The 57,671-nt window shown below is 42.0% G+C and carries 54 protein-coding genes and 1 pseudogene (2 of these 55 only partly in view); 34 read left to right on the top strand and 21 right to left on the bottom strand.

What is annotated here, in order from left to right:
* The 7 genes from GOM48_RS08055 to GOM48_RS08025 all read right to left on the bottom strand — a co-directional run.
* Window positions 1–4,574: the 5' portion of an alpha-L-fucosidase gene (locus GOM48_RS08055; RefSeq protein WP_235097086.1), read on the bottom strand. The gene continues 1,645 nt to the left of window position 1, outside the view; 4,574 of the gene's 6,219 nt are visible here — the first part of the coding sequence; it begins with the start codon at window positions 4,572–4,574; its stop codon lies beyond the left edge, outside the window.
* A gap of 341 nt (window positions 4,575–4,915) precedes the next feature.
* Window positions 4,916–5,392, bottom strand: coding sequence for a glutathione peroxidase (locus GOM48_RS08050; RefSeq protein WP_235097085.1), 477 nt, complete (start codon window positions 5,390–5,392; stop codon window positions 4,916–4,918).
* Complete coding sequence (locus GOM48_RS08045) at window positions 5,389–5,967, bottom strand: DUF3278 domain-containing protein (protein WP_235097084.1); 579 nt, start codon at window positions 5,965–5,967, stop codon at window positions 5,389–5,391. Before GOM48_RS08045 ends, GOM48_RS08050 begins: the two co-directional genes overlap by 4 nt.
* A 12-nt stretch (window positions 5,968–5,979) precedes the next feature.
* Complete coding sequence (locus GOM48_RS08040; protein ID WP_084976023.1) at window positions 5,980–6,321, bottom strand: hypothetical protein; 342 nt, start codon at window positions 6,319–6,321, stop codon at window positions 5,980–5,982.
* Between the two features lie 10 nt (window positions 6,322–6,331).
* On the bottom strand, window positions 6,332–6,874 hold the full coding sequence (locus GOM48_RS08035; protein WP_235097083.1) for a DUF3278 domain-containing protein: 543 nt from the start codon (window positions 6,872–6,874) through the stop codon (window positions 6,332–6,334).
* A 10-nt stretch (window positions 6,875–6,884) separates the two neighbouring features.
* Window positions 6,885–7,424: a DUF3278 domain-containing protein gene (locus tag GOM48_RS08030; protein ID WP_125450077.1), complete on the bottom strand. Its 540-nt coding sequence runs from the start codon at window positions 7,422–7,424 to the stop codon at window positions 6,885–6,887.
* 15 nt (window positions 7,425–7,439) lie between these two features.
* Window positions 7,440–7,634 carry a helix-turn-helix transcriptional regulator gene (locus tag GOM48_RS08025; RefSeq protein ID WP_125409809.1) on the bottom strand — a complete coding sequence of 65 codons (195 nt, stop codon included), beginning with the start codon at window positions 7,632–7,634 and terminating at the stop codon, window positions 7,440–7,442.
* A gap of 162 nt (window positions 7,635–7,796) precedes the next feature.
* On the opposite strand from GOM48_RS08025, the gene rsmH reads away from it, so the two are divergent.
* Genes rsmH through mraY form a run of 4 tightly spaced genes read left to right on the top strand, consistent with a single transcriptional unit; the run spans window position 7,797 to window position 12,316 of the window.
* Window positions 7,797–8,747: a 16S rRNA (cytosine(1402)-N(4))-methyltransferase RsmH gene (rsmH, locus tag GOM48_RS08020; RefSeq protein ID WP_000159390.1), complete on the top strand. Its 951-nt coding sequence runs from the start codon at window positions 7,797–7,799 to the stop codon at window positions 8,745–8,747.
* Between the two features lie 10 nt (window positions 8,748–8,757).
* Window positions 8,758–9,075: a cell division protein FtsL gene (gene ftsL / locus GOM48_RS08015; RefSeq protein WP_049500388.1), complete on the top strand. Its 318-nt coding sequence runs from the start codon at window positions 8,758–8,760 to the stop codon at window positions 9,073–9,075.
* Window positions 9,076–9,078: 3 nt separating this feature from the next.
* Window positions 9,079–11,334 (top strand): penicillin-binding protein PBP2X, encoded by a 2,256-nt coding sequence (pbp2X, locus tag GOM48_RS08010; protein WP_235097082.1) that lies wholly within the window; start codon window positions 9,079–9,081, stop codon window positions 11,332–11,334.
* Window position 11,335: 1 nt separating this feature from the next.
* Entirely contained in the window at window positions 11,336–12,316 is a 981-nt protein-coding gene (gene mraY / locus GOM48_RS08005; protein ID WP_235097081.1) for a phospho-N-acetylmuramoyl-pentapeptide-transferase, read from the top strand.
* A gap of 69 nt (window positions 12,317–12,385) precedes the next feature.
* Here mraY and GOM48_RS08000 read toward each other — a convergent pair whose 3' ends face one another.
* Complete coding sequence (locus GOM48_RS08000; RefSeq protein ID WP_235097080.1) at window positions 12,386–17,521, bottom strand: SIALI-17 repeat-containing surface protein; 5,136 nt, start codon at window positions 17,519–17,521, stop codon at window positions 12,386–12,388.
* A gap of 331 nt (window positions 17,522–17,852) precedes the next feature.
* Here GOM48_RS08000 and GOM48_RS07995 point away from each other — a divergent pair, with 331 nt between their 5' ends.
* The 10 genes from GOM48_RS07995 (at window position 17,853) to yidD (ending at window position 24,020) form a co-directional block, all read left to right on the top strand.
* Window positions 17,853–18,098 (top strand): YneF family protein, encoded by a 246-nt coding sequence (locus GOM48_RS07995; RefSeq protein WP_235097079.1) that lies wholly within the window; start codon window positions 17,853–17,855, stop codon window positions 18,096–18,098.
* A gap of 206 nt (window positions 18,099–18,304) precedes the next feature.
* Complete coding sequence (racE, locus tag GOM48_RS07990) at window positions 18,305–19,099, top strand: glutamate racemase (RefSeq protein WP_235097078.1); 795 nt, start codon at window positions 18,305–18,307, stop codon at window positions 19,097–19,099.
* The gene (locus GOM48_RS07985) at window positions 19,057–20,067 is read left to right on the top strand and encodes a nucleoside-triphosphate diphosphatase (protein ID WP_414930188.1); all 1,011 of its coding nucleotides are present in this window, start codon (window positions 19,057–19,059) and stop codon (window positions 20,065–20,067) included. The genes racE and GOM48_RS07985 overlap by 43 nt, the downstream gene beginning before the upstream one ends.
* Complete coding sequence (locus GOM48_RS07980; protein ID WP_235097076.1) at window positions 20,043–20,564, top strand: metallophosphoesterase; 522 nt, start codon at window positions 20,043–20,045, stop codon at window positions 20,562–20,564. The genes GOM48_RS07985 and GOM48_RS07980 overlap by 25 nt, the downstream gene beginning before the upstream one ends.
* Window positions 20,561–21,022, top strand: a complete 462-nt coding sequence (gene cbpB / locus GOM48_RS07975; protein ID WP_000560694.1) for a cyclic-di-AMP-binding protein CbpB — start codon at window positions 20,561–20,563, stop codon at window positions 21,020–21,022. The genes GOM48_RS07980 and cbpB overlap by 4 nt, the downstream gene beginning before the upstream one ends.
* Complete coding sequence (xerD, locus tag GOM48_RS07970) at window positions 21,019–21,753, top strand: site-specific tyrosine recombinase XerD (protein ID WP_321159610.1); 735 nt, start codon at window positions 21,019–21,021, stop codon at window positions 21,751–21,753. The genes cbpB and xerD overlap by 4 nt, the downstream gene beginning before the upstream one ends.
* On the top strand, window positions 21,753–22,481 hold the full coding sequence (locus GOM48_RS07965; RefSeq protein ID WP_235097074.1) for a segregation/condensation protein A: 729 nt from the start codon (window positions 21,753–21,755) through the stop codon (window positions 22,479–22,481). Before xerD ends, GOM48_RS07965 begins: the two co-directional genes overlap by 1 nt.
* Window positions 22,482–22,499: 18 nt before the next feature.
* Window positions 22,500–23,069, top strand: coding sequence for an SMC-Scp complex subunit ScpB (scpB, locus tag GOM48_RS07960; RefSeq protein WP_235097073.1), 570 nt, complete (start codon window positions 22,500–22,502; stop codon window positions 23,067–23,069).
* Window positions 23,056–23,778: a pseudouridine synthase gene (locus GOM48_RS07955; protein ID WP_001222228.1), complete on the top strand. Its 723-nt coding sequence runs from the start codon at window positions 23,056–23,058 to the stop codon at window positions 23,776–23,778. Before scpB ends, GOM48_RS07955 begins: the two co-directional genes overlap by 14 nt.
* A complete protein-coding gene (yidD, locus tag GOM48_RS07950) occupies window positions 23,778–24,020 on the top strand; it encodes a membrane protein insertion efficiency factor YidD (RefSeq protein ID WP_007519230.1) in 243 nt (80 codons plus the stop codon). The genes GOM48_RS07955 and yidD overlap by 1 nt, the downstream gene beginning before the upstream one ends.
* A 31-nt stretch (window positions 24,021–24,051) precedes the next feature.
* Here yidD and GOM48_RS07945 read toward each other — a convergent pair whose 3' ends face one another.
* The 4 genes from GOM48_RS07945 to GOM48_RS07930 all read right to left on the bottom strand — a co-directional run bounded on the left by GOM48_RS07945 (window position 24,052) and on the right by GOM48_RS07930 (window position 27,767).
* Complete coding sequence (locus tag GOM48_RS07945) at window positions 24,052–25,017, bottom strand: siderophore ABC transporter substrate-binding protein (protein WP_235097072.1); 966 nt, start codon at window positions 25,015–25,017, stop codon at window positions 24,052–24,054.
* Between the two features lie 95 nt (window positions 25,018–25,112).
* Window positions 25,113–25,865 carry an ABC transporter ATP-binding protein gene (locus GOM48_RS07940; RefSeq protein WP_000764283.1) on the bottom strand — a complete coding sequence of 251 codons (753 nt, stop codon included), beginning with the start codon at window positions 25,863–25,865 and terminating at the stop codon, window positions 25,113–25,115.
* A complete protein-coding gene (locus tag GOM48_RS07935) occupies window positions 25,862–26,818 on the bottom strand; it encodes an iron chelate uptake ABC transporter family permease subunit (RefSeq protein WP_235097071.1) in 957 nt (318 codons plus the stop codon). Before GOM48_RS07935 ends, GOM48_RS07940 begins: the two co-directional genes overlap by 4 nt.
* Window positions 26,808–27,767, bottom strand: a complete 960-nt coding sequence (locus GOM48_RS07930) for an ABC transporter permease (RefSeq protein ID WP_235097070.1) — start codon at window positions 27,765–27,767, stop codon at window positions 26,808–26,810. Before GOM48_RS07930 ends, GOM48_RS07935 begins: the two co-directional genes overlap by 11 nt.
* Before the next feature lie 237 nt (window positions 27,768–28,004).
* Between GOM48_RS07930 and pepA the strand changes: the two genes are divergently transcribed.
* Window positions 28,005–29,069 carry a glutamyl aminopeptidase gene (pepA, locus tag GOM48_RS07925; RefSeq protein ID WP_235097069.1) on the top strand — a complete coding sequence of 355 codons (1,065 nt, stop codon included), beginning with the start codon at window positions 28,005–28,007 and terminating at the stop codon, window positions 29,067–29,069.
* Between the two features lie 21 nt (window positions 29,070–29,090).
* Complete coding sequence (locus GOM48_RS07920; RefSeq protein WP_235097068.1) at window positions 29,091–29,387, top strand: bacteriocin immunity protein; 297 nt, start codon at window positions 29,091–29,093, stop codon at window positions 29,385–29,387.
* A gap of 92 nt (window positions 29,388–29,479) precedes the next feature.
* Here the strand turns inward: GOM48_RS07920 and GOM48_RS07915 are convergent, their stop codons facing one another.
* Window positions 29,480–31,111 (bottom strand): Na/Pi cotransporter family protein, encoded by a 1,632-nt coding sequence (locus tag GOM48_RS07915; RefSeq protein WP_235097067.1) that lies wholly within the window; start codon window positions 31,109–31,111, stop codon window positions 29,480–29,482.
* Window positions 31,112–31,444: 333 nt separating this feature from the next.
* On the opposite strand from GOM48_RS07915, the gene GOM48_RS07910 reads away from it, so the two are divergent.
* Complete coding sequence (locus GOM48_RS07910) at window positions 31,445–36,142, top strand: endo-beta-N-acetylglucosaminidase (protein ID WP_235097066.1); 4,698 nt, start codon at window positions 31,445–31,447, stop codon at window positions 36,140–36,142.
* A gap of 872 nt (window positions 36,143–37,014) precedes the next feature.
* On the opposite strand, the gene GOM48_RS07905 is transcribed toward GOM48_RS07910, so the two are convergent.
* Together GOM48_RS07905 and GOM48_RS07900 are read right to left on the bottom strand one after the other, a co-directional pair.
* Window positions 37,015–37,245, bottom strand: coding sequence for a hypothetical protein (locus GOM48_RS07905; RefSeq protein WP_235097065.1), 231 nt, complete (start codon window positions 37,243–37,245; stop codon window positions 37,015–37,017).
* Window positions 37,246–37,260: 15 nt separating this feature from the next.
* On the bottom strand, window positions 37,261–38,400 hold the full coding sequence (locus GOM48_RS07900) for a hypothetical protein (RefSeq protein ID WP_235097064.1): 1,140 nt from the start codon (window positions 38,398–38,400) through the stop codon (window positions 37,261–37,263).
* A gap of 438 nt (window positions 38,401–38,838) precedes the next feature.
* Between GOM48_RS07900 and GOM48_RS07895 the strand changes: the two genes are divergently transcribed.
* The 12 genes and pseudogenes from GOM48_RS07895 to dnaJ all read left to right on the top strand — a co-directional run bounded on the left by GOM48_RS07895 (window position 38,839) and on the right by dnaJ (window position 49,758).
* On the top strand, window positions 38,839–40,038 hold the full coding sequence (locus tag GOM48_RS07895; RefSeq protein WP_061409634.1) for a phosphoglycerate kinase: 1,200 nt from the start codon (window positions 38,839–38,841) through the stop codon (window positions 40,036–40,038).
* Between the two features lie 137 nt (window positions 40,039–40,175).
* The gene (locus GOM48_RS07890; RefSeq protein WP_235097063.1) at window positions 40,176–40,703 is read left to right on the top strand and encodes an FUSC family protein; all 528 of its coding nucleotides are present in this window, start codon (window positions 40,176–40,178) and stop codon (window positions 40,701–40,703) included.
* A 76-nt stretch (window positions 40,704–40,779) separates the two neighbouring features.
* Complete coding sequence (gene glnR / locus GOM48_RS07885) at window positions 40,780–41,136, top strand: transcriptional repressor GlnR (protein WP_235097062.1); 357 nt, start codon at window positions 40,780–40,782, stop codon at window positions 41,134–41,136.
* Window positions 41,137–41,172: 36 nt separating this feature from the next.
* Window positions 41,173–42,519: a type I glutamate--ammonia ligase gene (gene glnA / locus GOM48_RS07880; RefSeq protein WP_235097061.1), complete on the top strand. Its 1,347-nt coding sequence runs from the start codon at window positions 41,173–41,175 to the stop codon at window positions 42,517–42,519.
* A gap of 113 nt (window positions 42,520–42,632) precedes the next feature.
* Window positions 42,633–42,953: a PadR family transcriptional regulator gene (locus tag GOM48_RS07875; protein WP_235097060.1), complete on the top strand. Its 321-nt coding sequence runs from the start codon at window positions 42,633–42,635 to the stop codon at window positions 42,951–42,953.
* Window positions 42,950–43,282, top strand: a pseudogene (locus GOM48_RS07870) (DUF2812 domain-containing protein); the annotation flags it as partial. The gene GOM48_RS07875 and the pseudogene GOM48_RS07870, both read left to right, overlap by 4 nt.
* 287 nt (window positions 43,283–43,569) lie before the next feature.
* Entirely contained in the window at window positions 43,570–44,085 is a 516-nt protein-coding gene (locus GOM48_RS07865) for a DUF2812 domain-containing protein (protein ID WP_235097059.1), read from the top strand.
* A 160-nt stretch (window positions 44,086–44,245) separates the two neighbouring features.
* Window positions 44,246–45,280 (top strand): heat-inducible transcriptional repressor HrcA, encoded by a 1,035-nt coding sequence (hrcA, locus tag GOM48_RS07860; protein ID WP_235097058.1) that lies wholly within the window; start codon window positions 44,246–44,248, stop codon window positions 45,278–45,280.
* A 38-nt stretch (window positions 45,281–45,318) separates the two neighbouring features.
* Window positions 45,319–45,834, top strand: coding sequence for a nucleotide exchange factor GrpE (gene grpE, locus GOM48_RS07855; RefSeq protein ID WP_235097057.1), 516 nt, complete (start codon window positions 45,319–45,321; stop codon window positions 45,832–45,834).
* A gap of 269 nt (window positions 45,835–46,103) precedes the next feature.
* The gene (dnaK, locus tag GOM48_RS07850) at window positions 46,104–47,927 is read left to right on the top strand and encodes a molecular chaperone DnaK (RefSeq protein ID WP_000034683.1); all 1,824 of its coding nucleotides are present in this window, start codon (window positions 46,104–46,106) and stop codon (window positions 47,925–47,927) included.
* A gap of 52 nt (window positions 47,928–47,979) precedes the next feature.
* Window positions 47,980–48,300, top strand: coding sequence for a hypothetical protein (locus tag GOM48_RS07845; RefSeq protein WP_235097056.1), 321 nt, complete (start codon window positions 47,980–47,982; stop codon window positions 48,298–48,300).
* A gap of 321 nt (window positions 48,301–48,621) precedes the next feature.
* Complete coding sequence (dnaJ, locus tag GOM48_RS07840; protein ID WP_235097055.1) at window positions 48,622–49,758, top strand: molecular chaperone DnaJ; 1,137 nt, start codon at window positions 48,622–48,624, stop codon at window positions 49,756–49,758.
* A gap of 79 nt (window positions 49,759–49,837) precedes the next feature.
* Here dnaJ and GOM48_RS07835 read toward each other — a convergent pair whose 3' ends face one another.
* The 3 genes from GOM48_RS07835 to GOM48_RS07825 all read right to left on the bottom strand — a co-directional run bounded on the left by GOM48_RS07835 (window position 49,838) and on the right by GOM48_RS07825 (window position 51,259).
* Entirely contained in the window at window positions 49,838–50,497 is a 660-nt protein-coding gene (locus GOM48_RS07835) for a hypothetical protein (protein WP_235097054.1), read from the bottom strand.
* Window positions 50,498–50,560: 63 nt separating this feature from the next.
* The gene (locus GOM48_RS07830) at window positions 50,561–50,839 is read right to left on the bottom strand and encodes a hypothetical protein (protein WP_235097053.1); all 279 of its coding nucleotides are present in this window, start codon (window positions 50,837–50,839) and stop codon (window positions 50,561–50,563) included.
* A 9-nt stretch (window positions 50,840–50,848) separates the two neighbouring features.
* The gene (locus GOM48_RS07825; RefSeq protein ID WP_235097052.1) at window positions 50,849–51,259 is read right to left on the bottom strand and encodes an HIT family protein; all 411 of its coding nucleotides are present in this window, start codon (window positions 51,257–51,259) and stop codon (window positions 50,849–50,851) included.
* A gap of 67 nt (window positions 51,260–51,326) precedes the next feature.
* Between GOM48_RS07825 and GOM48_RS07820 the strand changes: the two genes are divergently transcribed.
* Window positions 51,327–52,058, top strand: coding sequence for an ABC transporter ATP-binding protein (locus tag GOM48_RS07820; protein ID WP_235097051.1), 732 nt, complete (start codon window positions 51,327–51,329; stop codon window positions 52,056–52,058).
* Window positions 52,055–53,104, top strand: coding sequence for an ABC transporter permease (locus tag GOM48_RS07815; protein WP_235097050.1), 1,050 nt, complete (start codon window positions 52,055–52,057; stop codon window positions 53,102–53,104). Before GOM48_RS07820 ends, GOM48_RS07815 begins: the two co-directional genes overlap by 4 nt.
* Before the next feature lie 168 nt (window positions 53,105–53,272).
* Here the strand turns inward: GOM48_RS07815 and GOM48_RS07810 are convergent, their stop codons facing one another.
* A complete protein-coding gene (locus tag GOM48_RS07810) occupies window positions 53,273–53,602 on the bottom strand; it encodes a helicase BlpT (protein ID WP_235097049.1) in 330 nt (109 codons plus the stop codon).
* Between the two features lie 279 nt (window positions 53,603–53,881).
* On the opposite strand from GOM48_RS07810, the gene GOM48_RS07805 reads away from it, so the two are divergent.
* From GOM48_RS07805 to GOM48_RS07795, 3 genes are read left to right on the top strand one after another with little or no spacing between them, the layout of a single operon-like run.
* Window positions 53,882–54,220, top strand: a complete 339-nt coding sequence (locus tag GOM48_RS07805; protein ID WP_235097048.1) for a LytTR family DNA-binding domain-containing protein — start codon at window positions 53,882–53,884, stop codon at window positions 54,218–54,220.
* A gap of 4 nt (window positions 54,221–54,224) precedes the next feature.
* Complete coding sequence (locus GOM48_RS07800; RefSeq protein WP_235097047.1) at window positions 54,225–54,962, top strand: response regulator transcription factor; 738 nt, start codon at window positions 54,225–54,227, stop codon at window positions 54,960–54,962.
* 13 nt (window positions 54,963–54,975) lie between these two features.
* Window positions 54,976–56,316 (top strand): sensor histidine kinase, encoded by a 1,341-nt coding sequence (locus GOM48_RS07795; protein WP_235097046.1) that lies wholly within the window; start codon window positions 54,976–54,978, stop codon window positions 56,314–56,316.
* 42 nt (window positions 56,317–56,358) lie between these two features.
* On the opposite strand, the gene blpC is transcribed toward GOM48_RS07795, so the two are convergent.
* Window positions 56,359–56,514, bottom strand: a complete 156-nt coding sequence (gene blpC / locus GOM48_RS07790; protein WP_235097045.1) for a quorum-sensing system pheromone BlpC — start codon at window positions 56,512–56,514, stop codon at window positions 56,359–56,361.
* 56 nt (window positions 56,515–56,570) lie between these two features.
* A protein-coding gene (locus GOM48_RS07785; protein WP_235097044.1) for a bacteriocin secretion accessory protein crosses the window boundary here: on the bottom strand, window positions 56,571–57,671 show its 3' portion. The gene runs 261 nt beyond the window's last position; only the last 1,101 of its 1,362 coding nucleotides appear in the window; its start codon lies off the right edge, out of view — the gene reads right to left on this strand; it ends in the stop codon at window positions 56,571–56,573.

The following is a 57,671-nucleotide window of genomic DNA, read 5'->3' as shown; positions in this document are numbered from 1 at the left end:
GCTTGGCGTGCAGTAGGTGTATTTTTCAAGCCTGCTGGGTCAAAGTTGGACAGATCATCTTTCCATTTTGAGATAGACTGGATGATATCTGCCTTGCTGTAGAGTTCACTACCTTCGCCACGAGTGATAAATTGGTCCACTTGAATACCGATATTTCGAGACAAATCGTTTTTATCAGGATCTAGCTGAAGGGTAACCGCATGCAAGTTTTCGTCCAGACCTTTTAGGCTAACCAGAGTTTGATTGCCTTGGCGTTGGGCAGCATGACCGCTAAAGTATTTCTTACCATCAATAGTTGAAGCATTTCCCATGCCCTCTTGGTAAGGAACTTCTTTGCCATCTAGGAAGACTTTGTAGATACCATGATTTGGATCAACATAGCCCTTGATATCAAGTCCAGTACCGTAGAAGTAGGCTGTGACAGTTGTCTTTTTCTTTTGCTCATCAGTTAAGCGGCCAAAGGAAGCCCAAGACTCTGTTTTTTGGTACTTGTCTGCCGAATTGGTTTCATGGTGCCAGCCAGGACTGTAATCCAACTGACTAGCTTGGTCATCATAACTTGTTTGGTCCTTGACCAGCAATTCAGCTTTCATCACTTGGATGGTTGCATCGGTAGCGAAACCGAGCAGGGCACCATCAGTGACAGAAGTGAGCTTGGCTTTGAAGTCAAAGACAGAGTCGGCTTGTTCTGTAAAGTCAATCGTTGGGATGGTCACAGTCTTTTCTGTTTCTCCATCTTTAAATGTCACATCTTGAGTTGTATCTTGGTAAACTTTACCGTGAACCCCAGTTCCAGGTTCTGTGATAAAGCGAACAGTAGCAGCCCCCTTGCTTCCACCAACACGTTTAATCTTAACAGTGACGGGTTTTCCTTTTTCGACTTCGTAGTTGGTAGACTCGAGTTCAAACATCCCTTTGCTATCATTATTTAGGGTGTAGATTCCTTCTGTAGCAATTGGTTCGCCTGTTTTGTTTACAAGAGTAATAGTGTGTTGGCCTGGTGCTAAATCGCCTGTTTCAAAGACTTTTTGGCTGCGTTTACGGCTACTGTTCTTGGTTTGGACATCGGCGACCTTTTGACCATCAACGTAGACGGACATTTCTCCATGACCTGGGTCGACTGTAGAGACGACATAGGCCTTGGTTCCTGTGAAGGTATAGCTTACTTTGGCATCTTTTTGATTGGTCCACATAGAAGTGCCACGAACCCCTTCAGATTCATTGTACCAAGTTGTTCCAGCTGTATCTGCCGTTGTGTTTGAGTGGTATTCCAGTCCAAGAGGGTAGCCATCTGTTTTTTCAATGCTACTTGGTGTCTTGTAGACTGAGAAGTTGTTCAAGATTGGAGTTGCTTGAGCACCGGTGATGGTCACACGGATTTTTTGTGCCTCTACAGGCTTGCCTTGAACCAAGCGACGGTAACCAACGGTCGAACCTTCGCCGTATGTCACCCAACGTCCGTTGATTTCAACTTCAATCTTGAAACCAGAGATACGTTGCCCTTTGGCGATATCTTCCTTGAGTTCAACGACGTCAAAGCGTCTCTTTTGCCCCAAATCGACTGTAAAGCTACCGGTTGTGGCATCATTTGAGAGGGCCCAGCTGGTGTCATCTTTACCGTCTGTGAGGTGGCTTTCCTTGTAGAGATGGTTTTGACGAGTAGAACTTGCTGTTACAGTGGCACCTTTGGCAAAGTCAGTGGTATACATTTGGTCTAGGGTTGCTTTGAATTCCTTCAAGCGAGCCACATCCGCATCTGCGAATTTTCCTTCTTTATTTGGTGGAATATTGAGAAGGAGTGGCGTTCCACGACCAACAGACTTGAAGTAGATATCCATCAACTCTTTGAGTGATTTCGGCTGTTGATTGTCATGGTAGAACCAGCCTGAACGGATCGAAACGTCAGCTTCCCCTACAGAGTACATATCACCATCAGGGTCACCATGGTTGAGGTATTCGTTTTTCACATCGTCTGTGATGTTGGCTCTTTTAACTTTATGCCATACAGGGTCGCCTGCTATCCCCCGTTCATTTCCGATCCAGCGAACGCTTGTCGGTTGAGCAGAGAAGATGGCGATATCTCCTTCGGCTTCTTTGATGTATTTGAACCATTCATCAAAGGTATAGGTTACTTTTTGGGCACCGCTACCACGCGCACCGTCCATCCAAACCTCGATAAATTTCCCTTTATTACCGTATTTTGGATTACCAAGGATTTCTTTCAGCTGGTTGAGATAGTATTGGTTGTATTCTTTTTCGGTTGCAACATGGTATTTTGGATGGTTGGCATCCCATGGTGACAAGTATACACCCATGTTCATGTCGTATTTGCTAGCAGACTTGGAAACTTCTTCAAGAAGGTCACCCTTTCCATCTTTCCATGGGCTAGCAGCTACGGTATGGTTGGTGTACTTAGATGGGTAAGCAACGAATCCGTCGTGGTGTTTAACAACCATAATGGTTCGTTTGAAGCCCGTTTCCTTCAGAGTACGAATCCACTGGTCAGTATCCAAGTTGGTTGGATTGAAGTATCGGGGGTCTTCTTTCCCATTTCCCCATTCAGAATTGGTATAGGTGTTCATTCCGTAGTGGATGAAGGCTGCCAATTCTTCCTTGTGGTAATCGAGTTGAGCCTTGCTTGGAAGAGGTCCATGATTGCCAATCTCAGTTTCTTTGTCTTCTGGATGAGCGACTGGTGGAGTCGGTGTCGTTGGATTGGATGTATCAGCGACTGGCTCGTATTCAAAGACGACTTCATTCACACCTTTATGCTGGATGGTTGCTTCCAGGCTAGTCTTGACTGGACGGTAGCCAGCAATGTCTTTTGCATGGAAAGTGTTGACAAAGGAAACGTCATACCCTTGACCGTCATTGTTATCAACTGTCGCTTCCGCTAGTTCAGTGCTTGTTCCTTTTTGACGGTAGTAAACTTTGAAGGAGCCTTTGTTGACTTTATAGACCACCTTGATGACACGTGTACCAGGAGCTGTTTTGCTAACGACATTGTGGTTCCACTCGTCTTTTAGTTGCTTCTGAATCTCAACCCCATCAATGGAAACAATCTGGTATTTTTCTAAATTTTGCTTGTAGAATTCGGTTGGAGTGATTGCTTTCTTGAAATCATAGTCAAAGCCAGTTCCCACTTCTGTTTTGTCTAAGAAAGTATCGTTTTCTTTGACTGTATTGCCTGCTTCGTCCAAGTGCTGGATAACGACACGTCCGTAATCAATTCCCTTGACTAGAGTAGCGACACCGTTCTCATCAAAGGAGTACTGATTTTCTCCGATGACAGCTGTTTTATTTCTGAGCATTTCACCTTCGGGTGTAAAGTAGTAACGTTTGCCATTATCCCCTTGATACCAGCCCTTGACACCATATTTGTCAATGATATCTTTGACCCATTTGAGTTGTTCAGGAGAGAGGACAAGTCCACCACCAAAGCGGTCTTTCTCAGGGACACCGTTGTCAACCGTTCCGTGTTGGTGTACGCCGATGACTTTTCCATCACCATTGATAATTCCGCCACCAGACAAACCAGATACAGAAGTTGTTTGGTAAGTGATGCCAGTAGCTCCCTTGTCATCATAAGGATCGACGGATTTTACCTTGCCGTCAGCCTTATAGAGTTGTCCAGCTACGATAGGCTGTTTGAGTTCTTTTGAGCTTGAGTCAGTTGGGTAACCAATCGTGCTGACAGGGTCCCCTGCTTTGTAAGTCTTATGCTCAGCGAGTGGTACAAAAGTTGCTGCTTTATTTGGGCTTGCAATTTGTATAGGGACAGGTGCTACAACTGCTGCCAAGTCATTTTGATATCCCTTGCTAAATTCTTCTTTGTTCCAGAAGTGGATATCTTTCTCTTGAAAGAGTGTGGTATTTCCTGAATTTGGTTGAGAATTTTTAACGGGAGCGTTGGAGCCTAGATTGTAATAGAAGCGCGCAGAGTCTCCACCACGAACATGGCCCTCTTTATCTAAAAAGTTATGAGCAACTGTCAAGAAAACGTTAGGCGCGACAAAAATACCAGAGCCAGAAACGATGTATCGTTGAGCCCCACCATTATAAATGCTGTAGACCATAGTGGCAGCGGTAGCAGGTTGCCCTTCGTAGTTGATGTGTTTGAGGTCTTGTCCACCGTTAATAATGGCACGGTTTCCTTTCTCAGCTTCCTTTGGAGTTTCTTCCTTGTTCTTTAGAATGCTCTCAGTTTCTACTTTTGGACTAGCTTTCTGGTCAACGATAGTCTTTGTATCGAGTTCTTTGACAGGTGTGTCGGGGTAGGCACGGTCCTGAATGTCTTCAGGGAGCAAGTCAGCACTGCTAGTATCGGTAGCAGGCGTTTCTTGTTTTTCAGCTTCTACACGACCTTCTTCTTTGACTGGTTCAGTCTTGGTCTCTTCTATATCTGCGACTTGTTTAATTTGCTGATCTAAATTGGATGTCGTGGCAGGAGACGTTTCGTCTGCACGTACGGTTCCAGAAGCAAAAAATGCCAGTCCGACGATAACAGAGGCCACACCTACAGTCAACTTCCGAATGCTAAATGTTTGCCCTTTTTCAAAAAGGTATCGATTCATAATATACTCCTAGTTTTTAGAAAGGCAGTCAGCTACTGCCCGAGCCCAAGTCTGACTTGGTTACAACTTGATTTAATGAAAAAACTCTCTGATAATTGTAAGCCACCTTACCTCCTGCTTATAAAGCGCTTTCATTTTAAGATAAAAAAATTTAAAAGGTCATTTCTCCCTTAAAATGACTAAAAACTTTTAATATAACAAATATACTAAATTAATGAAAGAATTGCAATAGCAAAAAACAAAAAAATAAATATAAATTAAAGAAAATCAGTTACTTTTTAAAGAAAAAACGCATCCTTTCAGGGCTCAAACTAAATGAAAGGATACGTTTTAAAAAGAAATTAGAGTATTTTTTGGAGAGACTCTTGGATGGTTTGGGGGTCTGTTTTGGAAGAGAAGTGCTCAAGGACTTGCCCATCTCGACCAATGAGAAACTTAGCAAAATTCCATTCGATTCGTTTTCCTAGCGGGCCAGATTTCTGGTCTTTTAGCCAAACATAAAGAGGATCTGCCTCCTTGCCGTTGACCTTAATCTTGGCAAAGCGAGGGAAAGTGGTCTGATAGTGTAGACTGCAGAAACTATTGATTTCCTCTGCGCTGCCGGGTGCTTGTCCCATAAACTGATTGCAAGGGAAATCTAGGATTTCAAAGCCCTGATCTTGATAGCGTTCATAGAGTTCTTGAAGCCCCTGGTACTGGGGCGTTAAACCACATCCAGTAGCAGTGTTGACAATCAAGAGAACTTTACCACGATAGCTCTCTAGGGAAGTTGCTTGGTTGTTTTGGTTCAAAACGGAAAAATCATATATACTGGTCATTTTTCTATATTCTCCTTATGCATTCCTGATTCAGAGTGTTTTACCTCGTGTTCCGATAAAAAGGCGTAGGTCATGGTTCCAAAGATGGCACCAATACCCAATCCCAAGACTAGTAAAGGGAGCGTTTTATCGAACTGGGAGAGATTGTCCCAAAAGGTATCGAGGGGAAGATGCTGAACAAAGAGTTTATGAAAGATTAGTAAGAGGAAGAGACCAAGCTGAATGCTGAGGAATACACCCCAACTACGAACTTTGATTTGACTTTTGCTGTAGCTTTTGTGATGGATTTCGGACGGGTCATCCTTGTCTAAATGTAAGTTGCGAACTGCTAGTCTCGCCCTAGATGCGAGGACGAAGATAAGTCCAAAATAGAGGTAGGGCATGGCATCTCGAACCAACTCTATGAAGCGTCCAAATAGGAGATAGAACAAGAAGAGTAGGAGGGAGGAGTAAACGATTTGGATCAAGGCACGGGCACAAGCCCTGTAGATTATCTCTTGGTGACATTCATCAAAGGGGCCTTGTATGTGAAAGAATAGTTTGAGTAAGCGAGTGGTGAAATCTTCTTTTTTCATGGGAGTAACCTTCTAAATGAGCGATTTTTGATTGACTTCTTTAAAGAGTTGATAGAGAGTATAGAAGTAAACCAAACTAAAAATGATACAGATTATTAGAAATACCAGGTATCTCCAATCCATAGGATTTGTTAAAAGTTGTGGAAAGGATACGAGGATAAAACAGAGAGATGCGTTTAGAAGACGTATTTTTTTTGATTGGATTTTCTGGAATCTCTGCCCCTTGTTCAATACAGGAAGGAATAAAAGAAAGATAATCAAGAAAGGATGCTCAATATGTCCAGAAAGTAGGAAAAAGGTAATAAAGATACTGATAAAAACATGACTGATCAGCAGTCTCGCTAGTGATTTCATAAGGTATCTCCTAGTCGTCTTCTTGGTCTTTCTTGGCTTTTTGAATGCGAAGAGAGACAACAATTTGCATCATCAGTCCGAAAAAGAAAGCTCCCAGTATAGTTTTTAAAATATGTTTTGTATTCAGAAGAGAACTGATGAAATTTGGATTTTCACTGGTTAGGGTATCAATGAATGGCATTATAAAAAATATCGCTATGCCATAGATCAGACCGGCTCTTAGACCAGGAAAATGTAGCTGTTTGCTTTCTTTTTGACTCAGCATTTCGGGATCAATGGCTGTGATGCCTGTTTTCTTGGTTTGGGAGACCACATAGAGAGCAGAAATCATCGAAATGACGAATACCACAAGAGGATAGCCGATAGCGACAATTTGCGGATATTTATAAGCAAGGACAAAGGGGATGAGATTGCCAAATATCATGAGATAAAAGAGAACAATAAAGACCTGATTCCCGATACGATCGGCCTCGCGCCGTTTGTGTTCGTCAAGGGGACCAGAAATACCGTATATGCGTTTAATGAGTTTTTCAGTGAGAGTTTCTTTTTTCATTTGTTTGCTCCTAATCATCCTGATCTTTCTTGGATTTTGCAATGCGACGGGAGATGATAATTTGTATAATCACTCCGAAGAAGAAAGACTGGAGAATACTTGAAAAAATATTTTTAAAAGTGAGAAGAGACTGAAGATAGTCCTGACTCTCACCTAGTAGTATATGGAGAAGAGGGGTTACAAAAAAACTCATCAATCCATAGACTATCCCCGCTTTAAGACCTGGGTAGTGTAGTTGCTTGCTTTCTTTCTCATTCAGCATATCTAGATCAATGGCTGTGATGCCTGTTTTCCTGGTTTGGGAGAGCACATAGAGAGCAGAAATCATCGAAATGCCGAATACCACAAGAGGATAGCCGATAGCGACAATTTGCGGATATTTATAAGCAAGGACAAAGGGAATAAGATTACCTAAAGTCATGAGGTAAAAGAGAATCACAAAGATTTTATTTCCAATGCGGTCAGCTTCGCGTCGTTTGTGTTCATCAAGTGGTCCTGAAATGCCATAAATGCGTTTGATCAGTTTTTCAGTGAGAGTTTCTTTTTTCATGAGTTTGCTCCTTTTTTAAAAATTATCCTCCCAAAAGAGACTATTGAGGTCAGTTTTGAGGCTGCGGGCGAGATTGAGACAGAGTTCCAGGGTTGGATTGTACTTGTCGTTTTCAATCATGTTGATGGTCTGTCTCGAGACACCGATATCTTTGGCGAGCTCGAGCTGGGAAATGCCCAGTTCCTTGCGGAATTCTTTGACACGATTCATAAGGTCTCCTTTTTGATATGTCGTATATATTTGACTATATTATATTCTTTTGGAGATAAGATATCAAGTATATATGACATTTTTTTGAGAATTTTTTTCGAAGAAACTTAGCCTTGTCTGACAAGTGCAAGCTAGTCAGATTTGTGGTAAAATAAATAGGATATGACAAAAGAATTTCATCATGTAACGGTCTTGCTTCATGAAACGATTGATATGCTGGACGTGAAACCTGACGGTATCTACGTTGATGCGACCTTGGGTGGAGCAGGCCATAGCGAATATTTATTAAGTAAATTAAGTGAAAAAGGACATCTCTATGCCTTTGACCAGGACCAAAATGCCATTGACAATGCGCAAAAACGGTTGGCACCCTATATCGAAAAGGGGATGGTAACCTTTATCAAGGACAACTTCCGTCATTTGCAGGCACGTTTGCAGGAGGCTGGTGTCCAGGAAATTGATGGAATTTGTTATGACTTAGGGGTGTCCAGTCCTCAGCTGGATCAGCGTGAGCGTGGCTTTTCTTATAAAAAGGATGCGCCACTGGATATGCGGATGAATCAGGAAGCTAGTCTGACGGCCTATGAGGTGGTCAATCGTTATGACTATCATGACTTGGTTCGGATCTTTTTCAAGTATGGTGAGGATAAGTTTTCTAAACAGATTGCTCGTAAGATTGAGCAAGCGCGTGAGGTGAAACCAATTGAGACAACGACGGAGTTGGCAGAGATTATCAAGTCGGCCAAGCCTGCCAAGGAGCTCAAGAAAAAGGGGCACCCTGCCAAGCAGATTTTCCAGGCTATCCGAATCGAAGTCAATGATGAGCTGGGCGCTGCAGATGAATCCATCCAGCAGGCCATGGACATGCTGGCTCTGGATGGGAGAATCTCGGTCATTACCTTCCATTCGCTGGAAGACCGCTTGACCAAGCAGTTATTCAAAGAGGCTTCAACAGTGGAGGTTCCTAAAGGCTTGCCCTTCATTCCAGATGACCTTAAGCCCAAGATGGAATTGGTCTCCCGCAAGCCAATCTTGCCAAGTGCTGAAGAGCTAGAAGCAAACAATCGTTCGCATTCAGCCAAGTTGCGCGTGGCTAGAAAAATTCACAAGTAAGAGGAAAAACATGGCAGAAAGAATCGAAAAAACAAGCCAGTTATTGCAAACGAAGTTTAAAGGTTTTTCACGTGTGGAAAAGGCCTTCTATGTTTCGATTGCTGCAACAATGATTATCCTGGCAGTTAGCGTTGTGTTTATGCAGACCAAGCTATTACAAGTTCAGAATGAATTGACCAAGGTCAATGCTCAAATCGAAGAAAAGAAAACCGAGCTCGACGATGCCAAGCAAGAGGTCAATGAATTGATTCGTTCAGAACGTTTGAAAGAGATTGCAAATTCCAAGGATTTGCAGCTGAATAACGAAAATATCCGAGCAGCGGAGTAAGATATGAAACAGTGGAAAGAAAAAATCATCCGTTATGCCGTTCGTAACCGTAAATCTCCAGAAGAAAACCGCCGAAGAGTAGGAAAAAGCCTGAGTTTATTGGCTGTCATACTCTTCGCTGTCTTTTTGGTCAACTTTGCGGTCATTATCGGAACGGGTAAAAAATTTGGTAAGGACTTGGTTCAAGAAGCAAACAAGGTTCACCAAACAACCAAGACGATTCCTGCAAAACGGGGAACCATCTACGATCGTAATGGAACGCCTATTGCTGAGGATGCGACTTCGTATAATATCTATGCCGTTATTGACAAGACCTACAAGTCAGCAACAGGTAAAATTCTCTATGTAGAGGATTCTCAATTTAATAAGGTGGCTGAGATTTTCCATAAGTATCTGGATATGGAAGAGTCCTATGTCAAAGAACAACTTTCTCAGCCAGATCTAAAACAGGTATCCTTTGGTACCAAGGGAAATGGGATTACCTATGCCAATATGATGGCCATTAAAAACGACCTCAAAACTGCTGGTGTCGAGGGAGTTGACTTTACAACTAGCCCTAACCGTAGTTATCCCAATGGGCAGTTTGCTTCTTCCTTTATCGGTTTAGCGCAACTCCATGAAAATGAGGATGGCACCAAACGGTTGATTGGGACATCTGGACTGGAGAGTTCCTTAAATAGCATTCTGGCGGGTACAGATGGGATCATCACCTATGAGAAAGATCGTCTGGGAAATATTGTTCCGGGTACAGATCAGGCTTCCCAACAAACGGTAGATGGAAAGGATGTGTACACAACCCTTTCTAGTCCCTTGCAATCCTTTATGGAAACTCAGATGGATGCCTTTCTAGAAAAAGTAAAAGGTAAGTATATGACCGCGACCTTGGTCAGTGCAAAGACCGGTGAAATTCTCGCTACCACCCAACGACCTACCTTTAATGCAGATACTAAAGAAGGAATCACTGAGGACTTTGTTTGGCGTGATATCCTCTATCAAAGTAACTATGAACCAGGATCAGCCATGAAGGTGATGACGTTAGCTTCTTCTATTGATAATAATACCTTCCCAAGTGGAGAATACTTCAATAGCAGTGAATTAAAAATAGCGGATGCGACGATTCGAGATTGGGATGTTAATGATGGTTTGACTACTGGTGGGATGATGACTTTCTCACAAGGTTTCGCTCACTCCAGTAATGTTGGAATGAGTCTACTTGAACAAAAAATGGGAGATGCTACTTGGTTGGATTATCTAAACCGCTTTAAGTTTGGAGTGCCGACGCGTTTTGGTCTGACTGATGAGTACACAGGTCAATTGCCTGCAGATAATATTGTCAATATTGCCATGAGTGCATTTGGTCAGGGGATTTCTGTAACGCAGACCCAGATGCTACGTGCTTTTACAGCCATTGCTAACGATGGGGTTATGTTGGAGCCTAAATTTATCAGCGCCCTCTATGACCCGAATGACCAGTCTGTTCGTAAGTCTCAAAAGGAAATCGTCGGAAATCCTGTATCAAAAGCGGCAGCTTCCTCTACTCGGGATCACATGGTCATGGTCGGAACAGATCCTGTCTATGGTACCATGTACAACCACAGTACAGGAAAGCCTAATGTCAATGTTCCGGGACAGAATGTTGCCCTGAAATCCGGGACTGCTCAGATTGCCGATGAGAAGAATGGGGGCTACCTGACAGGTGAAACCAACTATATCTTCTCTGTTGTGTCGATGCATCCTGCAGAAAATCCTGATTTTATCCTCTATGTGACGGTGCAACAGCCAGAGCATTATTCAGGCGTTCAGCTGGGAGAGTTTGCCAACCCAATCCTTGAGCGAGCTTCTGCTATGAAAGAATCCCTCAATCTTCAGTCAACTGCTAAGAACTTGGATCAGGTCAGCAAGACGACAAGCTATGCTATGCCTGTCACCAAGGACTTTACCCCAGGTGACCTCGCAGAAGAATTGCGCCGAAACCTGGTCCAACCAATTGTTATCGGAACAGGAACCAAGATTAAGGATCTCTCTGTTTCTGAAGGAGATAATTTGGAAGCCAATCAGCAAATCTTGATCCTGTCAGATAAGGTCGAAGAAATGCCTGATATGTATGGCTGGACAGATGAAAATGTGCAAACATTTGCTAAGTGGCTAAATATAGAAGTCGAGTGGGAAGGTAGTGGCAAAACGGTCAAGAAACAAAGTGTCCGTGCCAATACGGCCCTCAAAGACATCAAAAAAATGAAAATAACTTTAGGAGATTAAGATGATTAGTTCCATTAATGCTGGAGTTCTAGCCTTTCTATTGACCTTGATAGGTATTCCAGCCTTTATCCGATTTTATCGAAAAGCACAGATTACAGGTCAGCAGATGCACGAGGATGTCAAGCAACACCAAGCTAAAGCTGGGACTCCGACCATGGGAGGCCTTGTCTTCCTGATCGTTGCAGTTGTTGTGAGCTTCCTTGTCGCTCTCTTTACCCAACAATTGACCAACAATGTAGGCATGATTTTGTTTATCTTGGTTTTGTATGGTTTGGTAGGTTTTTTGGATGATTTCCTCAAAATTTTCCGTAAGATCAACGAAGGATTGAATCCTAAACAAAAGCTTGCTCTCCAGTTGCTTGGAGGAGTGATTTTCTACCTCTTTTATGAGCGTGGGGGCGATATGCTTTCAGTTTTTGGCTACCAAGTGCACCTGGGTATTTTCTATATTTTCTTTGCCCTTTTCTGGCTAGTTGGTTTTTCAAATGCGGTGAATCTGACGGACGGGATCGATGGCTTAGCAAGTATTTCCGTGGTGATTAGCTTATCGGCCTACGGTGTGATTGCTTATATGCAAAATCAACTGGATATCCTTCTTGTGATTCTTACCATGATTGGTGGTTTGCTAGGCTTCTTCGTCTTTAACCACAAGCCTGCCAAGGTCTTCATGGGAGACGTTGGAAGTTTGGCTCTAGGTGGGATGTTGGCAGCAATCTCTATGGCCCTCCACCAAGAATGGACCCTTTTGCTGATTGGGCTTATCTATGTCTTTGAGACAAGCTCTGTTATGATGCAGGTTACCTACTTCAAACTTAGTGGTGGAAAGCGTATTTTCCGTATGACACCTGTGCATCATCATTTTGAACTTGGGGGATTCTCAGGCAAGGGCAATCCCTGGAGTGAGTGGAAGGTTGACTTCTTCTTTTGGGGAGTTGGGCTTCTAGCAAGTCTCTTGACTTTAGCCTTTTTATACCTACTGTAAAAATAATTTCTGATTACAAAATAAAACAGGATGAAGGTGATCTTCATCCTGTTTTTGTGTGCTTAAAAGTTAGTTGGATTCATCCTTTCTTCTTTTTAGCATAAAAGTGGCTGTGAGGGCTAGGCTGAGGCCTGCTAAGAAGAGGAGTGGGTTGGACGCTTCTCCTGTTGCTGGAAGTTGTTCTTTAGGAGAATGATTTCCAGTTTTAGCAAGACTAGGACTAGCTGAAAGTTGTTCAGTTTCGTGTGCCAAGGTTTCTGTATCTGAAGTACTTGGTTTTTCCTCTGTGCTAGAGGTTGTTCCAGCAGTTTGATAGACGACAGCATAGGTACTGAAATGACTGGTGATGAATTCTGCCTTTCCATCTCGAACGTCGAAATCAAGGGCTTGCAACTCCTTAGTTGGAGTGAGGTAGTAAATATTTTCTACGCTAGCTGAAATAGGCAAGCGAACCAAGACAGAGCATTTTGGCTGCAAGCTATGATCTGTTGGATTTTTAAGTTGTAGGTCGTAAGCATCATAGGTCTTGCCAAAGAGTTCTTGAGCTAGGACACGTCGGCTAGAGATGTGAGAAATTCCTTCTAAGTCGGTAGCCCCACCGATGATTTCAACCCCTGTCTTTTTATCTTTCAAGGTGCGCAACTGATACTCAGGTCGGGTGAGGGTTGGAGCAGCCTGAACTCCACTAGTTCCGATAGGTTTGGTGTATTCAGGTTTTTCAACAGTAGGAGCTTCCTCTTGACCTGCTGTTCCGATAGGTTGGGTGTATTCGGGCTTTTCTACAGTAGGAGACTCTTCTTGCCCCGCTGTTCCGATAGGTTTGGTATATTCTGGAATTTCAACAGTAGGTGGCTCTTCTTGCCCAGCAGTTCCGATAGGATCGGTGTATTCAGGAATTTCTACAGTGGGTGGCACTTCTTGCCCTGCAGTCCCGATAGGATCAGTGTACTCAGGTTTTTCAACAGTAGGAGCTGGTTCCTCTCCCTTGCTTGTAGTTGGTTGCTTCTCATCAACTTTCTTTTCATCCTTTTTAGTAAAGACAGCTACGATAGGGCTGCTTGTGGTAGTACCTTGAATGGTATAAGCTTCAATGGCATTTCCAGCTTTGCGATCGGTTTCGTCAGGGATTGGGATTTGAACTTGATTGTCTTGGACTGATAGGATAGTCTGATCTCCACTTGTAACCAGATGCGTTTCATCCACCTTGCGTAAGACTAGAGGATCTTTGACACCCGGGAAGGTCACAGCGATGGCTTCCCATTCCCCAGCTGGTAGAGTTAAGGAAATGGTTTTGTCATTTTCCTTAAGAGGCGCGATGCTCGGGCTATCTATACCAACAGCAGGGGCTTTGATGATATCAAAGGAGTCTAGAGAGATTTTCTTGCGACCTTCTGGCGAATCTGGGTCAACTTGTAATGTCAGGGTGTGCGGACCGTCAGTAAGATTTGTAAATTCGCCAATAAAGGCCCTCTTTTCAGTTGCACCTGACGTATAAAAGTCTAGACTTGGCATTTCTTTGCCATCTAATGTAACACGTGCTCGTCCAAGGGCAAGGCTCTTCAAGCCATAGATACGAATACCTGTTCCTGTAAAGGAAATGGTTGCTTGAGCTTCTGAAGCTACACTAGAGTCGCTATTGTTGATGTCAGCGTATTTTTCCGTACCTCCGTAGAGTTCAGGGTCAGACCAGTCCTTAAACTGGGCACCATACTGGATGCGCGAATCACGATCATCCATTTTTTCAATCGTGTTGCCTGCTCCTGCTAGGATCTTGAAGTAGTCTAATGAAATTTTCGAGCGCTCACTACCACGTCCTTTGTGCTCACGTTTAACACGAAGAGTCAATGTATGAGGTCCGTCAGATAATCCTGAGAAGCGACCAATGAGACTGCCTTTTTCAGTTGCTCCAGCAGTATGGAAGTCAAGCTCGCCGACTTCTTTGCCGTCAATTTTAGCAGTGGCAAGACCTAGTTCAGACGATTTCAGTCCATAGATTTCGATACCAACACCAGTGAAAGGAATGGTAGCAGTGATGTCTTCGTCTGTGTAGTCTCCTTTTGAAAGGTCAGCAAATTTCTCTGTTCCTCCAAATAATTCTGAGTCTGCCCAGTTTCCAAAGGCAGCTCCGTACTGGATGCGGCTATCTCGGTCGTCCATCAACTCGCTATAGGTTTCGACAGTGGCCTGTTCAGAAACTTGTGTGGCAAGCTCGCCCAGCATAGCCTTGACAGTATAGGTGTAGGCATGTTGAGGATTGAGTGATCGGTCAATAAAGTGGGTTTGATTGGTTACAAATTCTCTGGTCGCAGAGGTTTGACCATTTTCGTCTTTCACTTGTCTTTGGATGACATAGTGGGTAGCGCCTTCTACTTGGTTAAAGGTAAGTTCGGCAGTGACTCCATTTTGTCGAACGGCTGTCAGACTGGTTACACGACCAGGGAAATGTTCAAAGGTAATGACGTCACCTTTTTGTGTTGCTAGTTGGATACGATTGTTTTTGAGAATCGTTGCCTTGACTGGTTTGCCATTGACCTTGATCTGACTAGCTTCGATGTTTGGATAGTCTACAACCAGGTCTCCACCGACATTTGAAAGGAGGGACAAGCTTTGCAGGTTTTTATCTTTCCACTTCATGCTGACTTCAAAGTTTCCTCGAGCAACCAAGCCAGAAACCTGACCGTCTTTCCAAGCATCAGGAAGGGCTGGCAAGGGTGCAATATAGCCTGTATGAGATTGGAGGAGCATTTCTGCCATCCCACTAGTTGCTCCAAAGTTGCCGTCGATTTGGAAAGGTGCGTGGGTATCCCAAAGGTTTTCTAGGGTTGAATACTTGAGCTGTTCAGCGAGTAAGCGATGGGCACGATTGCCGTCTAAAAGGCGAGCCCAGAGGTTGATTTTATTGGCTTTAGACCAACCTGTACCACCATCTCCACGGTGGTTCAAGGTAGCACGCGCAGCTTCTAGGTATTCAGCTTGGTCCTTGCTAAAGAGCGTACCTGGGAAGAGACCAACTAGATGGGAAACGTGACGGTGGTGATTTTCAATCCCTTCATTGGTGAATTGGGGGCTGTCCTCCTCGTACCATTCCTTGATGCGTCCCTCTTTGTTGATGTGAAGTGGTTTGAGTTTGTCAAATTTAGCCTTGACCTCTGTGACTAAGTCTTGGTCGACTTTCAGATGGTTGGCAACTTCCATGTAGTCGTGGAATAGCTGCCAGACTAGCGATTGGTCAAAGGTATTTCCGATGGTGATGGTCCCGTGTTCTGGTGAGTAGGATGGGGAAGACACCCAACGGTCGCTTTCTTTGTCGTAGTGCAAGAAGGAGTTCCAGAACTTAGCAGTCTCTTTCAACATAGGATAGATCTTTTCTTTGAGATAAGTCTCATCCTTGGTGAATTTATAGTAGTCATAAACGTTCTGCATCATCCAGGCATTAGCGGCTGGCGACCAACCCCAATAGTAATTCCAACCAGGAGTAGTCCAGCCAAATGGTGTTGCCTGAGTATGGACCAGCCAACCATTTTCTTGTCCGTCTTTTGATTCAATACCAGCGTATTCTTTAGCAGCGATACGACCATAGTAGCGCATGTCGTCAATGTAATTGATCATTGGCTTGGCTGTTTCAGCAAGGTTACTCATGTAGGCAGGCCAATAGTTCATTTGCAAATTGACATTGAGGTGGTAGTCAGCGTTCCAAGGTGGATTGTCTACAGCATTCCAGACTCCTTGTAGGTTGGCAGGAAGGGCATCTGTCCGATCACGAGACGAGCTGATGAGTAGATATCGGCCATATTGGAAGAAGAGTTCTTCCAGTTTTTGACCTTTGCTAGGGTTATAGCTTTGAAGGGCCTCTTTCGTCGTTTGAGCAGTCTTGTTTCCACCTAGGTTCAGTTTAACGCGGTTAAAGAGATTTTGGTAATCCTTGATATGGTCTTGCTTAAGTGTTTCGTAGTCCTTGGCCTTAGCTGCTTCTACAATCCCTTTAACCGTTTTTTCGAGGTCAATGTCTTTTCGATAATTGGTTTTTGGATTTTGAGCAAAGTTAGTCTTGGCGCTGAGATAGAGGGTTGCATAACTTGCGCCTGTAACGGTCAGAGTTTCGTCCTGAACAGTCACCTTTCCGTCCGTTTTAATTCCTAGATAGGATGCAAATTTGAGGCCGTTATCTTTGACAGTTCCCTTTAGAAGGATTCCGTTTGCATCTGTAGTGACATGACCATTCTTATAGTTGGAATATTCCCAAGAGTAGTTGCCATTAGCAAGCAAGTCTTCTGTCAAACTGTTCCAAAGGGTAAAGTCAAGTGTCTTGTTTCCTTTTTTGGTCAAGTGGGTCACAGTGACATCATCAGGATAACTGGAGAAGGTTTCGCGTTTGAAGGTCGTCCCATCTTGGGTGTAAGAAGTAGTCGTAGTGGCCTCTGTGATATCCAAACCACGGTGATAATCTGTTACGGTATCCAGCCCTTTTTTCTGGTTATTGAAGACCATGAAGATATCACCAAAGGCTAGGTAGCGACCATATTGGGCATTATTAGGCCCAACTAAATTTTGTTCAGCCAGTTGTTTGGCTTTTTGGCGGTCTCCATCTTCGAGAGCCTTACGAATTTCTGCCAAGACCTTGTAGCGATCCTTGTAGTTCCCACCATTATAGTCGGTGCTATCGGGCTGGGGCCCTCCTGACCAGAGGGTCTTTTCGTTATACTGGATTCTCTCTTCACCAATCAGACCAAAAACCTTGGCTCCCATCTCGCCGTTTCCGACTGGAAGGGCTTGTTTTTCCCAACCGTCATAGGAAGGAGTTGTTGGTTGATTGTAGTTAAGTTGATAGTTTTCTTGCTTTGTCACGGGTAGCTCGGTATTTTCATTCTCCTTGTTTTCGTTTGATTCAACAATAGGCTCAGAACTAGTTTGGCTATTTGTAGCTTGTGGAGTCTCAGCAGGTTTACTTTCAGCAGGATTGCTTTCGACATCTGACTTCTCAACTAGAGCTGGTTTAGTGGTCTCAGTCGGTTCAATCTGCTCTGATCCACTATCAGGTTTAATAGTAGTCTCGACAATACTTGGATCATTATGCTGCACTTCAATACCATCAGCTGAGACTGTATGACTAGATAGAAAAACAGCTCCCAACAAAACAGAAGCAGTCCCAACCGTCAGCTTGCGGATGCTATAGCGACAGGATTTCTCCCAAAAGTGTTTTTTCATAAAACCCTCCTTTGTTTATCCGAAACCGCTTACATTTCATAAAGCAGTTTCGTTTAATTTGTTTCTATTTATCTCCTCACCTCCCATTCTAATGGTCGCTTAGCATTTGTCAAGAGGTTTTTGGTGAAAAACATATTTGAGATTGCTTTTTCTTAAAATAGTAGAGAAAAGAGAGGAAGGGGGAGAATTATTCGTAATTTCATAGTTCATTCTGATTGTATGACTAGCTTAGAATTGGCTTAACCCCTCCCTGAAAGCGTAAAACAAACTAGTCAGAAAAGTCATTTTATGGTATAATATAGTAGACTCAAAAAGAAACAGGAGAAAGATTATGGATCTTATTTTAGCAATTATCTTGATTGTACTAGCTTTTCTAGGAGGAGCTCTTGGAGGTATGTATTTGGTTCGTAAGCAAATCGAAAAAGAATTTGCGGACAACCCACGTTTGAACGCTGAGGCAGTTCGTGCTCTCTTGAGCGCAAATGGTCAAAAACCAAGTGAAGCCAAGGTACAACAAGTTTACCACCAAATCATCCGTCAACAAAAAGCAGCCCTTGCTAAGAACAAAAAGAAATAAATAGGAAAAGTCTGGGATGAAAGTTCCAGACTTCTCACTATGTTCAATAGTTCTCAAGGATAAGACTTTTTCCTTGCATTCTATTGATATTTGATTATGATTAAGAGAGAGGCAGTTGACATTCTATCAAGCTGTCGGTCAAATCGTTCAGGACAAGGAATCATGATGAACTATCAATCAGAAAAAAAGACTAGAAAGAAGACTGTATGGATAATCGACCAATTGGTTTTTTGGATTCAGGTGTCGGGGGTTTGACCGTTGTACGAGAGCTCATGCGCCAGCTTCCCCATGAAGAAATCGTCTATATTGGAGATTCAGCACGGGCACCCTATGGCCCCCGTCCTGCTGAGCAAATTCGTGAATATACTTGGCAGTTGGTCAACTTTCTCTTGACCAAGGATGTCAAAATGATTGTCATTGCTTGTAATACTGCGACTGCGGTCGTCTGGGAAGAAATCAAGGCAAAACTAGACATTCCCGTCCTAGGTGTGATTTTGCCAGGAGCTTCGGCAGCTATCAAGTCCAGTCAAGGCGGGAAAATCGGAGTGATTGGAACCCCCATGACGGTACAATCAGACATCTACCGTCAGAAAATCCATGATCTGGATCCGGATTTACAGGTGGAGAGTTTGGCCTGTCCCAAGTTTGCCCCCTTGGTCGAGTCTGGTGCCTTATCAACCAGTGTAACCAAGAAAGTAGTTTATGAAACCCTGCGTCCCTTGGTCGGAAAAGTGGATAGCCTGATTCTAGGTTGTACTCATTATCCGCTCCTTCGCCCTATCATCCAGAATGTCATGGGACCGAAGGTTCAGCTGATCGATAGTGGGGCAGAGTGCGTACGAGATATCTCAGTTTTACTCAATTATTTTGAAATCAATCGTGGTCGCGATGCCGGACCACTCCAGCACCGTTTTTACACAACAGCCAGCAGCCAAAGTTTTGCCCAGATTGGGGAAGAATGGCTGGAAAAAGAGATTCATGTGGAGCATGTAACATTATGACAAACAAAATTTATGAATACAAGGACGACCAGGACTGGTATGTCGGTGTCTGGGATGTCTATGGAGGCATCTACAGCCTCATCAAAGATCCTCTTGAGCTTGATTTTATGGATTTGGCGCGGATTTTTCGTGATGAGGAAAACGGCTTTCCAATTACGATAACGGTGATGCGCTGGTCTTCTAACTTCCGTCTGCTCTCCTTTATCGTTGAGATTTTAAATGCAGAAGCAGGACGTAACTTGGAAGTCATCCAACGTCAGGGAGCCCTGCTCTTGGTTGAAAATGGGCAACTCCTGCATGTAGAATTGCCTAAAGAAGGTGTTGATGTAGAAGTCTTCTTTGAAACTAGCAAGGTTAGAGAAACCTTGTTGATAGCGACTCGAAACGAAGGCAAGACCAAGGAGTTCCGAGCAATCTTTGACAAACTAGGCTATGATGTGGAAAATCTCAATGACTATCCAGATTTACCTGAAGTAGCTGAAACAGGCATGACCTTTGAAGAAAATGCCCGCCTCAAAGCAGAAACCATTTCCCAATTAACAGGCAAGATGGTTCTAGCAGATGACTCAGGTCTCAAAGTCGATGTCCTTGGTGGCTTGCCAGGTGTCTGGTCAGCCCGTTTTGCAGGAGTCGGCGCCACTGACCGTGAAAATAATGCCAAGCTCTTGCACGAATTGGCCATGGTCTTTGATCTCAAGGACCGTTCGGCTCAGTTCCACACAACCCTAGTTGTAGCCAGTCCAAATAAGGAAAGTTTGGTTGTTGAAGCTGACTGGCCAGGCTACATTAATTTTGAACCTAAGGGTGAAAATGGTTTTGGCTATGATCCCCTCTTCCTTGTAGGAGAGACAGGTAAATCATCAGCCGAATTAACCCTTGAAGAAAAAAATAGCCAATCCCACCGTGCCTTAGCCGTTAAGAAACTTTTGGAGGTATTTCCATCATGGCAAAGCAAACCATCATTGTAATGAGTGACTCCCACGGAGATAGCTTGATTGTGGAAGAAATCCGTGACCGCTATCTGGGTAAAGTTGATGCCATTTTTCACGATGGTGACTCAGAACTCCGTCCAGACTCTCCGCTTTGGGAAGGCATCCATGTCGTCAAAGGAAATATGGACTTTTATGCTGGCTACCCAGAACGTTTGGTGACTCAACTTGGTCCGACCAAGATCATCCAGACTCACGGACACTTATTTGATATCAATTTCAACTTTCAAAAGTTGGACTACTGGGCTCAGGAAGAAGAAGCGGACATCTGTCTCTATGGTCACTTGCATGTCCCAAATGCTTGGATGGAAGGAAAGACTCTTTTTCTAAATCCAGGTTCCATCAGCCAACCACGAGGCACTATTAGAGAATGTCTCTATGCCCGTGTGGAGATTGATGACAGCTATTTCAAAGTAGACTTTTTGACACGTGATCATGAGATTTATCCAGGCTTGTCCAGGGAGTTTGCTCGATGATTGCCAAGGAATTTGAAGCATTTTTATTGGAGCAGGAAGAGACTTTTCTTACCCCCGCTGAGAATCTAGCAGCCTTGATTGATACCCATAATGCTGATCATGCGATTTTAGTGTTGAGCCAAATCACTTATACCCGTATCCCTGTTGTGACCTTTGATAAACGCTTTGTCGGGACTATTGGTCTGAGAGACATTTTGGCTTATCAAATGGAGCAAGGTTTGACGGATGAGCAGATGGCAAAGACAGACATCGTCAATATGACTAAGACAGATGTGGCAGTCGTCGCTCCAGACTATAACATCACAGAGGTCCTCCATAAACTGGTGGATGAACCTTTCTTGCCAGTGGTAGATGATGAAGGGATTTTTCAAGGAATCATCACGCGCAAGTCCATCCTCAAGGCAGTCAATGCCCTCTTGCATGACTTTAGTAAGGAATATGAGATTCGATGCAAATGAGAGATAGCATTTCAGCCTTCTTAGAAAAAAAGCAGGGCTTGTCTGCTAATTCAAAGCAGTCTTATAGGTATGATTTGGAGCAATTTTTAGATATGGTAGGGGAGCGGGTCTCTGAGACCAGTCTCAAGATTTACCAAGCACAGCTAGCCAATCTAAAAATGAGTGCCCAGAAGCGAAAACTTTCGGCCTGTAATCAATTTCTTTACTTTCTCTATCAAAGAGGAGAGGTGGACAGTTTTTACCGCTTGGAATTAGCCAAACAAGCTGAAAAGAAGACCGAAAAGCCAGCACTGTTAGACCTGGAGTCTTTTTGGCAGGAAAGTGACTATCCAGAAGGACGCTTGATAGCGCTCTTAATCCTAGAAATGGGACTCTTGCCAAGTGAGATTTTAGTCCTTAAGGTTGCAGATATCAATCTGGATTTTCAGGTGTTGCGAATCAGCAAGGCTTCCCAACAGAGGATTGTCACCATACCCACGACCTTGACTCCAGAATTGGAACCCTTGATGGGGCAGACCTATCTCTTTGAAAGGAGTGGGAAAACCTATTCTCGTCAGTGGGCCTTTCGTCAGCTGGAGTCCTTTGTCAAGGAGAAAGGTTTCCCCACCTTATCCGCTCAAGCCTTGCGGGAACAGTTCATTCTAAGACAAATAGAAAACAAGGTCGATTTGTACGAAATTGCAAAAAAATTAGGATTAAAAACAGTACTGACCTTAGAAAAATATAGATAATGGATATTAAATTAAAAGATTTTGAAGGGCCCCTGGACCTGCTCTTGCACTTGGTTTCTAGGTACCAGATGGATATCTACGATGTGCCCATTACGGAAGTTATCGAACAGTATCTAGCCTATGTCTCAACCTTGCAGGCCATGCGTCTGGAAGTAACGGGCGAGTATATGGTTATGGCCAGTCAGCTCATGCTGATCAAGAGCCGCAAGCTCTTGCCAAAGGTAGCAGAAGTGACAGACTTAGAGGATGACCTGGAACAAGACCTTCTCTCTCAAATCGAAGAATACCGCAAGTTCAAGCTCTTGGGTGAGCACTTGGAGGCTAAGCACCAAGATCGGGCCCAGTACTATTCCAAAGCGCCAACAGAGTTGATCTACGAAGATGCGGAGCTTGTGCATGACAAGACGACCATTGACCTCTTTTTGGCTTTTTCAAATATCCTAGCCAAGAAAAAAGAGGAATTTGCTCAGAATCATACAACTATCTTGCGAGATGAATATAAGATTGAGGACATGATGGTCATCGTAAAAGAGTCCTTGACTGGACGAGACCAGTTGCGCTTGCAGGATTTGTTCAAGGAAGCCCAGAATGTCCAAGAGGTTATTACCCTCTTTTTGGCGACCCTAGAGTTAATCAAAACCCAGGAACTGATCCTCGTGCAAGAGGAGAGTTTCGGAGATATCTATCTCATGGAAAAGAAGGAAGAAAGTCAAGAGGCACAAAGCTAGACTTGATAGAGAGGAAAGATGAGTACTTTAGCAGAAATAGAAGCACTCTTGTTTGTAGCAGGTGAAGATGGGATTCGGGTCCGTCAGTTGGCTGAACTCCTATCGCTTCCCCCGACAGGCATCCAACAGAGTTTAGAAAAATTAACCCAAAAGTATGAAGAAGACCAAGAGTCGAGCTTGTCCCTGATCGAGACAGGTGGTGCTTACAGATTGGTCACCAAGCCTCAATTTGCAGAGATTTTGAAGGAATACTCCAAGGCGCCTATCAACCAGAGTTTGTCTCGGGCTGCTCTTGAGACCTTGTCCATCATTGCCTACAAGCAACCTATCACGCGGATAGAAATTGATGCTATTCGTGGGGTCAACTCGAGTGGAGCCTTGGCAAAGTTGCAGGCTTTTGAATTGATAAGAGAAGATGGAAAAAAAGAAGTTCTTGGGCGACCAAACCTCTATGTGACTACGGATTATTTCCTAGATTACATGGGGATTAACCATTTGGAAGAATTACCAGTGATTGATGAGCTTGAGATTCAAGCCCAAGAAAGCCAATTATTTGGTGAAAGGATAGAAGAAGATGAGAATCAATAAATATATTGCCCACGCAGGTGTGGCCAGTAGGAGAAAAGCAGAAGAACTAATCAAGCAAGGCTTGGTGACGGTTAACGGCCAAGTGGTGCGTGAACTCGCAACGACCATCAAGTCTGGAGATAAGGTCGAAGTGGAAGGTCAGCCCATCTACAACGAAGAAAAGGTTTACTATCTGCTTAACAAACCACGTGGAGTGATTTCCAGTGTGACAGATGACAAGGGCCGCAAGACTGTTGTGGACCTCTTGCCCAATGTTAAAGAACGCATTTACCCTGTGGGACGTTTGGACTGGGATACATCAGGGGTTTTGATTTTGACCAATGATGGGGACTTTACGGATGAGATGATTCACCCCCGTAATGAGATTGACAAGGTCTATGTTGCGCGTGTTAAAGGTGTGGCTAATAAGGACAATCTCCGCCCCTTGACCCGCGGTCTTGAGATTGATGGCAAGAAAACCAAGCCAGCTGTTTATGAAATTCTCAAAGTGGATCCAGTCAAAAACCGCTCTGTGGTACAGTTGACTATCCATGAAGGGCGTAACCATCAGGTTAAAAAGATGTTTGAAGCCGTCGGTCTTCAAGTTGATAAACTGTCTCGGACACGTTTCGGACACCTAGACTTGACAGGTCTTCGTCCAGGAGAATCCCGTCGCCTTAATAAAAAAGAAATCAGCCAACTACACACCATGGCTGTAACCAAGAAATAATGAAACGAATCTTAATAGCGCCAGTACGCTTTTACCAACGTTTTATCTCACCAGCCTTTCCCCCCTCTTGTCGCTTTGAGCCGACTTGTTCCAACTATATGATTCAGGCTATTGAAAAGCATGGTTTCAAGGGTGTTCTGATGGGCTTGGCTCGAATTTTCCGATGCCATCCTTGGTCGCCAATAGGAAAAGATCCCGTCCCAGACCATTTTTCTCTCAAACGAAATCAAGAAAAAAAATAACCCAACATCATTTGATGTTGGGTTTTCTTGTTTATTTCAAAGCTTTTTGTGCGTCTTCAATCATGAGTTTAGTTGATTCAAGCCCGCTACCACTTAGATACCAGAGGTCTGGTGTTAGTTGGATAATTTTACCATTTTTAGCGGCAGGAGTTTCAGCGATGAGGGCATTTTCTAGGACGCCATCGTTACTTGAGTTGTCCCCACCGATGGCAAGGGTACGGTTGATGACAAAGAGGATGTCAGGGTTGATTTCTTTGACACTTTCAAAGCTGACTTCCTGTCCGTGGCGAGAGTCTTCAAATTTGGTGTCTGTTGGCTTGAATTTCAAGGTTTGGTACAAGAAAGAGAAACGAGATTGGGCACCAAAGGCAGCCATTTTTCCTTCATTGAGGAGGATGGCAAGGGCTTTTTTGTCAGAACTTTCATTCTTAGTTGCGACTTCTTGGATACTCTTATCTAGATTAGCTAATTCTTCTTTGGCTTTCTGTGTACCAGTTTCACCGAAGGCACTTGCTAGGGATTCGATATTGGCCTTAGTAGAAGTCCAGTAGTCGTCCTTACTTGCTTGGAAGAGCACGGTTGGAGCAATTTCTTTGAACTTGTCTACGAATTTTTGAGTACGTGGTGAAGCGATAATTAGGTCTGGTTCAAGAGCAGCAATGGCTTCTAGGTCTGGTTCAACCATGGAACCCACATTGTTGACATTTCCTGCAAGATCTTTTAGGTAAGTCGGAACAGTTTTTGTAGGCATTCCGACGATGTTCTTTTCAAAACCTAAAGCGCGAATAGTATCCGCAGCACCGAGATCAAAGGTCACAATCTTTTCAGGAACCTTTGAAAGTTTGACCTCGTCTAGTGAACTTTTAATAGTTATCTCTGTTGGAGCAGAGCTACTTGTCTCTGTTTGCTTCGTAGTTTTAGTTGTACTACATGCACCAAGTAAGAGCAAGAAGCTGGCTGCTAGGGCAGTGAGATAAAGTTTAAGGGATGTTTTCATGATTTCTCCTTTTTAAAATGTGATAACGATCTAGGGAGTCTCTGGGGCTTATTGACTAAGAGACAGAGAATTCTCTAACATGATTTTCTGAGTTACTAGCTATAGATACAGATCTTTTTGCCATTGATATCCGCCAGCGTGATGGGAATCTCATAGAGTTGACTGAGCAGGTCAGCCTGCATGATTTGAGCAGTCGTTCCCTTGCAAAAGACTTGACCGTCCTTGAAGGCAACAATTTCATCCGCATACTGGCTAGCCATGTTGATATCGTGGAGGACGATGATAATGGTCTTGCCTAGTTCTTCCACCAGTCGCCGAAGAATCTGCATCATGCTGACGCTTTGCTTGATATCGAGGTTGTTGAGTGGTTCGTCTAGCAAGATAAAGTCCGTATCCTGAGCCAGTACCATAGCGATAAAGACACGTTGGAGCTGTCCGCCAGACAGACTATCGATGTAGCGGTCTTTTAAGTTTGTCAGTTCCAGATAGTCTAGAGTTTCTCGGATTTTTTCCCAGTCTTCTGCCTTCAGTCGGCCACGGCTGTAGGGAAAACGTCCAAAACTGACCAGTTCTTCAACGGTCAATTTGGCTTGGTAATTGATTTTCTGCTTTAGGATGGTGAGCTCTTTGGCTAGTTCTTGCGAATTCCAACTCTCGATTTCACGGCCTTTGATACTGAGGATTCCCTGATCTTTCTTGGTCAGTCTGCTCATGATGGAGAGAAGGGTTGATTTTCCAGCACCATTTGGACCAATGAAGGCTGTCAGTTTCTGAGGACTGACTTCAAGGGAAATGTCTTGCAAAATATCCTGTTTTTGAATGGATTTGTCAATGTTTTCCAGTTTCACCGACGCGCCCTCCTATATAGTAAGATAAAGAATAAGAAACCACCCACACTCTCGATGATCATGCTGATGCGAATTTCCAGAGCAAAGACTCGTTCGATGAGGGCTTGCCCCAAGGTCAAACTAATAAATCCAATCAGAATGGCTACGATAAAGAGCAATTTGTGCCGATAATCTTTGACAATCAGGTAAGTGAGATTGGCTAGCATAAAGCCGAAGAAGGCCATAGGCCCTACCAAGGCAGTGGCTGTTGAGGTCAAAAGCACGATACCCCAGAGGAGTTCTCTCTGTTCTTTTTCAATATCGAGTCCCAATATCTGAGCTGTTTCTCTTTGCAGGTGCAAGACATCCAGAATGACTACTTTTCGGAAGAAAAAGATTGTTAAGGCGAGGATGATCAGAGAACCGATGGCTAGGATGGAAGTGTTGAGATGTTGAAAGGAAGCAAAGAGACTGTTCTGCAGTTTATCGTATTCATTTGGATCCATTAGGACCTGAAGGAAGGTACTGATATTTCGAAAGAGACTTCCGAGTGCTAGACAGATCAGCAGGATGAAGACCAGATCTTGCTTCATCAGTCTCTTCAAGTAGCCTTGTAAGGCGAGAAAGAAGAGGGATTGAACAAGAAGCAAGACTAGAAATTCTAAGATAGGAGACTTTCCAAGCTGTAGAAATTTGCTTTCAAATATCAGCAGCAGGGTCTGTAGCAAGACATAGAAGGATTCGATTCCCAAAATACTTGGCGTCAGAAAGCGATTTTCCGTCAGGGTTTGAAAACTGATGGTCGAAATCCCTGTCGCGATGGCTACCAAGAGATAAACGATGATTTTTTGGGAACGCAGCTTCCAGGCAAAGGCAGACAGGTTAGTGATAGGCCAAAAGTAGAGGAGACAAGCTCCAATGGCCAGAATAATGAGAAGGCAGAAGAGTTTCACATGTTTGCTTTTAGACTGCATCTTTTCGCTCCCCTCTCCAGAGAAGTAGGATAAAGACGAGGCTACCGATGATTCCTAGCAGGAGACTGACAGACAGCTCATAGGGCCGAATCAAGACTCGAGAGAGGATGTCGCAGACCAGAACCAGATTGGCTCCGACCAGAGCGACCATGAGTTTGGTTTGGCTCAGATTATCTCCATAGCGCTTGCGGACAAGATTGGGAACGATGACCCCGAGAAATGGCAAGGCACCCACGGTAATCATGGTGACACTTGTCGTTAGTGCCACTAGAAAGAGGGCCAGTTTTTCAAGTAGGGAGTAAGAAATGCCCAAACTCTCGCTAGCTTCTTTTCCTAGATTCATGATGGTGAAGGTTTGGGACAATTTCCAAACGGCAATCAGGATCAGTAGAGCTAAGAAGAGCCACTCATACTGATTTGTCTGAATCATGGAGAAGGAGCCCTGAGTCCAAGCGGTCATACTCTGAACCAGATTGAAACGATAAGCGATAACTTCTGTCACGGAACCAATAATCCCGCTATAGATAATTCCAATCAGAGGCAACATCCACCTTTCCTTTACAGAAAAAATAGTCATAAAGGCCAGAAAGAAGAGGGTAAATACGATGGATGAAACAAAAGCAAAGAGCATCTTTTGGGTCAGAGTCGCAGACGGAAAGACAAAGAGGCTCAGCACCATTCCCAGTTTGGCGGCTTCAGTGGTTCCAACTGTACTCGGTGCAGCAAATTGATTTTGAGTAATGGTCTGCATGAGGAGCCCTGCTATGCTCATACTAGAGGCTGCAAGGAGAATACTGATGGTCCTTGGAAGACGCGACTCTTGAAAGAGAAGCCAGGTCTGCTGGTCGAAAGCAAAAAATTTCTCCCAAGAAAAATCACTGGTTCCAATGCTGATGGAGAGAAAGACCAGGAGTAGAAGTAAGCCAGTTAAAAAATGAGAGAGTTTCATACCCCCGTCCTTTCAAATAGATTTGGTATCGTTAGATACCTGCGGATATAAATGTAACACGATTTCTTTAATCTGTCAATAAATATTCTGACAATTTAATGTAAAAAGAAAGAAAAATTCTTGAAATAATATCTGCCCCTCTCTTTTATTGGAAAACTGAGTAAAAACCAATCTACCTTCCCACTATCCTTCTTCTATAAAAAGTGGTAAAATGGAGGACAGAAAGAAGGAACTGATATGACAACATTATTTTCAAAAATAAAAGAAGTAACAGAAATCCCTGCGATCTCAGGTCATGAGGCACCTGTCCGGACTTATCTTCGTGAAAAGTTGACACCGCACGTAGATGAAGTGGTGACAGATGGTCTGGGCGGTATTTTTGGAATTAAACATTCAGAAGCTGCGGATGCACCACGCATCTTGGTCGCTTCTCATATGGACGAAGTTGGTTTTATGGTTAGTGAGATTAAGCCAGATGGTACCTTCCGTGTCGTTGAAATCGGTGGCTGGAACCCTATGGTGGTCAGCAGCCAACGCTTTAAACTCTTTACTCGTGATGGTCGTGAAATTCCTGTGATTTCGGGTTCTGTCCCTCCACATTTGACACGTGGAACAGGTGGACCAAGCATGCCAGCTATTGCAGATATCATTTTTGATGGTGGCTTTTCGGATAAGGCCGAGGCAGAAAGTTTTGGAATCCGTCCTGGTGATACCGTCGTACCAGATAGCTCAGCGATCTTGACAGCCAATGAAAAAAATATCATCTCAAAAGCTTGGGACAACCGCTATGGTGTCCTCATGGTAAGCGAGCTAGCTGAAGCTTTATCAGGTCAAAAACTGGGAAATGAACTCTATCTTGGTTCTAATGTCCAAGAAGAAGTTGGTCTCCGTGGGGCTCATACTTCTACAACTAAGTTTGATCCAGAAGTTTTCCTAGCCGTTGACTGTTCACCTGCTGGTGATGTTTATGGTGGCCAAGGCAAGATTGGGGATGGAACCTTGATTCGTTTCTATGATCCAGGTCACTTGCTTCTCCCAGGTATGAAGGATTTCCTTTTGACAACGGCTGAAGAAGCTGGCATCAAGTACCAATACTACTGTGGAAAAGGTGGAACAGACGCTGGAGCAGCTCATCTGAAAAATGGTGGTGTCCCATCTACAACTATCGGTGTCTGTGCCCGTTATATCCATTCTCACCAAACTCTCTACGCGATGGATGACTTCCTAGAAGCCCAAGCTTTCTTGCAAGCCTTGGTGAAAAAATTGGACCGTTCAACGGTTGATTTGATTAAAAATTATTAAACATAAGGGAAGGTGGTCAGGATGGCAGAACCAAACCTAGAAAGCCTTATAAGAGATCTCTATAACCATGCTCGTCAGGGCTTGAGTGAAGATTTAGTTGCTGCTCTCCTAGAGACTGCTAAAAAACTACCCACTACAAATGAGCAATTACTAGCAGTCCGACTCTCAGGACTTGTCAATCGCGAATTGCTCATCAATCCCAAACACCCAGAACCTGAATTGATCAACTTGGCGCGCTTTATCAAAAGAGAAGAGGCCAAGTACAGGGGCACTGCAATTTCTGCTATTATGTTTGGTGAACTCTTTAAAATGCTTTGATTCCACTGTGAATCAAAGTATTTTTTATATGTCAGAAAAGACATTCTTGATTAAGAGAAAAAGCCATCCTATTCAGGATAGCTTTTTGGTACTTAGATTTGTTCAGCGATGACCTTTTCAGCTAGGTTCATAGCGTGGTCAGATACACGAGTGTAGTGAGAAATGATGTCGATAAAGTTGACCCCAGCTTGTGTTGAGCACTCACCCTTGTTAAGGCGTTTGATGTGGGTTTTTCTGAGAATGCGTTCCATATTGTTGATTTCTTTATGGCGTTCAATCAGACTCTGAGCTTTTTCAATATCATTGTTTTCCACGCTATCAAGGGCATCCTTGATAAAGCCAGTAGTTTTTTGATAAATATCAGCCAATTCCTGCAAAGCAGCCTCAGAGAATTCGACATTTTTACGTTGAAGGTAGTCGGTCAGATTGATTAGGGCTTCTGCATGATCCCCAATCCGTTCCAAATCACGAGATGAATCCAGAATGTTAGTCAACACTTCGCTTTCCTTTTGGCTCAAGGATTCGCTTGAAAGTCTGATGAGGTAACGAGTGAGTTTTTCATCAATGGTGTTGATGGCTTCCTCTGTCTTGTGCCCTTTTTCAGCTACCTTTTCATCCAAACCGATGATATAGTTATAAGAAAGGTCAAAAGCTTTTGCTGCATAGTTCCCCAAGTGCAAAAGTTCTTTTTTGGCATTTCCTAGAGCGATAGAAGGAGATTGTTGGATAAGTTGTTCGTCGAGATAAAGGGGCTCGTACTTGACAACCTCGTCTTCACCAGGGATGAGCTTGGTTACGAAGTAGGCCAAGGCTCCGATGAAGGGAAATTGTACAATGGTGTTACTTACGTTAAAGGCACCGTGCGAGAAGGCGATGGTCATCTCAGGTGAGAGGTGAAGGAGTGCTTGGAAGTACTCAATCATAGCAGTGAAGGGGCCTAATAAAATCAAGCAAAGAATAGTTCCTAATACGTTAAAGGTGACGTGGGTTGCAGCAACGCGTTTCGCAGAGACATTGGCTCCAGCTGCCGCGATGATAACTGTTAGGGTTGTCCCGATATTATCCCCGAAGAGAACTGGTAGAGAACCTTTAAGGTCAAGGAATCCACCTGCATAGAGACCTTGCAAAATCCCGATTGTCGCAGAAGAAGCTTGGATGAGGACGGTAATCACTGCACCGGCGACTACTCCTAAAATAGGATTTTGTCCCAAGGTTACCATATATTCCTTGAATTGTGGTAAATCTTTAAGCGGACTCATACCGGCACTGATGAGGTTGAGGGCGTAGAAGATTCCGCCTACACCAAACAGGATGCGCCCGATATTGTTTGCTGTTCTGTTTTTTGTAAAGAAGAGGAACATGGTTCCAAGGAAAATCAAGGGTAAAGCATACTCGCCAAGCTTGAAACCGATGATAAAGGAAGTGACGGTGGTTCCGATGTTGGCTCCCATGATAATTCCGATAGCCTGTCTAAGAGTTAGAAGGCTAGCGCTGACCAGTCCAACCGTGATAACTGTAACCCCTGTACTTGACTGAATCAGGGCAGTCACGACAATCCCGACTAGAACACCTAAAAAGGGATTGCTGGTGTACTTGTCGATGTAAAAACGAAGGCGATCTCCAGCAGCTTGTTGCAAACCGTCTCCCATGGTCTTGATACTATATAAAAATAGTCCCAGACCTCCTAAAAAGTGAAATAAAATTTCCTGCCAATTAATGGACATTTCTTTTTCCTCCGAAAAATAATCGCGGAATTTCTCCTATTCTATTTTAAAGGATAAAAGTAAATCTAACAAGTGTTTAGATGAAATTTTCCTAAGAAAAGGCAACTTTCTTTTAAAATGAGAGATAGATTCCCTTTGAGATAGATGATTTATAGGATTATATCCAAATTTAACTGTTTCTTATCCTAGTTATAGTTTTTGTGTCAAATAGATTGACATCGCTTTCATATAAGATAAAATGAAAATAATCCTGTTCTGGTGGTGTCCACTAAGAACAGTTGCTGTTTATCTAAAAAGTAAAGCGCTTACTTTTTATTTTATTAGGAGGATAAGATGAAAGATCTATTTTTTGAAAAACGTTGCCGTTACAGTATTCGAAAGCTGTCAGTCGGAGCTTGTTCCTTGATGATTGGTTCAGCTCTATTTGCGAGCCCAGCCCTTGCCAAACAGATCTCTGTCCCTGAGGCAGTTGCAAATACGAGCGCTCAAGCTACAAGCATTAGTGAAACAGCGAGTCCAGACACTGCAGTCATCGAAAAACAATTAGAAGAAACTGAAAACAAAGTAGCTGAGCAACCAACTTCAGAAAACACTCCAGCAATAGCTGATTTGGTCAATGAAAAAGAAGAGGCAAAGCCAGCTCCGGCAACTGACAAAGAAGGAGTCAAGCCTGAGGACGCTCCTCAGGTGGTTGACAATAAGGCCGACAAACCAAGTCTAGCAGACGTTCCTAAAAATGAAGAGAAGAGTCTCCGACCAAAAGAAATCAAGTTTGATACTTGGGAAGATTTGTTGAAATGGGAATCTGGTGCGCGTGAGGATGATCCCATCAACCGTTCCTCAGTTGAACTCGCCAAGCGCCATAGAGGTCAGTTGGTTAATGAAAAAGCAAGCAGAAGGGCCAAGGTTCAGGCGCTAGCAAATACCAACTCAAAGGCTAAAGACCACGCTTCTGTTGGTGGAGAAGAATTCAAGGCCTACGCCTTTGATTACTGGCAATATTTGGATTCAATGGTCTTCTGGGAAGGCCTAGTCCCAACTCCAGATGTCATTGATGCAGGGCACCGTAATGGTGTGCCTGTTTATGGAACCCTCTTCTTCAACTGGTCAAACAGCATTGCTGACCAAGAGAAATTTGCAGAAGCCTTGAAGCAAGATGAGGATGGCACCTTCCCGATTGCACGTAAACTCGTTGATCTCGCTAAGTATTATGGCTTTGATGGTTACTTTATAAACCAAGAAACAACGGGGGAATTGGTAGCACCTCTTGGTGAAAAAATGCGCCAATTCATGCTCTATACAAAAGAATACGCGGCTAAAGTCAACCACCCAATCAAGTATGCTTGGTATGACGCCATGACCTACAAATATGGTCGTTACCACGAAGATGGCTTGGGAGACTATAACTACCAGTTTATGCAAAAAGAAGGTGACAAGGTCCCTGCAGATCAATTCTTTGCTAACTTCAACTGGAACAAGGAAAAGAATGACCACTCTGTAGAAATGGCCAAATGGCTAGAACGTAGCCAGTATGATGTCTTTGCAGGCTTGGAATTGCAACAAGGTGGTTCATATAAGACCAAGGTCAACTGGGATGCTCTCTTAGATGAAAATGGCAAGTTGCGCTTGTCACTTGGACTCTTTGCGCCAGATACGATTACCAGTCTAGGAAAAACAGGTGAAGACTACCACAAGAACGAAGATATCTTCTTCACAGGTTACCAAGGAGATCCAACGGCTCAAAAACCAGGTGATAAAGAGTGGTATGGAATTGCCAATTTAGTTGCGGATCGCACTCCAGCTATCGGTCGCACTTTCACAACTTCCTTTAACACAGGACATGGTAGAAAATGGTTTGTAGACGGTAAGGTTTCTAAGGATTCTGAGTGGAATTATCGTTCTGTTTCAGGTGTCTTGCCAACATGGCGCTGGTGGCAGACTTCAACGGGTGAAAAACTCCGTGCAGAATATGACTTTACAGATGCCTACAATGGCGGAAACTCTCTTAAATTCTCAGGTGATGTAGCTGGTAAGACGGACCAAGATGTGAATTTGTATTCTACCAAACTAGAAGTAACGGAGAAAACCAAACTTCGGGTTGCCCACAAGGGAGGAAAAGGGTCGAAAGTTTTTATGGCCTTTTCTACGACTCCAGACTATAAATTTGAGGATGCAGATGCATGGAAAGAACTGACTCTTTCTGACAACTGGACAAATGAAGAAATTGATCTTAGCTCACTAGCAGGAAAAACCATCTATGCAGTTAAACTCTTCTTCGAACATAAAGGTGCTGTAAAGAATTATCAGTTCAACCTAGGTCAATTAACAATTTCAGACAATGACCAAGCACCGCAATCACCTACAGGTCTCTCTGTGGTGAAGCAATCTCTTAAGAATGCCCAAGAAGCTGAAGCAGTTGTTCAATTTACGGGTAACCAAGATGCAGATTTCTATGAAGTCTACGAAAAAGACGGTGACAACTGGCGTTTGTTGACAGGTTCATCTGCTTCAACCATCTACTTGCCAAAAGTTAGCCGCTCTGCTAATGCGACTGGTACAACGCAAGAATTGAAAGTCGTTGCAGTTGGTAAAAATGGACTCCGTTCAGAAGCTGCAACTGCGTCATTCAACTGGGGCATGACGGTTCAGGATACAACTCTCCCAAGACCCTTGGCTGAAAATATTGTTCCAGGTGCAACGGTTATTGGTAGCACCTTCCCAAATACTGAAGGCGGTGAAGGCATCGAAGGCATGTTGAACGGTACGATTACAAGTCTATCAGACAAGTGGTCTTCAGGACAATTGAGCGGTAGTGTCGATATTCGTTTGACCCAACCACGTCGTGTTGTCAGATGGGTAATGGATCATGCGGGAGCTGGTGGTGAGTCTGTTAACGATGGTCTGATGAACACCAAGGACTTTGATCTTTACTACAAGGATACAGATGGCGAGTGGAAACTAGCCAAGGAAGTTCGTGGCAATAAAGCGCACGTTACAGATATCACTCTTGACAAACCAATCACCGCTCAAGACTGGCGTTTGCATGTCATTACATCTGATAACGGAACACCTTGGAAGGCCATTCGTATCTACAACTGGAAGATGTACGAAACCTTGGACACAGAAAGTCAAAATATTCCAATGGCTAAGGTAGCTGCTCGTTCACTTGGAAACCATCAAGTTCAACTAGGCTTCTCTGATGTTCCAGCAGGTGCAACCATCACCGTTTACGACAAAGCGAATTCACAAACACCGATTGCAACATTGAAGTCTGAAACTGGTGGCGATCTGGCAACAGCACCATTAGCCTTTGACAAACAACCAAATCTCCTCTACTACCGTACTCAACTACCTGGAAAAGAAATCAGTAACACCTTGGCTGTAGCGATTCCACAGGATGAAAGAAAAATTGCTGCAGTTAGTCTTGAAAAAGGACCTAAGAAGACGGTTTATAAAGAGGGAGAAAAACTGGACCTCAGAGGCGGAACACTCCGCGTTCAATACGAAGGGGGACAAGCCGACGAGCTGATTAACCTTACTCACTCAGGTGTGACGGTATCTGGGTACGACGCTCATCAAAAAGGGGAACAAAACCTAACACTTCAATACCTTGGTTTACCAGTTTCAGGTGATCTAAAAGTCCAAGTGACTGGTCAAGATGAAAGAAAACCAAAAGAAGTAGCAGGTTTGTACATTACTCAGAAACCAAAAACAGACTATCTAGTAGGGGATCAACTGGATCTTGCAGAAGGTCGCTTCGGAGTTCTCTATGATGACGAGACAGAAGAGACTCACGGTTTTACTGATCAAGGTGTTGAAATTACGGGCTACGATTCTCAAAAGACTGGACGCCAGACCTTGACCCTACATTACAAAGGTCATACAGCTGAGTTCGATGTCTTGGTTTCTCCAAAGGTTGCAGTTAATGATGAATACCTCAAACAAGAAATCACTGCTGCCCAAGGCCGTCAGTCGACAGTTGCTTATACTTTCTCAAACGAAGAAAAACAAGCTGCGCTAGTAGAAAAACTAAATGCTGCCAAGGCAGTTGCTGAAAACCATGATGCCAGTCAAGAAGAAGTCAACAAAGCCTTGAATGAATTAAAACAAGCAGGTGCAGACTTGGATGGCAATCAACGTTATCAAACTGCTAGAGAAGAATTGGAAGGTTTGCTCGAATCCCTCCGTGAAAAAGATTCTCAAGCTGACTTGATTGCCCAAGCAGAAGCTTTATTATCTTCACAAATGCCAACTCCACAAGCTTTTGCGGAAATGAAAGAAAAGCTGAACAAGAAACTAGCTCCTGCAGAAGAAAGTCACCACGTTGGCAGCATGGATCCTAATGAAGTGGCCCCAACAGTAGAGGCATTGCCTGAACTAGTTGTGGAAACTGAAACAACAGCCTTTGAACGTCAAGAGCGACCAAATGCAAACCTTCTTAAAGGTCAACGTCAACTTGTCCAAAAAGGAGAAGAAGGTCAAATTCGTCGTCTAGTAGAAGTAGATGTCCAAGGCAAACGCACTCTTCTTTCAACTGAAGTTCTCAAGGAAGTTCTTCCAGAGATTACCGAAGTTGGTACAAAAGTTCTATCCAGCAACCAACCAGCAGAAGGTGTGAAAGATTTAGTTCTAGTAACTCCGAAACTGGAAGTTGAAGAAGTTTCAGTTGCCTTCGACCGTCAAGAGCGACCAAATGCAGCCCTTCTCAAAGGCAAACGCCAGCTAGTTCAAGCAGGCGTTGAAGGTCAAGTTCGTCGCTTTGTAGAAGTTGATGCTCAGGGCAAACGCACCCTTCGTTCAACTGAAGTTCTCAAGGAAGCTATCCCAGAAATCACAGAAGTTGGAACAAAAGAAGAGCTAAACTCACAAACAACAGACCAAGCGTCTTTAGCAGCGTCGATAAAAGTTGAAAAAGCAACAAATCAACTTCCAAATACTGGTGTTGAAACAGATGCCAGTCTAGTAGCTCTGGGACTCCTCGGAGTGATGAGTGGTTATGGACTTGTAGCTTTGAAAAAGAGAGAAGATTAAGGATAGATAGTATTTCCTAAGCTGAGATTAGAAAGAAATCGTTTCAAGAAGCAACAGCTAAAAATAGTTGTTGCTTTTTGCACCCTTTCATCCCAATGTTTTCTGAATTGAGACTGAATAGCTTGTAAGCCATCATAAAGTGTTTTTCAGTAACATAACCTCCAAATTTAGTTTGATCATATCTCTGCACTTTAATCAGTTTATTTGATACCATGGAATTTCAGTAAAATTGTGCACTTAATTTGACAATTCAAGGATAAAAAATCGTCTAATAGTACCTTTAGATTTTCCCATCTTGCTTTAGAAAAAGTTATGAAAGACTTTGAATTCATTAATTATAATAAAACTTTATCACAAGATTTATTGACGATTAATAATGTAAATTGTATAATCTAGTTAAAATATTATTTAGATATAGTAATATTTTTATGGTTTTATTTACGAATCACAGAGATTTATTTCTTTATAGAAAATGACATAGGAGAATATCTATTATAGATAGTATGACACTTGCCATTGTAGCAGAGATAGTTTCGGTTTAACAAGAATTTTGGAGAAAGAAAGAGCTCACGATTACGTGAGCTAAAAATGCTATGAAAGACAGCTTGACACTCAGCACTCTAAAATAATCTGAGTTCATGCATCTTATAAGCGAGTTAAAAGACGGTTCAAGTGAGCCGTCTTTTTCATATATTCAATTATCGTTCACTAAAGGAGATTTATGGTTTTGATATTTTCTAATTTGTTCTTGTGATGATTTATCAAAATGTCTCCTTTCTTTACTATTATAGCAGGGTGACTATATCTTTAGAAGAATGTTGAAATAAAAGAAAAGACCCACATTTTTTGTGAGTCTGAGAAGTTAGCGATTCCTACTTAATTAAACTTTTCTCCCAGGCGATTGCCTTTTCTTGAACTTTGAGCTTATATGAAGTTCTTTCTTCTGATTTCATAGTTCTAATTTCTTCCCGAGCTTCTTGTAATAATTCCAGTTGTTTAATTGCTGGATAAAGGGCAGTTCCGATTATTCTTATTAACTCCTTGTTATCATTTAATAATTTATCATGAGTTTGAGTAGTATTTAGGGCTTGTGTTTTAGACATGTCTATTCCTCTTTTCTAAAAATTATCATAAATAGTTTTCAAGAAATCAAAATCTTCATTAAGTAGATTATCGCTATGTTTAAGTGCTCGCACACGAATATCAGTCATATTATTGCGTACAACTCTCATATTATAACTCAGTTGTTCAATAATTACAATACTTAGTGACTTTATTGTATTTTGCATAAAGTCACTATCCAGAAAATCTTTCTCTCCTATAAAAGTGTTACTAAAATCATATTCCATGAATCCATAGAACTCCGTTTCTCTATTATTTATATTATCGCTCCCAATTCTAAAGATAATTTTTCTATGTTTATCAATCTTCAACTTTTTACTCGTTTTAGGATTTTGAATTTCTTGGAATCGTTCATCGCTAACTTCATAACAGGTTTTATGGTTTAAGCTACTCTCAGAGAAAAATAATTCGTCATCAACAAATGATGAGTACATCTTATCTCTAGTATCAGAGGAATAAAAGTATAGACGTATATAAATTTCATCGTCTAATAATTTTTTCATTGCAAATTTAGTATCTTTCAATATATTTTTAAGAAAATTTTTCAAACCCTTGCAGTAAATTTTATCAAAAATAGTAATCATTTTAGTTGATAAAATCTTTAATAAAAACATTATATCATCTATATTCGAGGGAACTGTTAGTTCATTGTTATTATTTAATGCTTCCGTTGTGTTATATATGTCGTGAATAATAAGATTAGAAAACTCGTATTGATTAAAGGATTTATCCGTGTGCGTCAAATGAATTGTATTATTCTGAGTTAATCTTGAGCTATATTGTAACAACTCCTCTAATAGTTTATTCTTTTCTTTTACCTCGTTCCACTTTTTAATAAAAGAAAAGAATTGAACAATAACTATAGCAGTCAGAAAAATAATAAGCCATAGTCCAAAAAATTCAGATACAGTTGTAGGTTGCTTGTTTGATATTTTTTCAATTTTAAATTCACTTAAATATCTAAAGAGATTCGATACCCAGTTTAGAAAATCAGTATTATCAATGATTAAAGTAAATAACCCAGAGATAAAACCTAATAATGTTATTGCTTTGAATGATAAAAAGTAATCTACAAAATTAAACCACTGATTTTTATCAGGAAAAAAATCTATAATAGAACGAACCATTTTTTTCATTTTGTATCTCCATTTCAAATATAAATCTAATTTCTTATCAGCTTATTCTATCATAAAAACGCTACGATTTCATTTGAGAACACTTACATTCAATGTTTTTATTGAAATTATATCTGGTTTCCGAATATTTTTTTACATAAAATACTTTTGTTCCATCAAACAAAAGAATACCAGCTCATTTTTCTCTAATTTTTTCATCATTTTTATCAACTAAGTTGCTGTTTGTTTAAAGTGTTCTTACAATTCTAAATATTACCATAGTCTCTACTTTTTCTACTATTTTTAGAAATCGAAATAAAGCTTGTTAAAATAAAGTTTATAGATAGATGAATCAATTTTTACAGAAATAAAGAACCGGAAAAGTTTAGGGTTTTGCTATCTCTTTTGTTGATTTTGTGATATAATTAACACGTATAAAAAAAGAAGGAGTCATATCTAATGGCAAAATTGACTGTTAAAGACGTTGAATTGAAAGGGAAAAAAGTTCTCGTTCGTGTTGACTTCAACGTACCTGTTAAAGATGGCGTGATTACCAATGACAACCGTATCACTGCTGCTCTTCCAACTATCAAGTACATCCTTGAACAAGGTGGACGTGCTATCCTCTTCTCTCACCTTGGCCGTGTAAAAGAAGAAGCAGACAAGGCTGGTAAATCACTTGCTCCTGTAGCTGCTGACTTGGCAGCTAAATTGGGTCAAGACGTTGCTTTCCTTCCAGGTGTCACTCGTGGTGCTGAATTGGAAGCAGCAATCAACGCTCTTGAAGATGGACAAGTTCTCTTGGTTGAAAACACTCGTTTTGAAGATGTTGACGGCAAGAAAGAATCTAAAAACGATCCTGAACTTGGTAAATACTGGGCATCACTTGGAGATGGTATCTTCGTAAACGATGCATTCGGTACAGCTCACCGTGCACACGCATCAAACGTTGGTATCTCAGCAAACGTTGAAAAAGCAGTTGCTGGATTCCTTCTTGAAAACGAAATTGCCTACATCCAAGAAGCAGTTGAAGCTCCAGAACGTCCATTCGTAGCGATCCTTGGTGGTTCAAAAGTTTCAGACAAGATCGGTGTTATCGAAAACTTGCTTGAAAAAGCTGATAAAGTTCTTATCGGTGGTGGTATGACTTACACATTCTACAAAGCACAAGGTATCGAAATCGGTAACTCACTTGTAGAAGAAGACAAATTGGATGTCGCTAAAGCTCTTCTTGAAAAAGCAAACGGCAAATTGATCTTGCCAGTTGACTCAAAAGAAGCAAACGCATTTGCTGACTACACTGAAGTAAAAGATACTGAAGGTGAAGCAGTAGACCCAGGCTTCCTTGGTTTGGATATCGGTCCAAAATCTATCGCCAAATTTGACGAAGCTTTGACTGGTGCCAAAACAGTTGTATGGAACGGACCAATGGGTGTATTTGAAAACCCAGACTTCCAAGCTGGTACAATCGGTGTCATGGACGCTATCGTGAAACAACCAGGCGTGAAATCAATCATCGGTGGTGGTGACTCAGCTGCCGCAGCGATCAACCTTGGTCGCGCAGACAAGTTCTCATGGATCTCTACTGGTGGTGGTGCTTCAATGGAACTCCTTGAAGGTAAAGTATTGCCAGGATTGGCTGCACTCACAGAAAAATAAGTTTTCCTAAATGAAACGATGAAAAGAGGAATTTAGTTTCCTCTTTTTCTTGTTGTTTGAATTAAAAACGTTTCCTATTGATTTTGGCTCATAAAATCAACTAATTTGTGATAAAATGGAAATAGAAAGTTGAGATTATGGGTTATTTTAAAAAATATAAATTTGACAAGTCACAGTTCAAGCTTGGTCTACGAACCTTTAAAACCGGGATTGCTGTTTTTCTAGTTCTCTTGATTTTTGGATTTTTTGGTTGGAAGGGACTTCAAATCGGAGCTTTGACAGCAGTCTTTAGTTTGAGAGAAAGCTTTGATAAGAGTGTTCATTTTGGGACATCACGCATCCTAGGAAACAGTATTGGTGGTTTCTACGCCCTTGTTTTCTTCCTCTTAAACACTCTATTTCAAGAAGCCTTTTGGGTGACCTTGCTGATTGTGCCAATTTGCACCATGTTAACCATTATGACAAATGTTGCTATGAACAACAAGGCGGGAGTTATTGGTGGTGTAGCAGCTATGTTGATCATTACCCTATCAATACCGAGCGGAGAAACATTTTTGTACGTGTTTGCTCGTGTATTTGAAACTTTTATGGGTGTTTTTGTGGCAATAATCGTAAATTATGATATTGATCGCTTCAGAAATCTTTTTGAGAAAAAAAGAAAATAATGTTATATTTTATGACATTATCCATTGACGTTTGTCTTTTTTTAGACTATAATAGACAGAAAGAAGGAAATTGTAAATGAAGGAAAAAGAATTTCGTCGAAATATGGCTGTTTTTCCTATCGGTAGTGTGATGAAGTTGACCGATCTATCGGCGCGTCAGATTCGTTATTATGAAGATCAAGAGTTGATAAAGCCTGATCGAAACGAAGGGAACCGTCGCATGTATTCTTTGAATGACATGGATCGTTTACTTGAAATCAAAGACTATATCTCGGAAGGTTTCAACATCGCTGCCATTAAGAAAAAATATGCTGAACGTGAGGCGAAATCCAAGAAAGCGGTGAGCCCAACGGAGGTGCGTCGCGCACTTCATAATGAACTCCTCCAGCAGGGACGCTTTGCTTCAGCACATTCACCTTTTGGTCGCGGTTAGGCAACCGCAAGTAGTCATATATTAAGGAGAAAAACCATGCCAATCACAGCTGCAGATATTCGTCGTGAAGTCAAGGAAAAAAATGTTACCTTTATTCGTCTCATGTTCTCAGATATTTTGGGAACGATGAAAAACGTCGAAATTCCTGCTACAGATGAACAGTTAGACAAGGTCTTGTCAAACAAAGCTATGTTTGATGGATCTTCTATTGAAGGTTTTGTACGTATCAATGAGTCAGATATGTACTTGTACCCAGACTTGGATACATGGACAGTCTTCCCTTGGGGAGATGAAAACGGAAGTGTTGCAGGTTTGATCTGTGATGTCTATACAACAGAAGGTGAACCATTTGCAGGTGACCCTCGTGGGAATCTGAAGCGTGCTCTTCGTCACATGGAGGAAGTAGGATTCAAATCCTTCAACCTTGGACCAGAGCCAGAATTCTTCCTATTTAAGTTGGATGAAAATGGGGACCCAACACTTGAAGTAAATGACAAAGGTGGCTACTTTGATTTGGCGCCTACTGACCTTGCGGACAATACGCGTCGTGAAATCGTTAATGTTTTGACTAAAATGGGATTTGAAGTAGAAGCAAGTCACCACGAGGTTGCGGTTGGACAGCATGAAATTGACTTCAAGTATGATGAAGTGCTCCGCGCTTGTGATAAGATTCAAATCTTTAAGCTCGTTGTTAAAACCATTGCTCGCAAACATGGACTTTACGCAACCTTTATGGCGAAACCAAAATTTGGTATTGCCGGATCAGGTATGCACTGTAATATGTCCTTGTTCGATGCAGATGGGAATAATGCCTTCTTTGATCCCAATGATCCAAAAGGAATGCAATTGTCAGAGACTGCCTATCATTTCCTTGGCGGTTTGATCAAGCATGCCTACAACTATACTGCCATCATGAACCCAACGGTTAACTCCTACAAACGTTTGGTCCCAGGTTATGAAGCGCCTGTTTACATTGCTTGGGCTGGTCGTAACCGTTCGCCACTTGTGCGCGTGCCTGCTTCACGTGGAATGGGAACTCGTTTGGAATTGCGCTCAGTGGACCCAATGGCTAACCCATACATCGCTATGGCTGTTCTTTTGGAAGTTGGTTTGCACGGTATTGAAAACAAAATCGAAGCTCCAGCTCCTATCGAAGAAAATATCTACATCATGACAGCAGAAGAGCGTAAGGAGGCTGGCATTACAGATCTTCCATCAACTCTTCACAACGCTTTGAAAGCTTTGACGGAAGATGAAGTTGTCAGAGCGGCTCTCGGAGAACATATCTATACTAGCTTCCTTGAAGCTAAACGAATTGAATGGGCAAGTTATGCAACCTTCGTTTCACAATGGGAAATTGATAATTATTTAGACCTTTACTAATATAGAAGAAAGATTGCCTCAGGGCAGTCTTTTTTATTGTATTTTATATCGAGGTGTGATATATTTTATATAACGAAATGCGATATATCGAACTAAATGGGAGGTGCTTATAAATGGAATTAACGAATAAGATTCGTCGAGTTTATCTTCCGATGACGGAAACGGGTTTTTATATTCTGTTCAGTCTGCAAAAGGAGAACCATGGCTATGGTATTACCCAAAAAGTTAAAGAGATGACAGATTCACAGGTTTCGATTAGTCCTGGGACCATGTATGGAACCCTGTCAAAGATGGAAAAAGATGGTTTGATTTCCTTTGTCCGAGAAGAGGAAAAACGGAAAATCTATCAGATTACAGACTTGGGACGCAAAGTCTTAGATATTGAATTGAAACGTATTGAACGGCTCTATAGAAACAGTCTGGAGGAAGGATGATGGAAAAGAAAGTTGTTTATAGAATTGCTACCATTGCGGATTATGATAGAGAGGCTTTATATCTTAGAAAAATGCATTCTGAGGGCTGGAAATTCAAGGAAGTAAGCTACTCTAACTTAGTAGTTGCGGTTAAGTATACTTTTGAAAAGTGCCAACCGGAGCAGGTGTCTTATCAGTTGGACTTTTATCCCATGAAAAAATCAGAGAGAGCCTCCTATTTACAACTATTTAAAGACTGTGGCTGGGAGCATATTACAGACTTTAATGGTTTTTCCTACTTTAGAAAGCTTCATTCTGTAATTAAATCGGATGCCGAGTTTGAAATTTATAATGACGCGGCCGGCAAGTTAGCTATGGTCAAACGTATTTTAACAATGCGGATGCTTCCTATTTTTCTTCTCTTTTTAGCTCTACTACCAGTTTTCTCAAAGTTTGTCAGTGGAGGTAGTTCTTTCAGTTGGGAAGTATTTTTGATTTTCATAATAGATTGGGGATTGGGTTTTATTGATAGTTTTTACGATTCAGATTTCTTATATTTTTTGGAGATTGAGTCAAAAGTGGAAAGAATTATCTAATAAATAACACCAGGCATGTTTTCTAATTTTGGGGTAAGACAATGAATAGCAGAGTAGAATTTCGAATTTTCACTATTATTGATTTGGACAAGGAAGAAGAATATTTACATGAGATGCATTTGAAAGGTTGGAGGTATAGAACTAGTTGTTTTGGTTTTTTCTATTTTGAAGAGTGTCAACCGGAAGATGTACTTTACCGTGTATTTGATAAAAAGTTGAGTAAAAAGTATCATCATCACCTAGGAAATCTGAAGGACGGTGGTTGGGAACTTGTAGAGACTGGCTCGTCTCTGGTGTTTCGTAAAGCAGTTTCTGATTTACTTCCTGATGATGAGGTTTTCTGCAAGGATCTTGAGTTTAGATGGGCGCTGGTGATTCTTAGGCTTCGTGCTAGTATAACAGCTCTTTTAGGAGGTTTACTTGCTTGTTTGGTTCTATATCGAGAAACCCTTTCTCAATCCTTCTTTGTAATCTTTGCCCTATATGCTCTCATGATTTCTTATCTAATCTATAGTTTTTACAGACTAAAAAAGAAATATCTTAAGATTGTAAAATGATTTTCTAGGTCCTCAGACTGATTTTTAGCACTCCCGGCAAAAGAGTGCTAATTTTTTGAGTTTTTGTCTTGACATTCTCTTCTAAGGGTGTATAATAGAACCATGAGTTAGCACTTGTGTACATAGAGTGCTAATTAATCAGACAGAGAGGAGTGATGAGATGGTTACAGAACGTCAGCAGGATATTTTAAATCTGATTATTGACATCTTTACCAAAACGCATGAACCTGTCGGATCCAAAGCCTTGCAAGAGTCTATCAACTCTAGCAGTGCTACCATTCGTAATGATATGGCGGCTCTAGAAAAGCAAGGTTTGCTTGAGAAAGCTCATACTTCAAGTGGTCGGATGCCAAGTATTGCTGGTTTTCAGTACTATGTGAAACACTCACTGGATTTTGACAGACTGGCTGAAAATGAGGTATACGAGATTGTCAAAGCCTTTGATCAGGAATTCTTCAAACTGGAGGATATTCTGCAAGAGGCTGCCAATCTACTGACAGACTTAAGTGGCTGTACGGTAGTGGCTCTGGATGTTGAACCAAGCAGACAGCGCCTGACGGCCTTCGATATTGTCGTTCTAGGACAACACACTGCTCTTGCAGTTTTCACCCTAGACGAGTCTCGAACGGTTACTAGTCAGTTTTTGATTCCAAGGAATTTCTTGCAGGAAGACTTGCTGAAACTGAAGAGCATCATTCAGGAACGTTTCCTCGGTCACACCGTTCTGGATATTCACTACAAGATTCGGACGGAGATTCCGCAGATTATCCAGCGTTACTTCACAACAACGGACAATGTCATGGATCTCTTTGAACATATCTTTAGGGAAATGTTTCATGAAAACCTTGTGGTGGCGGGCAAGGTCAATCTCTTGAATTTTGCCAATCTAGCATCCTATCAGTTCTTTGATCAACCACAGAAGGTGGCTCTAGAGATTCGTGAGGGTCTGCATGAAGATCAGATGCAAAATGTTCGTGTTGCAGACAGTCAGGAATCCTGTCTAGCTAACCTAGCAGTGATTAGCAGTAAATTCCTCATCCCTTATCGAGGATTTGGAATTCTGGCGATTATCGGTCCGGTTAATCTGGATTACCAGCAATTGGTTAATCAACTCAATGTTGTCAATCGAGTACTAACTATGAAACTCACAGATTTCTACCGCTATTTGAGTAGTAATCATTATGAGGTGAGTTGAACATGAAATTACATAAATTCCTAAAAAGGAGGCGAAAAATGTCTGAGGAAATAAAAAACGAAGAAGTAAAAGAAGAGGAAGTTGTTGAAACAACTGAAGAAACAACTCCTGAAAAGTCGGAATTAGACTTGGCAAATGAACGCGCGGATGAGTTTGAAAATAAATACCTTCGTGCTCATGCAGAAATGCAAAACATCCAACGCCGTGCCAATGAAGAACGTCAACTCTTACAACGCTATCGTAGCCAAGACCTAGGAAAAGCAATCCTACCGTCCTTGGATAACCTCGAACGCGCCCTAGCCGTTGAAGGTTTGACAGAAGATGTCAAAAAGGGATTGGAAATGGTCCAAGAAAGTTTGGTACATGCCTTGAAAGAAGAAGGAATCGAAGAAATCGCAGCTGACGGCGAATTTGACCATAACTACCACATGGCAATCCAAACTCTCCCAGCAGACGATGAACATCCAGCGGATACCATCGCCCAAGTCTTCCAAAAAGGCTACAAACTCCATGACCGCATCCTAAGACCAGCCATGGTAGTGGTATATAATTAGGCAATTCTGACGGTTGCAACATACATAATAGAAAACTTGTCCGAAACGACAATAAACTATGAAGAAAGATAAAAAGCAAGCTGGAGGCTTGCAAGGAAGATGTTGCCCGCCGTGGTGAAAGTTTCAGTAGCGTGTGCTACTGAAACAGGGGATTTTTGAGACAATTGGCTCAAAAATAAGTGATGAAATCCCGAAGGGAGTTGCTCACGTCCCCACCACTTAAGGGAAATATCAAAAAGAAAGAATATAAAATTTAAGGAGAAAAACACATGTCTAAAATTATCGGTATTGACTTAGGTACAACAAACTCAGCAGTTGCAGTTCTTGAAGGAACTGAAAGCAAAATCATCGCAAACCCAGAAGGAAACCGTACAACTCCATCTGTAGTATCATTCAAAAACGGAGAAATCATCGTTGGTGATGCCGCAAAACGTCAAGCAGTTACAAACCCAGATACAGTTATCTCTATCAAATCTAAGATGGGAACTTCAGAAAAAGTTTCTGCTAACGGTAAAGAATACACTCCACAAGAAATCTCAGCTATGATCCTTCAATACTTGAAAGGTTACGCTGAAGAATACCTTGGTGAAAAAGTAACCAAAGCAGTTATCACAGTCCCAGCTTATTTCAACGATGCTCAACGTCAAGCAACTAAAGACGCTGGTAAAATCGCTGGTCTTGAAGTAGAACGTATCGTCAACGAACCAACAGCAGCGGCCCTTGCTTACGGTTTGGACAAGACTGACAAAGAAGAAAAAATCTTGGTATTCGACCTTGGTGGTGGTACATTTGACGTATCTATCCTTGAATTGGGTGACGGTGTCTTCGATGTATTGTCAACTGCAGGGGATAACAAACTCGGTGGTGACGACTTTGACCAAAAAATCATCGATCACTTGGTAGCAGAATTCAAGAAAGAAAATGGTATTGACTTGTCTACTGACAAGATGGCAATGCAACGTTTGAAAGATGCGGCTGAAAAAGCGAAGAAAGACCTTTCTGGTGTAACTTCAACACAAATCAGCTTGCCATTTATCACTGCTGGTGAAGCTGGGCCTCTTCACTTGGAAATGACTTTGACTCGTGCGAAATTCGACGACTTGACTCGTGACCTTGTAGAACGTACAAAAGTTCCAGTTCGCCAAGCCCTTTCAGATGCAGGTTTGAGCTTGTCAGAAATCGACGAAGTTATCCTTGTTGGTGGTTCTACTCGTATCCCAGCTGTTGTAGAAGCTGTGAAAGCTGAAACTGGTAAAGAGCCAAACAAATCAGTAAACCCTGATGAAGTAGTTGCCATGGGTGCTGCGATCCAAGGTGGTGTCATTACTGGTGATGTTAAGGACGTTGTCCTTCTTGACGTAACGCCATTGTCACTTGGTATCGAAACAATGGGTGGCGTCTTCACAAAACTGATTGATCGCAATACTACGATTCCAACATCTAAATCACAAGTCTTCTCAACAGCAGCAGACAACCAACCAGCCGTTGATATCCACGTTCTTCAAGGGGAACGCCCAATGGCAGCAGATAACAAGACTCTTGGACGTTTCCAATTGACTGACATCCCAGCTGCACCTCGTGGTATCCCACAAATCGAAGTAACATTTGACATCGACAAGAACGGTATCGTGTCTGTTAAGGCCAAAGACCTTGGAACTCAAAAAGAACAAACAATTGTCATCCAATCAAATTCAGGTTTGACTGACGAAGAAATCGACCGCATGATGAAAGATGCGGAAGCGAACGCTGAAGCAGATAAGAAACGTAAAGAAGAAGTTGACCTTCGTAACGAAGTTGACCAAGCTATCTTTGCGACTGAAAAGACTATCAAGGAAACTGAAGGTAAAGGCTTCGATGCAGAACGCGACGCTGCTCAAGCTGCCCTTGATGACCTTAAGAAAGCGCAAGAAGACAACAACTTGGACGAAATGAAAGCAAAACTCGAAGCCTTGAATGAAAAAGCTCAAGGACTTGCTGTTAAACTCTACGAACAAGCCGCAGCAGCCCAACAAGCTCAAGCAGGAGCAGAAGGTGCACAAGCAACAGGAAACGCTGGCGATGACGTCGTAGACGGAGAGTTTACGGAAAAATAAGATAATTCAGTGGATATGTTACAACTAACTCTTGTATATTAAGGGGTATTAAATGAAAGTTAATGATTTAATTGATTTATTACAGGATGGAACTTTAAAGTTTGAGAAAAAGATTAATGATGCGTACGTTTCTCTGTATGCGCCCACAGTAACTAAAGGTAGAAAGTTCTTAGAAATTTATGAAGATAAAAATAATGATGTTACTCGGGTGAAATTTCATGGGGAAGCTACTTTACACTCGGGTTTATTGAGAAAAACAAAATCATCTGGAGATGAGGGACCTATCAATAGAGAAATTAATTTTGAGGATAATCGTAATGATGTAATTGCGGTAGCAGTTGCAAGTTATTATGAAATTCAAAAAGTAATATAAAATTGAATTAATTCAAAGAAGATTTAACATTCTACTATAGAATAATCTAACCACAGAGGTTGCAACCCAGCCTCTGTTTTTCGGTAAAAAGGGACTTGCCTGATTTGTTTGTGGTTTGTCTCATCAATATAAAAGAAAGGAATTGAACCCGACCTAAATCGAGGTTTGATTCGCAATATCAATAGAAAGGAACAAAGGTGTTCGCAACTGAACACGGGCTACGGACTGTGCCAAAAAGATAGTTTTTTCTAGGACGCACGCGTCCGTCGTCAAAACTCCTATTTTGGCTGTGTCCGTTTGACGCCCTTTGTATCTTGAATTATGAACAATACTGAATTTTATGATCGTCTGGGGGTGTCAAAAAACGCTTCGGCAGACGAGATCAAAAAGGCTTATCGTAAGCTTTCCAAAAAATACCACCCAGATATCAACAAGGAGCCTGGTGCTGAGGAAAAATACAAGGAAGTTCAAGAAGCCTATGAGACTTTGAGTGATGACCAAAAACGTGCAACCTACGACCAATATGGTGCTGCGGGTGCCAACGGTGGCTTTGGTGGTGCTGGTGGTTTCGGTGGCTTTGACGGAGCAGGTGGCTTCGGTGGTTTTGAAGATATCTTCTCAAGTTTTTTCGGAGGAGGCGGAGCTTCGCGCAATCCAAACGCTCCTCGTCAAGGTGACGACCTCCAGTATCGTGTGAATTTGACTTTTGAAGAAGCCATCTTCGGAACGGAAAAAGAAGTTAAATACAACCGTGAAGCAAGCTGTCGTACCTGTAACGGGTCTGGTGCTAAACCAGGAACAAGTCCAGTCACTTGTGGACGCTGTCATGGTGCTGGTGTCATTAACGTTGATACGCAGACTCCTCTTGGTATGATGCGTCGCCAAGTAACCTGTGATGTCTGTCATGGACGTGGAAAAGAAATTAAAGATCCATGTACTACATGTCACGGAACAGGTCATGAAAAACAAGCTCATAGCGTACATGTAAAAATCCCTGCCGGTGTGGAAACTGGTCAACAAATCCGCCTAGCGGGTCAAGGTGAAGCAGGATTTAACGGTGGACCTTACGGGGACTTGTACGTGGTGGTTTCAGTTGAAGCCAGTGATAAGTTTGAACGTGAAGGAACAACTATTTTCTACAAATTAAATCTTAACATCGTCCAAGCAGCTCTTGGAGACACTGTAGAAATTCCAACTGTGCACGGTGCTGTCGAATTGGTCATTCCAGAAGGCACTCAGACTGGCAAGAAATTCCGCCTACGCGGCAAGGGAGCACCAAGCCTTCGTGGTGGTGCCGTTGGTGACCAATACGTTACAGTTAATGTCGTGACTCCGACAGGTTTGAATGATCGTCAAAAAGCTGCGCTTAAAGAATTCGCAGCTGCAGGTGACTTGAAAGTCAATCCAAAGAAAAAAGGTTTCTTTGACCATATAAAAGATGCCTTTGAAGGAGAATAAAGCAAAAAGAGCCGATTGGCTCTTTTTTTATGTTATTTTTGAAAATTTAGCGTCGAAAAATCGTTTTCCAGTTAGCCTACTATTTATACTTTTGAGTGAGCAAGCCAGCTGCATCCATCTCTTGGATGAGTTGCTTGATTTCCGCTTCTTTGCCTGGCTTAACGGTGATGGTATCAATGTGTTTGATCGCTGAATTATCCTGAATATCCACCAAGGTCAAAGCTTTTTCATAGAATGTAATTCCCTTTTTTAGACTTTCCTGATCATTCCAAAAGAGAATTGAGTAATTGGGATTAAATTTCTTTCCGATTTCTTGGAGATACTTCTCGCTTTCTTTCTCTAAAAATTGCAATAAACCATGATTGAATAAGTTGTCTTCTACTGAGTGGTAGGAAATATCTCCTGTGTTTAGGACATAGACTTCAAGTCGGTTTTTGGTGAGTTTTGGACTTTCTTTTAGGACGGGGTGGCTATTGACAACCTCATCTGAGAAAGTAACATAAAAATGTAAGCCTCCACCCTCGAATTCATAGTGTCCATTTGATTTTACTTTCTCGGGAGGGAGGTCAAGGGAGATAAAGATTTGTTTGAGGGCGTTATTTCCCTTGTGAATGTCAATCGGTGAGGCTCTGAAAGCAAAAAACAGTACTAGAAATGCCAGGACTGTAAAAAGGCTAAGGCAGCCACAAGGGATCGCGAGGACCTTCGCTAGAACTTTTAAAAACTGTTTCACTTTCATTCCCTCCCTTTTCTGTTCGAATTTAGTAACCCAAAATGGATTTAAGGAAAGTTGGAGGCTTTCTTATTCTTGTTTTTCTTCTTGGAGGACCGCCATTCTGGTTTGGAAATCTTTTTCCAAGACTTTGAACTTGTAGGTCAAGTCTTTTTGGTATTCCTTGATGAGGGCTTTTTGTTGGTCGATGATTTGCAGGCTGTTTTGAATGACATCCAAGTCCTCCTTGATGGCCTCGACACGGTCGCTAGTATCCAGCAACTCCTCTGTGATGGCTTGGCGATTTTTTACGACAAAATAACTTCCAGCTGCAGCTCCTGCAAATAGCAATAGATTGGATAGTTTCATGGCATCTCCTTAGGTATTTCTAATAGTTTCAGCGACTTGGGCAAGTTTGTCAAAGTCAGGTTCGTGGGCGATAAAGTCAATCTTAAGGTCATCTTCTGCACTGTAGCGAGGAACGAGGTGCACGTGGGTATGAAAGACCGTTTGACCAGCGATATCCTCGCAGTTGGCAATGATATTCATGCCGACAGCCTTGGTAGCCTTCATAACTTTTTGAGCCACTGTTGGTACTTTGGCAAAGAGTTGGCTAGCGCTGGTAGCATCCATCTCCAAAAGATTGCGGTAGTGCTCTTTTGGTACGACCAAGGTGTGTCCAGGTGTTACTTGAGAAATATCAAGAAAGGCAAGAACCTGCTCATCCTCGTATACTTTTGAAGCAGGAATCTCCCCTGCAATGATCTTACAAAAAATGCAATCTGACATAAAATCCACCTCTACTGTATTGAATTTTGATATAATATAGCTACATTATACCAGATTCGGAGAAAATATGTTAGAAATTAAAAACCTGACAGGAGGCTATGTTCACGTCCCTGTCTTGAAAGATGTGTCCTTTACAGTTGAAAGTGGGCAGTTAGTCGGTTTGATTGGTCTCAACGGTGCTGGGAAATCAACGACGATCAATGAGATTATCGGTCTTTTGACACCTTATAGTGGGGAAATCAAGATTAATGGTCTAACCCTGCGAGAAGATGCGACCAATTACCGCAAGCAGATTGGCTACATCCCAGAAACGCCTAGCTTGTATGAGGAATTGACTCTTAGAGAGCATATCGAGACGGTGGCTATGGCCTATGGTATTGAGCAAAAAGCGGCTTTTGAGCGAGTAGAATCTTTGTTAAAAATGTTTCGTTTGGATCAAAAATTAGATTGGTTTCCTGTGCATTTTTCCAAAGGGATGAAGCAGAAGGTCATGATTATCTGTGCTTTTGTCGTAGATCCGAGCCTTTTCATCGTTGATGAGCCTTTTCTTGGTCTCGATCCCTTGGCGATTGCCGACTTGATTCAGCTTCTAGAAGTAGAAAAGCAAAAAGGCAAGTCCATCCTCATGAGTACCCACGTGCTGGATTCGGCGGAAAAGATGTGTGACACCTTTGTCATTCTCCACAAGGGAGAGGTGCGGGCTCAGGGGAACCTCCAGCAACTCCGCGAAGCCTTTGACATGCCTGAAGCGAGTTTGAATGATATTTACTTGGCTCTGACCAAAGAGGAGGAGCTATGAAAGACTTGTTTTTAAAGAGAAAGCAGGCTTTTCGTAAGGAGTGTCTTGGTTATCTGCGCTATGTTCTCAATGACCACTTTGTCTTGTTCCTGCTGGTTCTCATCGGTTTTCTAGCCTACCAGTACAGTCAACTCTTGCAAGATTTTCCTGCAAATCATTGGCCCATCCTCTTGTTTTTGGGAATTGTATCTGCCTTGCTTTTGGCTTGGGGAGAAATCGCGACTTACATAGAAGTACCTGACAAGCTCTTTCTCTTAGTCAGTGAAGAGGAGGTTAAGTTGTACCTCAAAGGACAGACGTCGCGTTCATTGGTTTTCTGGACAATTGTTCAAACTCTCTTTTTACTCTTGTTTGCACCCTTGTTTTTAGCCATGGGCTATGGCTTGCCAGTCTTTCTCGTCTATGTGCTTTTATTGGGGACTGGGAAATACCTCCTCTTTCGCCAAAAAGCCAGCAAATTTTTCACTGAAACTGGACTGGACTGGGATTATGTCATTGCCCAAGAAAGCAAGCGCAAGCAAGTCTTGCTTCGTTTCTTTGCCCTCTTTACTCGGGTCAAGGGCGTTTCAAACAGCGTCAAGCGTCGCGCTTATTTGGATTTCCTCCTAAAGACGGTTCAAAAGGTGCCTGGGAGGATCTGGCAAAATCTCTATCTTCGTTCTTATCTGCGGAATGGAGACCTCTTTGCCCTCAGTCTCCGTCTTCTCTTACTTTCCATACTGGCGCAGGTTTTTATCGAGCAGTCTTGGATAGCGACAGCAGTGGTTGTCCTGTTTAACTACCTCTTGCTTTTCCAATTGCTGGCTCTCTATCACGCTTTTGACTACCAGTACTTGACCCAGCTCTTTCCACTGGACAAGGGGCAAAAGGAAAAAGGCTTGCAGGCAGTAGTCAGAGGATTGACCAGTTTTGTTTTACTTGTGGAATTAGTTGTCGGGTTGATTACCTTCCAAGAAAAACTGGCCCTTTTAGCTTTGCTGGGTGCAGGTTTGGTTTTACAAGTCTTGTATTTGCCTTATCAGGTAAAACGTCAAATGCAGGACTAACATTACTTATATGACACTAAAAAAGAAGTTGAGTTCAGTTTGTCTCAGCTTCTTTTTAGGTACTACAGGATAATGGTTGGTCCGTAGAGACTTATACTCTTCAAAAATCAAATTCAAACCACGTCAGCTTCGTCTTGCCGTACTCAAGTACAGCCTGCGACTCGCTTCCTAGTTTGCTCTTTGATTTTTATTGAGTATTAACTTGGTTTTGACTTGGTCAAAGTGGAAGCGGTCATAGGCCCGCCAAGCGGCGCGAGTAGGAGCATCTGGATCAAGAGCGCTGAGTCCCATGAGAAGACTGGAAGTTTGGTAAAATTTTTCCAATTCAATCAAGAATTGATTATCCACTGTCTCAGCCTTGGCTAGAAAGCCAAGAATAGAGTTTAATTGCTCCTGAAAGCGGACGTCGTCAGCGGTTGTCTGTTTGCATGCTTGGTAGGCTTTGTTTAAGTCAGTAATCAAAGTCTGAGCTCTTTTGATAGGGTCTGTATCTGTCATGATGATTCCTCCTTTAATCTGGGTGCTAGTCTTGTTTCTAGCAACTGTGTTTTGATACTGTCAGTCTATCACTTTTATCTCCTTTTTCAGCTTCAAATATTTAATTGTCATTGAAATTTCCTGAATGGTAATAGCGGGATTTTATGATAAAATACTTGTAAGGTTATCATGGTTATTTAGTAAAAACTTCAACACTTTAGGAATTTTTGAGAACCGTTTAGGATTTGGTGAAAAATAGTTTCTAGACTTATGGTATCCTCTTTTTAGGAGGTTTTATCCATGAACTATATCATCATCCAAAAAGAGAAAGAAATTTTCAAATTAAACATAAAGGATATCTACTATATCCAAACGCATCCAAGCAAAGCCCATACCATGCATATTGTTACAGAAAACGCTAGCTTTGATCTATTTCAAAATTTAAGTAATCTTGAGAAACAATATGGGGAAACCTTAACGAGATGTCATCGAAATTGTCTGGTTAACCTTGAACAAGTAAGATCCATGGATATCCAATCAAAGACCCTCTTTCTTGGAGAAGAAGGTCAATATGCTGTCAAGTATGCCAGACGTCGCTATAGAGAGATTCGTCAAAAATGGTTGAAAGAAGGAGAGTAAGAAGATGAGAATATTTGTTTTAGAAGATGATTTTTCCCAACAAGCTAGGATTGAAACGACGATTGAGAAACTCTTGAAGAAACATTATATCACTCCCAGCTCTTTTGAAGTCTTTGGCAAGCCAGATCAACTGCTGGCAGAGGTGCATGAGAAGGGAGCACATCAGCTATTCTTTTTGGACATTGAGATTCGAAATGAAGAAATGAAAGGTCTGGAAGTGGCTAGAAAGATTCGGGATCGGGATCCTTATGCCCTGATAGTCTTTGTGACGACTCACTCGGAGTTTATGCCCCTCTCCTTTCGCTACCAAGTGTCTGCTTTGGACTACATTGATAAGGCCCTTTCGGTAGAGGAGTTTGAATCTCGGATTGAGACAGCCCTTCTCTATGCCAATGGTCAAGATAGTAAAAGCCTGGCGGAAGATTGCTTTTACTTTAAATCAAAATTTGCCCAATTCCAATATCCTTTTAAGGAGGTTTACTATCTCGAAACGTCACCCAGACCCCATCGTGTTATTCTCTATACCAAGACAGACAGGCTGGAATTTACGGCGAGTTTAGAGGAGGTTCTCAAGCAGGAACCCCGTCTCTTGCAGTGCCACCGCTCCTTTCTCATCAATCCAACCAATGTAGCTCGTTTGGATAAAAAAGAAAAACTCCTTTTCTTTCCCAATGGTGGAAGCTGTCTGATCGCGCGTTATAAGGTCAGGGAAGTGTCTGAGGCTATCACTAACTTGCACTGAGCTAGGAGAGTTTATGTATATTGTTTGGATATTGTTGTATACACTTGTTTCTAATGGACTAGAAATTGTCATTTTCTTTAAGGTAGATGGAATTGATCTTACTTTCGAGAGGATTTTTAAGGCCTTTCTTTTTAAGATACTGTTGGCCTTTGTTTTTGTAATGATTAGCTATATAGTAGGAAATACTTACCTATCTTATTTTATGGAACCCTTGTATGGCATAGGCTTATCTTTCTTATTGTTAAGAGGGCTTCCTAAAAAACTCCTTTTCTTTTATGGTCTCTTTCCAATGATATTAGTGAATCTCTTTTATAGAGGAGTTTCTTATTTTGTGCTTCCATTTTTGGGGCAAGAGCAAGTATATAATGACTACTCATTTACTGGGTTATGTATCATAATTTTCAATTTCTTCATTTCTCTAGCCTTTTTGAAATGGTTGGACTATGATTTTACTAACTTGAGAAGGGAGATCTTAGATAAAGCCTTTCAAAAGTCCCTGACTCATATTAACTGGATAATGGGGGCTTACTATTTGGTTATACAAAGTCTGTCCTACTTTGAATATGAACAGGGGATTCAATCAACGACTGTTCGCCATCTCATCCTAGTGTTTTACCTACTCTTTTTTATGGGGGTTATCAAGAAGCTGGATACCTATTTGAAGGACAAACTTCAGGAGAGATTGAACCAAGAGCAGGACTTGCGCTATAGAGATATGGAACGCTATAGTCGGCATATAGAGGAACTTTACAAGGAAGTACGGAGCTTTCGCCATGACTACACCAACCTCTTAACAAGCTTACGTCTGAGTATTGAAGAGGAGGATATGGAGCAGATAAAAGAGGTCTACGACTCCGTCTTGAAGGAGTCCAGTCAGAAATTGCAGGACAATAAATATGACATTGGACGATTGGTGAATGTTCGGGACCGTGCCCTTAAAAGTCTCCTAGCGGGAAAATTTCTAAAAGCTAGAGAAAAGAACATTATCTTTAATGTCGAAGTTCCTGAGGAGATTCAAGTCGAGGGGATGAGCCTACTTGATTTTCTAACCATTGTGTCTATCCTTTGTGACAATGCTATTGAAGCCAGTGCAGAGGCCAGTCAACCTCATGTTTCAATCGCCTTTTTTAAAAATGGGGCACGGGAGACCTTTATCATTGAAAACTCCATCAGAGAAGAGAGCATAGATATTTCTGAAATCTTCTCCTTCGGAGCAAGTTCTAAAGGGGAGGACCGAGGAGTTGGTCTCTATACCGTCATGAAGATTGTGGAAAGTTATCCCAATGTCAGTCTCAATACCACCTGTCAAGATCAAGTCTTTCGTCAGATGCTTACTGTGATACATGCAGAATGATAAAAAATAAGACCGAGAGTGATTGTTTCTCGGTCTTATTTTTTATAGTTGTATTGGCTGATGAAGTCCTTTCGTATTGTTATACTTAATTATATTAAGACCATATAAGATATCTTCCCACCATCCTCCACCTGTGATTTGATTGAGTTCAGTAGTTGTTAGTTCTTGAAATGAAGTTAGGTTTTGATTCTTATCCATGTTACAATTCTCCTTTTTGATAAGATAATAAATAGTTGCAGAGTGTTATCTGAAAATTAATCAGAATGTGTTAAAATTTTATCTTTGAAGTAATCAAAATATGTTTTCTTTGCAGTTACACTAGTAACGCGACCTTGTAAGCCATATTGGATGAGCTTACTGTCTTCGTTAGATAGTTTTGCAAGAGCGGTTAATTTAAAGAGATTTCCTTGCTCTGTTCTGGTCGGAGTTTGATCAATTGTCTGAAGTTGGCCGATGATGGTAATGCCGTGATTTCCAATCTTCTCCAGTTTTAATCTTACAGTTTGTCCTTTATCTAGTAGCGGTAGATAGTCAGAAGATACGTAGTAAGTGATTAGTACTTCTCTTGTATCTGTGATGACAGGGAATATTTGAGCAATTTCTGTACCAGTTGGAATTCTATTTTTACCTTCAAATTCGCTGTTCAGATGAACGATACCTTTACTTGGAGCGGTTAAAGTATTATTTTCTAAGCGCTGTGTCGCTTGATCTAGCTGTACTTTTAATTCTGTTAATTGGTTCTCCACGGTTAGTTGCTGTTGTGAGGCTGTCTGTAAAAACTGAGTGCGAAGTACTTCAATTTTAGTTTCTAAACTATTATCATAAGTTGCTACACTTCCAATCCCAGCTTGCTGAATTTTGAGGCTTGCGATAGATGATTCAAGACCTGCAATACTTTGATTTATTTGAGATAAAAATGGCTCCTCTGCAGTTCCTTGTGTTTGTCCTTGTGAGGTTACAAGATAACGATTTAAAATTGACTGGTGCGGATTGCCAGTTGGTAAGCGTACTCTTTTATTTATGATAGCATCTCTCAGTTCTTCATATTCTCCAATTTGTTGTTGAACTTTTGTAATTTCTTGTTCGATGGCTGATGAACTGCTATTGGCAAGATTAGCTTGATTTGAAACCTCGGTGTTAGTCTTTGTGATACCCAGTTCAATATCACGAGCTTGTTTGGTAAAATTCATAAAGGTATTATGGTAGCCAAATTCATCCTCGCCAGAAAAAAGATCAGTCGCTTTTTCTAAGCTTTGTTTCAAAATTCCAAGTCCTTCTTTTTGCTTCTCAAGTCTTTGTAATTGAGTTTCTAAGGCAGTTTTCTGACTTTCTTCCATTGTTTCAGAGTATTTGAT

Source organism: Streptococcus oralis, assembly GCF_021497885.1.
GTDB lineage: Bacteria > Bacillota > Bacilli > Lactobacillales > Streptococcaceae > Streptococcus > Streptococcus oralis_BQ.
Note: the sequence above shows the minus strand (reverse complement) of the source record. Positions and strands in the feature narration are given on the sequence as shown.

Bases quoted from the DNA above. Each gene is read 5' to 3' on its own strand.
- GOM48_RS08050 (WP_235097085.1), bottom strand. From the start codon at position 5,392: ATGACCAGTATATATGATTTTTCCGTTTTGAACCAAAACAACCAAGCA.
- GOM48_RS08045 (WP_235097084.1), bottom strand. From the start codon at position 5,967: ATGAAAAAAGAAGATTTCACCACTCGCTTACTCAAACTATTCTTTCAC.
- GOM48_RS08040 (WP_084976023.1), bottom strand. From the start codon at position 6,321: ATGAAATCACTAGCGAGACTGCTGATCAGTCATGTTTTTATCAGTATC.
- GOM48_RS08035 (WP_235097083.1), bottom strand. From the start codon at position 6,874: ATGAAAAAAGAAACTCTCACTGAAAAACTCATTAAACGCATATACGGT.
- GOM48_RS08030 (WP_125450077.1), bottom strand. From the start codon at position 7,424: ATGAAAAAAGAAACTCTCACTGAAAAACTGATCAAACGCATTTATGGC.
- GOM48_RS08025 (WP_125409809.1), bottom strand. From the start codon at position 7,634: ATGAATCGTGTCAAAGAATTCCGCAAGGAACTGGGCATTTCCCAGCTC.
- rsmH (WP_000159390.1), top strand. From the start codon at position 7,797: ATGACAAAAGAATTTCATCATGTAACGGTCTTGCTTCATGAAACGATT.
- ftsL (WP_049500388.1), top strand. From the start codon at position 8,758: ATGGCAGAAAGAATCGAAAAAACAAGCCAGTTATTGCAAACGAAGTTT.
- pbp2X (WP_235097082.1), top strand. From the start codon at position 9,079: ATGAAACAGTGGAAAGAAAAAATCATCCGTTATGCCGTTCGTAACCGT.
- mraY (WP_235097081.1), top strand. From the start codon at position 11,336: ATGATTAGTTCCATTAATGCTGGAGTTCTAGCCTTTCTATTGACCTTG.
- GOM48_RS08000 (WP_235097080.1), bottom strand. From the start codon at position 17,521: ATGAAAAAACACTTTTGGGAGAAATCCTGTCGCTATAGCATCCGCAAG.
- GOM48_RS07995 (WP_235097079.1), top strand. From the start codon at position 17,853: ATGGATCTTATTTTAGCAATTATCTTGATTGTACTAGCTTTTCTAGGA.
- racE (WP_235097078.1), top strand. From the start codon at position 18,305: ATGGATAATCGACCAATTGGTTTTTTGGATTCAGGTGTCGGGGGTTTG.
- GOM48_RS07985 (WP_414930188.1), top strand. From the start codon at position 19,057: ATGGCTGGAAAAAGAGATTCATGTGGAGCATGTAACATTATGACAAAC.
- GOM48_RS07980 (WP_235097076.1), top strand. From the start codon at position 20,043: ATGGCAAAGCAAACCATCATTGTAATGAGTGACTCCCACGGAGATAGC.
- cbpB (WP_000560694.1), top strand. From the start codon at position 20,561: ATGATTGCCAAGGAATTTGAAGCATTTTTATTGGAGCAGGAAGAGACT.
- xerD (WP_321159610.1), top strand. From the start codon at position 21,019: ATGAGAGATAGCATTTCAGCCTTCTTAGAAAAAAAGCAGGGCTTGTCT.
- GOM48_RS07965 (WP_235097074.1), top strand. From the start codon at position 21,753: ATGGATATTAAATTAAAAGATTTTGAAGGGCCCCTGGACCTGCTCTTG.
- scpB (WP_235097073.1), top strand. From the start codon at position 22,500: ATGAGTACTTTAGCAGAAATAGAAGCACTCTTGTTTGTAGCAGGTGAA.
- GOM48_RS07955 (WP_001222228.1), top strand. From the start codon at position 23,056: ATGAGAATCAATAAATATATTGCCCACGCAGGTGTGGCCAGTAGGAGA.
- yidD (WP_007519230.1), top strand. From the start codon at position 23,778: ATGAAACGAATCTTAATAGCGCCAGTACGCTTTTACCAACGTTTTATC.
- GOM48_RS07945 (WP_235097072.1), bottom strand. From the start codon at position 25,017: ATGAAAACATCCCTTAAACTTTATCTCACTGCCCTAGCAGCCAGCTTC.
- GOM48_RS07935 (WP_235097071.1), bottom strand. From the start codon at position 26,818: ATGCAGTCTAAAAGCAAACATGTGAAACTCTTCTGCCTTCTCATTATT.
- GOM48_RS07930 (WP_235097070.1), bottom strand. From the start codon at position 27,767: ATGAAACTCTCTCATTTTTTAACTGGCTTACTTCTACTCCTGGTCTTT.
- pepA (WP_235097069.1), top strand. From the start codon at position 28,005: ATGACAACATTATTTTCAAAAATAAAAGAAGTAACAGAAATCCCTGCG.
- GOM48_RS07920 (WP_235097068.1), top strand. From the start codon at position 29,091: ATGGCAGAACCAAACCTAGAAAGCCTTATAAGAGATCTCTATAACCAT.
- GOM48_RS07915 (WP_235097067.1), bottom strand. From the start codon at position 31,111: ATGTCCATTAATTGGCAGGAAATTTTATTTCACTTTTTAGGAGGTCTG.
- GOM48_RS07910 (WP_235097066.1), top strand. From the start codon at position 31,445: ATGAAAGATCTATTTTTTGAAAAACGTTGCCGTTACAGTATTCGAAAG.
- GOM48_RS07905 (WP_235097065.1), bottom strand. From the start codon at position 37,245: ATGTCTAAAACACAAGCCCTAAATACTACTCAAACTCATGATAAATTA.
- GOM48_RS07900 (WP_235097064.1), bottom strand. From the start codon at position 38,400: ATGAAAAAAATGGTTCGTTCTATTATAGATTTTTTTCCTGATAAAAAT.
- GOM48_RS07895 (WP_061409634.1), top strand. From the start codon at position 38,839: ATGGCAAAATTGACTGTTAAAGACGTTGAATTGAAAGGGAAAAAAGTT.
- GOM48_RS07890 (WP_235097063.1), top strand. From the start codon at position 40,176: ATGGGTTATTTTAAAAAATATAAATTTGACAAGTCACAGTTCAAGCTT.
- glnR (WP_235097062.1), top strand. From the start codon at position 40,780: ATGAAGGAAAAAGAATTTCGTCGAAATATGGCTGTTTTTCCTATCGGT.
- glnA (WP_235097061.1), top strand. From the start codon at position 41,173: ATGCCAATCACAGCTGCAGATATTCGTCGTGAAGTCAAGGAAAAAAAT.
- GOM48_RS07875 (WP_235097060.1), top strand. From the start codon at position 42,633: ATGGAATTAACGAATAAGATTCGTCGAGTTTATCTTCCGATGACGGAA.
- GOM48_RS07865 (WP_235097059.1), top strand. From the start codon at position 43,570: ATGAATAGCAGAGTAGAATTTCGAATTTTCACTATTATTGATTTGGAC.
- hrcA (WP_235097058.1), top strand. From the start codon at position 44,246: ATGGTTACAGAACGTCAGCAGGATATTTTAAATCTGATTATTGACATC.
- grpE (WP_235097057.1), top strand. From the start codon at position 45,319: ATGTCTGAGGAAATAAAAAACGAAGAAGTAAAAGAAGAGGAAGTTGTT.
- dnaK (WP_000034683.1), top strand. From the start codon at position 46,104: ATGTCTAAAATTATCGGTATTGACTTAGGTACAACAAACTCAGCAGTT.
- GOM48_RS07845 (WP_235097056.1), top strand. From the start codon at position 47,980: ATGAAAGTTAATGATTTAATTGATTTATTACAGGATGGAACTTTAAAG.
- dnaJ (WP_235097055.1), top strand. From the start codon at position 48,622: ATGAACAATACTGAATTTTATGATCGTCTGGGGGTGTCAAAAAACGCT.
- GOM48_RS07835 (WP_235097054.1), bottom strand. From the start codon at position 50,497: ATGAAAGTGAAACAGTTTTTAAAAGTTCTAGCGAAGGTCCTCGCGATC.
- GOM48_RS07830 (WP_235097053.1), bottom strand. From the start codon at position 50,839: ATGAAACTATCCAATCTATTGCTATTTGCAGGAGCTGCAGCTGGAAGT.
- GOM48_RS07825 (WP_235097052.1), bottom strand. From the start codon at position 51,259: ATGTCAGATTGCATTTTTTGTAAGATCATTGCAGGGGAGATTCCTGCT.
- GOM48_RS07820 (WP_235097051.1), top strand. From the start codon at position 51,327: ATGTTAGAAATTAAAAACCTGACAGGAGGCTATGTTCACGTCCCTGTC.
- GOM48_RS07815 (WP_235097050.1), top strand. From the start codon at position 52,055: ATGAAAGACTTGTTTTTAAAGAGAAAGCAGGCTTTTCGTAAGGAGTGT.
- GOM48_RS07810 (WP_235097049.1), bottom strand. From the start codon at position 53,602: ATGACAGATACAGACCCTATCAAAAGAGCTCAGACTTTGATTACTGAC.
- GOM48_RS07805 (WP_235097048.1), top strand. From the start codon at position 53,882: ATGAACTATATCATCATCCAAAAAGAGAAAGAAATTTTCAAATTAAAC.
- GOM48_RS07800 (WP_235097047.1), top strand. From the start codon at position 54,225: ATGAGAATATTTGTTTTAGAAGATGATTTTTCCCAACAAGCTAGGATT.
- GOM48_RS07795 (WP_235097046.1), top strand. From the start codon at position 54,976: ATGTATATTGTTTGGATATTGTTGTATACACTTGTTTCTAATGGACTA.
- blpC (WP_235097045.1), bottom strand. From the start codon at position 56,514: ATGGATAAGAATCAAAACCTAACTTCATTTCAAGAACTAACAACTACT.